The sequence below is a fragment of the Bradyrhizobium sp. MOS002 genome (assembly GCF_003020115.1).
In the GTDB taxonomy this organism is placed as follows: Bacteria; Pseudomonadota; Alphaproteobacteria; order Rhizobiales; family Xanthobacteraceae; genus Bradyrhizobium.
Genome location: NZ_PYFX01000022.1, coordinates 1 through 56,076, shown reverse-complemented (window position 1 = coordinate 56,076; position 56,076 = coordinate 1). Strand labels below are relative to the sequence as shown.

54 protein-coding genes (1 of these 54 only partly in view) are annotated in these 56,076 nt (G+C 64.1%); 31 read left to right on the top strand and 23 right to left on the bottom strand.

The annotated features are described in order from the left end of the window. The 4 genes in view from C7G41_RS32865 to C7G41_RS32850 are tightly spaced (at most 47 nt apart) and all read left to right on the top strand, a layout consistent with a single transcriptional unit that may run on beyond the window. Positions 1–228: the end of an ABC transporter substrate-binding protein gene (locus tag C7G41_RS32865; RefSeq protein ID WP_199198741.1), read on the top strand. The gene continues 753 nt to the left of window position 1, outside the view; the window shows 228 of its 981 coding nt (coding positions 754–981); its start codon lies beyond the left edge, outside the window; it ends in the stop codon at positions 226–228. Between the two features lies 1 nt (position 229). Next, positions 230–967, top strand: a complete 738-nt coding sequence (locus tag C7G41_RS32860; RefSeq protein WP_106946419.1) for an ABC transporter permease — start codon at positions 230–232, stop codon at positions 965–967. Next, positions 957–1,667, top strand: coding sequence for an ABC transporter ATP-binding protein (locus C7G41_RS32855; protein WP_106946418.1), 711 nt, complete (start codon positions 957–959; stop codon positions 1,665–1,667). The genes C7G41_RS32860 and C7G41_RS32855 overlap by 11 nt, the downstream gene beginning before the upstream one ends. 47 nt (positions 1,668–1,714) lie before the next feature. Beyond that, positions 1,715–2,068, top strand: coding sequence for a hypothetical protein (locus C7G41_RS32850; RefSeq protein WP_007601387.1), 354 nt, complete (start codon positions 1,715–1,717; stop codon positions 2,066–2,068). A 166-nt stretch (positions 2,069–2,234) separates the two neighbouring features. Here the strand turns inward: C7G41_RS32850 and C7G41_RS32845 are convergent, their stop codons facing one another. The 4 genes from C7G41_RS32845 to C7G41_RS32830 all read right to left on the bottom strand — a co-directional run bounded on the left by C7G41_RS32845 (position 2,235) and on the right by C7G41_RS32830 (position 4,164). Continuing rightward, a complete protein-coding gene (locus tag C7G41_RS32845) occupies positions 2,235–2,444 on the bottom strand; it encodes a hypothetical protein (protein WP_027566545.1) in 210 nt (69 codons plus the stop codon). Positions 2,445–2,577: 133 nt separating this feature from the next. Next, entirely contained in the window at positions 2,578–3,483 is a 906-nt protein-coding gene (locus C7G41_RS32840) for a hypothetical protein (protein WP_106946417.1), read from the bottom strand. A 36-nt stretch (positions 3,484–3,519) separates the two neighbouring features. Next, positions 3,520–3,600, bottom strand: coding sequence for a pyrroloquinoline quinone precursor peptide PqqA (gene pqqA, locus C7G41_RS32835; RefSeq protein WP_018460299.1), 81 nt, complete (start codon positions 3,598–3,600; stop codon positions 3,520–3,522). 171 nt (positions 3,601–3,771) lie between these two features. Beyond that, a complete protein-coding gene (locus tag C7G41_RS32830; protein WP_106946455.1) occupies positions 3,772–4,164 on the bottom strand; it encodes an EF-hand domain-containing protein in 393 nt (130 codons plus the stop codon). A gap of 341 nt (positions 4,165–4,505) precedes the next feature. Between C7G41_RS32830 and C7G41_RS32825 the strand changes: the two genes are divergently transcribed. From C7G41_RS32825 to C7G41_RS32805, 5 genes are all read left to right on the top strand, one after another. Continuing rightward, positions 4,506–6,170 (top strand): methanol/ethanol family PQQ-dependent dehydrogenase, encoded by a 1,665-nt coding sequence (locus tag C7G41_RS32825; protein WP_106946416.1) that lies wholly within the window; start codon positions 4,506–4,508, stop codon positions 6,168–6,170. Between the two features lie 10 nt (positions 6,171–6,180). After that, on the top strand, positions 6,181–6,537 hold the full coding sequence (locus C7G41_RS32820; protein ID WP_106946415.1) for a cytochrome c: 357 nt from the start codon (positions 6,181–6,183) through the stop codon (positions 6,535–6,537). Beyond that, positions 6,534–7,457 (top strand): ABC transporter substrate-binding protein, encoded by a 924-nt coding sequence (locus C7G41_RS32815; RefSeq protein WP_106946414.1) that lies wholly within the window; start codon positions 6,534–6,536, stop codon positions 7,455–7,457. Before C7G41_RS32820 ends, C7G41_RS32815 begins: the two co-directional genes overlap by 4 nt. Positions 7,458–7,570: 113 nt before the next feature. Beyond that, positions 7,571–8,560, top strand: a complete 990-nt coding sequence (locus tag C7G41_RS32810) for a tripartite tricarboxylate transporter substrate binding protein (RefSeq protein WP_106946413.1) — start codon at positions 7,571–7,573, stop codon at positions 8,558–8,560. Between the two features lie 121 nt (positions 8,561–8,681). Beyond that, a complete protein-coding gene (locus tag C7G41_RS32805) occupies positions 8,682–9,107 on the top strand; it encodes a hypothetical protein (protein WP_106946454.1) in 426 nt (141 codons plus the stop codon). Between the two features lie 59 nt (positions 9,108–9,166). On the opposite strand, the gene C7G41_RS32800 is transcribed toward C7G41_RS32805, so the two are convergent. Beyond that, positions 9,167–10,135: a helix-turn-helix domain-containing protein gene (locus C7G41_RS32800; protein ID WP_106946412.1), complete on the bottom strand. Its 969-nt coding sequence runs from the start codon at positions 10,133–10,135 to the stop codon at positions 9,167–9,169. Positions 10,136–10,648: 513 nt separating this feature from the next. Between C7G41_RS32800 and xoxF5 the strand changes: the two genes are divergently transcribed. The 7 genes from xoxF5 to C7G41_RS32765 all read left to right on the top strand — a co-directional run bounded on the left by xoxF5 (position 10,649) and on the right by C7G41_RS32765 (position 18,548). Further along, a complete protein-coding gene (gene xoxF5, locus C7G41_RS32795; protein ID WP_106946411.1) occupies positions 10,649–12,454 on the top strand; it encodes a lanthanide-dependent methanol dehydrogenase XoxF5 in 1,806 nt (601 codons plus the stop codon). A 109-nt stretch (positions 12,455–12,563) separates the two neighbouring features. Next, a complete protein-coding gene (locus C7G41_RS32790; protein WP_106946410.1) occupies positions 12,564–13,052 on the top strand; it encodes a c-type cytochrome, methanol metabolism-related in 489 nt (162 codons plus the stop codon). A 61-nt stretch (positions 13,053–13,113) separates the two neighbouring features. Next, positions 13,114–14,223 (top strand): S-(hydroxymethyl)glutathione dehydrogenase/class III alcohol dehydrogenase, encoded by a 1,110-nt coding sequence (locus C7G41_RS32785; RefSeq protein ID WP_106946409.1) that lies wholly within the window; start codon positions 13,114–13,116, stop codon positions 14,221–14,223. 33 nt (positions 14,224–14,256) lie between these two features. Continuing rightward, positions 14,257–14,820 carry an S-(hydroxymethyl)glutathione synthase gene (gene gfa, locus C7G41_RS32780; RefSeq protein WP_106946408.1) on the top strand — a complete coding sequence of 188 codons (564 nt, stop codon included), beginning with the start codon at positions 14,257–14,259 and terminating at the stop codon, positions 14,818–14,820. A 643-nt stretch (positions 14,821–15,463) separates the two neighbouring features. Then, positions 15,464–15,916, top strand: a complete 453-nt coding sequence (locus tag C7G41_RS32775) for a (2Fe-2S)-binding protein (protein ID WP_007601363.1) — start codon at positions 15,464–15,466, stop codon at positions 15,914–15,916. 1 nt (position 15,917) lies between these two features. Further along, positions 15,918–18,230: a molybdopterin cofactor-binding domain-containing protein gene (locus C7G41_RS32770; protein ID WP_106946407.1), complete on the top strand. Its 2,313-nt coding sequence runs from the start codon at positions 15,918–15,920 to the stop codon at positions 18,228–18,230. A gap of 57 nt (positions 18,231–18,287) precedes the next feature. After that, a complete protein-coding gene (locus C7G41_RS32765; protein WP_106946406.1) occupies positions 18,288–18,548 on the top strand; it encodes a hypothetical protein in 261 nt (86 codons plus the stop codon). A 307-nt stretch (positions 18,549–18,855) separates the two neighbouring features. Here the strand turns inward: C7G41_RS32765 and C7G41_RS32760 are convergent, their stop codons facing one another. The 5 genes from C7G41_RS32760 to C7G41_RS32740 all read right to left on the bottom strand — a co-directional run bounded on the left by C7G41_RS32760 (position 18,856) and on the right by C7G41_RS32740 (position 24,833). Further along, positions 18,856–20,595, bottom strand: a complete 1,740-nt coding sequence (locus tag C7G41_RS32760; RefSeq protein WP_106946405.1) for a methanol/ethanol family PQQ-dependent dehydrogenase — start codon at positions 20,593–20,595, stop codon at positions 18,856–18,858. Positions 20,596–20,724: 129 nt separating this feature from the next. Next, positions 20,725–21,378: a ubiquinol-cytochrome c reductase iron-sulfur subunit gene (locus tag C7G41_RS32755; protein ID WP_106946404.1), complete on the bottom strand. Its 654-nt coding sequence runs from the start codon at positions 21,376–21,378 to the stop codon at positions 20,725–20,727. Between the two features lie 260 nt (positions 21,379–21,638). After that, positions 21,639–22,103, bottom strand: a complete 465-nt coding sequence (locus tag C7G41_RS32750; RefSeq protein ID WP_106946403.1) for a group III truncated hemoglobin — start codon at positions 22,101–22,103, stop codon at positions 21,639–21,641. A gap of 137 nt (positions 22,104–22,240) precedes the next feature. Next, positions 22,241–23,092 (bottom strand): 3-hydroxybutyryl-CoA dehydrogenase, encoded by an 852-nt coding sequence (locus C7G41_RS32745; RefSeq protein WP_106946402.1) that lies wholly within the window; start codon positions 23,090–23,092, stop codon positions 22,241–22,243. Positions 23,093–23,354: 262 nt separating this feature from the next. Beyond that, positions 23,355–24,833 (bottom strand): FAD-binding oxidoreductase, encoded by a 1,479-nt coding sequence (locus C7G41_RS32740; protein WP_106946401.1) that lies wholly within the window; start codon positions 24,831–24,833, stop codon positions 23,355–23,357. Between the two features lie 225 nt (positions 24,834–25,058). Here C7G41_RS32740 and hisC point away from each other — a divergent pair, with 225 nt between their 5' ends. The 3 genes from hisC to C7G41_RS32725 all read left to right on the top strand — a co-directional run bounded on the left by hisC (position 25,059) and on the right by C7G41_RS32725 (position 28,312). Continuing rightward, a complete protein-coding gene (gene hisC / locus C7G41_RS32735) occupies positions 25,059–26,111 on the top strand; it encodes a histidinol-phosphate transaminase (protein WP_106946453.1) in 1,053 nt (350 codons plus the stop codon). A gap of 165 nt (positions 26,112–26,276) precedes the next feature. Beyond that, positions 26,277–27,332, top strand: coding sequence for a phosphate ABC transporter substrate-binding protein PstS (gene pstS / locus C7G41_RS32730; RefSeq protein WP_106946400.1), 1,056 nt, complete (start codon positions 26,277–26,279; stop codon positions 27,330–27,332). 281 nt (positions 27,333–27,613) lie between these two features. Then, on the top strand, positions 27,614–28,312 hold the full coding sequence (locus C7G41_RS32725) for an ABC transporter permease (protein WP_106946399.1): 699 nt from the start codon (positions 27,614–27,616) through the stop codon (positions 28,310–28,312). Here the strand turns inward: C7G41_RS32725 and C7G41_RS32720 are convergent. Beyond that, positions 28,286–29,095 carry a substrate-binding domain-containing protein gene (locus C7G41_RS32720; RefSeq protein ID WP_106946398.1) on the bottom strand — a complete coding sequence of 270 codons (810 nt, stop codon included), beginning with the start codon at positions 29,093–29,095 and terminating at the stop codon, positions 28,286–28,288. The genes C7G41_RS32725 and C7G41_RS32720 overlap by 27 nt on opposite strands. Positions 29,096–29,269: 174 nt before the next feature. Here C7G41_RS32720 and C7G41_RS32715 point away from each other — a divergent pair, with 174 nt between their 5' ends. The 3 genes from C7G41_RS32715 to C7G41_RS32705 all read left to right on the top strand — a co-directional run bounded on the left by C7G41_RS32715 (position 29,270) and on the right by C7G41_RS32705 (position 31,223). Beyond that, positions 29,270–29,557, top strand: a complete 288-nt coding sequence (locus tag C7G41_RS32715) for a hypothetical protein (RefSeq protein ID WP_106946452.1) — start codon at positions 29,270–29,272, stop codon at positions 29,555–29,557. Positions 29,558–29,827: 270 nt separating this feature from the next. Further along, positions 29,828–30,883, top strand: a complete 1,056-nt coding sequence (locus C7G41_RS32710; RefSeq protein ID WP_106946397.1) for a hypothetical protein — start codon at positions 29,828–29,830, stop codon at positions 30,881–30,883. A 67-nt stretch (positions 30,884–30,950) separates the two neighbouring features. Then, entirely contained in the window at positions 30,951–31,223 is a 273-nt protein-coding gene (locus C7G41_RS32705) for a TonB-dependent receptor plug domain-containing protein (protein ID WP_106946396.1), read from the top strand. Between the two features lie 11 nt (positions 31,224–31,234). Here the strand turns inward: C7G41_RS32705 and C7G41_RS32700 are convergent, their stop codons facing one another. Further along, entirely contained in the window at positions 31,235–32,551 is a 1,317-nt protein-coding gene (locus tag C7G41_RS32700) for an esterase family protein (protein WP_106946395.1), read from the bottom strand. A 277-nt stretch (positions 32,552–32,828) separates the two neighbouring features. Here C7G41_RS32700 and blaBJP point away from each other — a divergent pair, with 277 nt between their 5' ends. After that, a complete protein-coding gene (gene blaBJP, locus C7G41_RS32695) occupies positions 32,829–33,713 on the top strand; it encodes a BJP family subclass B3 metallo-beta-lactamase (RefSeq protein WP_106946394.1) in 885 nt (294 codons plus the stop codon). Between the two features lie 319 nt (positions 33,714–34,032). Then, entirely contained in the window at positions 34,033–36,042 is a 2,010-nt protein-coding gene (locus tag C7G41_RS32690) for a bifunctional diguanylate cyclase/phosphodiesterase (RefSeq protein WP_106946393.1), read from the top strand. A 2-nt stretch (positions 36,043–36,044) separates the two neighbouring features. Here C7G41_RS32690 and C7G41_RS32685 read toward each other — a convergent pair whose 3' ends face one another. The 8 genes from C7G41_RS32685 to C7G41_RS32650 are packed head-to-tail and all read right to left on the bottom strand — an operon-like array spanning position 36,045 to position 44,408. After that, entirely contained in the window at positions 36,045–36,764 is a 720-nt protein-coding gene (locus C7G41_RS32685; RefSeq protein ID WP_106946392.1) for an ABC transporter ATP-binding protein, read from the bottom strand. Beyond that, positions 36,757–37,512, bottom strand: a complete 756-nt coding sequence (locus C7G41_RS32680; protein ID WP_106946391.1) for an ABC transporter ATP-binding protein — start codon at positions 37,510–37,512, stop codon at positions 36,757–36,759. Before C7G41_RS32680 ends, C7G41_RS32685 begins: the two co-directional genes overlap by 8 nt. Then, a complete protein-coding gene (locus tag C7G41_RS32675; protein ID WP_106946390.1) occupies positions 37,509–38,507 on the bottom strand; it encodes a branched-chain amino acid ABC transporter permease in 999 nt (332 codons plus the stop codon). The genes C7G41_RS32680 and C7G41_RS32675 overlap by 4 nt, the downstream gene beginning before the upstream one ends. After that, a complete protein-coding gene (locus C7G41_RS32670) occupies positions 38,504–39,379 on the bottom strand; it encodes a branched-chain amino acid ABC transporter permease (protein ID WP_106946389.1) in 876 nt (291 codons plus the stop codon). Before C7G41_RS32670 ends, C7G41_RS32675 begins: the two co-directional genes overlap by 4 nt. A 10-nt stretch (positions 39,380–39,389) precedes the next feature. Then, positions 39,390–40,631 (bottom strand): ABC transporter substrate-binding protein, encoded by a 1,242-nt coding sequence (locus tag C7G41_RS32665; RefSeq protein ID WP_106946451.1) that lies wholly within the window; start codon positions 40,629–40,631, stop codon positions 39,390–39,392. 23 nt (positions 40,632–40,654) lie between these two features. Beyond that, positions 40,655–43,030: a xanthine dehydrogenase family protein molybdopterin-binding subunit gene (locus tag C7G41_RS32660; RefSeq protein ID WP_106946388.1), complete on the bottom strand. Its 2,376-nt coding sequence runs from the start codon at positions 43,028–43,030 to the stop codon at positions 40,655–40,657. Continuing rightward, entirely contained in the window at positions 43,027–43,551 is a 525-nt protein-coding gene (locus C7G41_RS32655; RefSeq protein WP_106946387.1) for a (2Fe-2S)-binding protein, read from the bottom strand. The genes C7G41_RS32660 and C7G41_RS32655 overlap by 4 nt, the downstream gene beginning before the upstream one ends. Further along, positions 43,548–44,408 carry a xanthine dehydrogenase family protein subunit M gene (locus C7G41_RS32650; protein WP_106946386.1) on the bottom strand — a complete coding sequence of 287 codons (861 nt, stop codon included), beginning with the start codon at positions 44,406–44,408 and terminating at the stop codon, positions 43,548–43,550. Before C7G41_RS32650 ends, C7G41_RS32655 begins: the two co-directional genes overlap by 4 nt. A 254-nt stretch (positions 44,409–44,662) precedes the next feature. On the opposite strand from C7G41_RS32650, the gene C7G41_RS32645 reads away from it, so the two are divergent. Beyond that, the gene (locus tag C7G41_RS32645; RefSeq protein ID WP_199198734.1) at positions 44,663–45,283 is read left to right on the top strand and encodes a TetR/AcrR family transcriptional regulator; all 621 of its coding nucleotides are present in this window, start codon (positions 44,663–44,665) and stop codon (positions 45,281–45,283) included. Between the two features lie 6 nt (positions 45,284–45,289). Here C7G41_RS32645 and hutU read toward each other — a convergent pair whose 3' ends face one another. Genes hutU through hutI form a run of 3 tightly spaced genes read right to left on the bottom strand, consistent with a single transcriptional unit; the run spans position 45,290 to position 49,744 of the window. Next, entirely contained in the window at positions 45,290–46,960 is a 1,671-nt protein-coding gene (gene hutU / locus C7G41_RS32640; RefSeq protein WP_106946449.1) for a urocanate hydratase, read from the bottom strand. Between the two features lie 13 nt (positions 46,961–46,973). Next, positions 46,974–48,533: a histidine ammonia-lyase gene (gene hutH, locus C7G41_RS32635; RefSeq protein WP_106946385.1), complete on the bottom strand. Its 1,560-nt coding sequence runs from the start codon at positions 48,531–48,533 to the stop codon at positions 46,974–46,976. Continuing rightward, positions 48,530–49,744, bottom strand: coding sequence for an imidazolonepropionase (gene hutI, locus C7G41_RS32630; protein ID WP_106946384.1), 1,215 nt, complete (start codon positions 49,742–49,744; stop codon positions 48,530–48,532). Before hutI ends, hutH begins: the two co-directional genes overlap by 4 nt. 99 nt (positions 49,745–49,843) lie before the next feature. Here hutI and C7G41_RS32625 point away from each other — a divergent pair, with 99 nt between their 5' ends. The 6 genes from C7G41_RS32625 to C7G41_RS32600 all read left to right on the top strand — a co-directional run bounded on the left by C7G41_RS32625 (position 49,844) and on the right by C7G41_RS32600 (position 55,832). Continuing rightward, the gene (locus C7G41_RS32625) at positions 49,844–51,202 is read left to right on the top strand and encodes a formimidoylglutamate deiminase (protein WP_106946383.1); all 1,359 of its coding nucleotides are present in this window, start codon (positions 49,844–49,846) and stop codon (positions 51,200–51,202) included. Beyond that, positions 51,199–51,927, top strand: a complete 729-nt coding sequence (gene hutC / locus C7G41_RS32620; RefSeq protein ID WP_106946382.1) for a histidine utilization repressor — start codon at positions 51,199–51,201, stop codon at positions 51,925–51,927. Before C7G41_RS32625 ends, hutC begins: the two co-directional genes overlap by 4 nt. A gap of 106 nt (positions 51,928–52,033) precedes the next feature. After that, positions 52,034–52,978, top strand: coding sequence for an ABC transporter substrate-binding protein (locus C7G41_RS32615; RefSeq protein ID WP_106946447.1), 945 nt, complete (start codon positions 52,034–52,036; stop codon positions 52,976–52,978). Between the two features lie 73 nt (positions 52,979–53,051). Beyond that, positions 53,052–53,825, top strand: coding sequence for an ABC transporter permease (locus C7G41_RS32610; RefSeq protein ID WP_007601313.1), 774 nt, complete (start codon positions 53,052–53,054; stop codon positions 53,823–53,825). Then, on the top strand, positions 53,822–54,607 hold the full coding sequence (locus C7G41_RS32605; RefSeq protein ID WP_199198733.1) for an ABC transporter ATP-binding protein: 786 nt from the start codon (positions 53,822–53,824) through the stop codon (positions 54,605–54,607). Before C7G41_RS32610 ends, C7G41_RS32605 begins: the two co-directional genes overlap by 4 nt. Next, positions 54,600–55,832 carry a Zn-dependent hydrolase gene (locus C7G41_RS32600; RefSeq protein WP_106946381.1) on the top strand — a complete coding sequence of 411 codons (1,233 nt, stop codon included), beginning with the start codon at positions 54,600–54,602 and terminating at the stop codon, positions 55,830–55,832. Before C7G41_RS32605 ends, C7G41_RS32600 begins: the two co-directional genes overlap by 8 nt. Positions 55,833–56,076: the final 244 nt, after the last annotated feature.

Genomic DNA, 56,076 nt, shown 5'->3' with positions numbered 1-56,076 from the left:
GCCGCCTGGGACAAGATCGCGCCGCTGACCGGCACGAGTGATGCCACTCTTCTCAAGACCTATCGCGAGCGATATCGCGACGGCATTCCGCGCCGGAGCATCGACGACGAAGAAAAGGACGCGCGGGTGCTCTACCGCGTGCTTGCCGAGACCGGCGGCCGCGACCTGGTCGGACCGGCCGCCGAGCTCGAGCCCGGCACGTTCTATCACGCAGTTCCCGGAGACTGAGGTGCTGCGTCTTCTGTCGTTTGCCCTGTTACTCGCGATCTGGTGGATTGCCGCGCTGTTCGTCGGCGCCGCAAAGCTGCCCTCTCCGCCCGCCGTGCTCGACGTCGTCATCGCGGAAGCATCGAGCGGCGCGCTGTTCCTGCATCTCGGCGCCACGCTCGCGCGCGTGAGCCTCGCCTTCGTGCTGGCGATGTCGCTCGGCAGCGCCATCGGCTATCTGATGGGACGGGTGAGGCTGGCCGACCGGCTCGGCGATCCCTGGCTGATCCTGCTGCTGAACCTGCCCGCGCTGGTCGTGATCGTGCTGGCCTATATCTGGGCCGGGCTCACCGAGGCCGCAGCGATCGCGGCGATCGCCATCAACAAGCTGCCGACCGCCATCGTCACCCTGCGCGAGGGCACGCGCGCGCTCGACCGCTCGCTCGACGAGATGGCGAGCGTGTTCGCGATGCCGCGCTGGCGCGCCTTCCGCCACGTCGTGCTGCCGCAGCTGGCGCCCTATATCGCAGCCTCAGCCCGCTCCGGCTTGTCGCTGGTGTGGAAGATCGTGCTGGTCGCCGAACTCCTGGGCCGCCCGAACGGCGTCGGCTTCGAGATCGGCGTCGCCTTCCAATTGTTCGACACGCCGCGGCTGCTGGCCTATTCGCTGACCTTCGCCGCCGTCGTGCTCGTGATCGAGACCGCGCTGGTGCAACCGTTCGAGGCCCGGGCAACACGGTGGCGACCCCGTGCGGCTTGAGGTCGATATCACGGGCAAGACGTTCAGGAGTGCCGCGGGCGGAACGCAGGAGGTGCTGGCGCCGGTCAGCTTCGCGCTTCAATCCGGCGAGGTCGGCGTGCTGATCGGTCCGTCCGGCTGCGGCAAGAGCACGATGCTGCGCATCATCCTCGGGCTCGACCGCGATTTCGAGGGACGCGTTGCGCGCCCGCCGGAAGCGCGGATCGGCATGGTTTTCCAGGAGCCGCGGCTGCTGCCATGGCGCTCGGTCGAGCAGAATGTGCGGCTTGCGGCACCCGATGTCACGGATGCCAAGCTCGCCGAGCTGTTCAGGATCCTGGAGCTGGAGGCGCATCGCAGCCATTTTCCCGGCGAATTGTCGTTGGGGTTGGCCCGGCGCGTCGCGCTCGCCCGCGCCTTCGCGGTGGAGCCCGACCTGCTCGTGCTCGACGAGCCCCTGGCTTCGCTCGACGACGCACTCGCCGGCCGCTTGCGCGACGAGATCGCGACGCTGGTGGCGCGCCGTCCGGTGATGACGCTGCTCGTCACCCACAGCCTGGATGACGCGATCCGGCTCGGCGACCGCCTGTTCTTGCTCTCGCCGCGACCGGCGCGAATCGTTCGGGAGGTGCCGATCGCCATCCCGCGCGCGAAGCGCAGCGAGGCCGAACTCGGCAGGATCAGGGCCGAGCTCGCGGCGTTGCAGCTTGAATCGAAATGAGAACTCATGGTCAATTGGACCAACGACATCTTCGCGGGAGGTTCACCATGCGGCGTACGCTGATTGCGATCGGCATCCTGTTGGTTGCGATGCCGGGCGCGGCGCTCGCGCAGGCCAAGGGCAAGGGCATCCGGCTCTGGAATCTGACGACGGAGACGATCTCCGGCTTCCAGCTCTCGCCGGCCGGCAAGACCGAGTGGGGGCCGAACCAGTGCTTGAACGACAAGGACAAGGAGGTCGACCACGACGAGCGGCTGCGCATCACCGGCGTCGAGCCCGGTCGCTACGACGCCAGGGTCAGCTATCCCAATGCACGGCAGTGCATCGTGCGCGACATCGAGATCAAGGCGGATGCGGTGTTCTCGATCGCCGACAAGGATCTGAAGGATTGCAGCAAGTAACGCGGCTGCGTCACGAGCGTTTTCTCCTCATAGTGAGGAGCGCGGAACGCGCGTCTCGAACAATGCAGGCCCGGCTGTCCCTGTGGCTATCCTTCGAGACGCTTGCTTCGCAAGCTCCTGAGGATGAGGACCTGAGCCCGTCGTAACCAGGAAGGCAGCTCAGGGCTCACGCCTTGTCGTTCGGGTGCGGATATTCGCAACGCCACCGCACCGCCTGCCACTTCGGATGGTCGCCGACCCATTGCGCGATATAGGGCGGCGCGGCCATCGCGCATTGCGTTGGCGACCCCGCATAGTTGAACACCAGATGCTGCTCCTCGCAGGTCGCAGGCGAGAGCACCGCACAGACAGTCACTACCAGGTCGATCGGATTCATGCCGGGATCCTCGCAGAGGCGATAGAGATTAGCACAAAAGGTTACGCTCCGAGGAGCCGGAAGTTTCAATCCGGCCGTGCGAAATGGAGCGGGAATTGCCCCGTCGCCTCTCCCCGCAACCGGGGCGCGAGCGCTAGAAATTGACCCCAAACACCAGCCTCGCCTGGTGGCGCTCGAAATTGACGAGGTCAAGATTGCCGCCCGATCCGGCCGGACGGCCCCAGGCCTGCATGCTCCAGCTCATGGTCAGGCGCGAGCGCTCGGAAAGCTGGAAATAGGCGGTTGGACCGACGAAGAGCGCCTGGCCTGCGAACTCGCCGAGGCCGATGCCTTCGTACTGCCGGAAGTAGCGCACCTCGCCGCCGAGCAGCACATCGGGCCGCACGCGCACGAGGCCGGCGAAGGCCGCGCCGATGGTCGAGCTCTTTTCGGACAGTCCCGCCGTCTCGAAGCGGGCCCATTCGGGTTGATAGATCAGGTTGAGCGCCCCGATGGCGAAGTTCGGGATCAGTTCGCGATCGAAGGCGAGCGTGAAATCGGTACCGTACATCCGCCCCTTTGCGCCCGAGGTCTCGTCGATGCGGTCGCCATGGAGTTCGGCGGCGACAGTCAACCCGAATGGCGCGCGCTCGCGATCGAGCAGGCGATAGCGCAGGTCGAGCGAAGCGCCCTGGAAATTGAACTGGCGGCGGTCGCCGATATCAGGGACGCCGGTGATGTCGTGCAGGGTGGCGGTAGCCCCGACCTCGATGCGGAAGTTCGGCAGCGGCACGATCTCGATCTCGATCTCCTGCGAGAGGGCGCGATAGGTCCCGCCGCCCTTGCCGAATCGACCTGTCGTCTGGGTTTGGAATTCGCGCTCGCCGGGATTGCCGACATCGGTGCCGATCATGAAACCGAAGATGTGCTCGGTATCGAAGACCTCTTCGGCACTGACGCATACCGGCGCGAGCGCGACGGTGCAGGCGGCTATGGTCCAGAATGTATGGGCTCTCGCGCGCATCCCCAACACTACCACGGCTTCGACGGTGTTTGCCATCGAAGCCGCGGCAGGTCGTCAGTCTTACTTGCAGTCTTATTTGCGCAAAGCGCAGGCGTACATGTTGATTTCCATGCCGACCGGCACTTCCACGATCTTCGGAGCTTTCCAGGCCATTCGGGGACTCCCAAGGGATTGAGCGCGACATCGCGCCGGCCAAAACCTAGGGCTGCGTCAGTCACAGCGCAAGTCCGGAATCACGCCGTTGACACAGCGAACTGTCGCATCGCGCTTGCAAATTTCTCTCTCGGGCAACTCGCCTTCGCTCCCAGTCAAGGGTTGCGGTTCTCACCGCAACAAACGCAGCAGCGCGCGGCCGGCGCGCGAGTTCATCTCCTTCGCATCCAGCGTTCCATCCTTGTCGGGATTCGCCGTGTTGAATCGCTGCTCCACCACCGAGAGATATTCGTCGAGCGTGAGAGTCCCGTCGCGGTCGGGATCGGCGGCGGCGAGTTCTTTCGCCGTTAACCGTCCGCGCAACTCGCGGGCGTCGAGCGTTCCGTCGTGATCGGGATCGAGCTTGGCGAACAACGCGGCCGCCGCCTTCTTCACCTCGGCAAGATCGAGCGTGCCGTCATTGTCGGTATCGAACGTCTTGACCGCGTTGCCGGAGGCCGACCATGCCGGACCGAACAGCAGTGCAATCGTGAGCGCAAGTGCAACAGAGCGACGCGATATCATGAAAACCTCCTTGACCAAGAACTCCGATTCGAACCGGATCGAAGCGACATAAGTCCACAAGCGAGCCTCGGTTCAAGCCCCGAATTGTAGCCTGCGCACCGCACAACTTGCGGAACATGTCGGCCCGACCGCTGCCGTCGCGCACGCACGCTACTCCGTGCCGCGGAATTTCTTCAGCGCCTGCGCACAAGTGAGCCTTGCTTGTCAGGTCTCCGTCAGGTGACGACATCCGACGCCCACCATATCGGCGTCGCGATCACGACTTTCGTATTGACGCGTTTTGCATTCGGGCGGAGTGTTGCTGTCGCAGCGTCAATAGGCGCGCATATTGGGAGGAACGGATGAAACGCTTTGCGATGGCCGCAAGCCTCGTCATGCTTGCATCGACTTGTGCAAATGCACAAACCAGCGAGCAGCTGGTCAAGGGTGCGACCGACACATCGAACGTTCTCAACTACGGGATGGGCTACAATCTCCAGCGCTTCTCGACGCTGAACCAGATCAACAAGGACAGCGTCAAGAACCTTGTCCCGGTTTGGAACTACTCTTTCAACGACGATCGCAGTGAGGAATCGCAGCCGCTGGTGTACCAGGGCGTCATCTACGTGACGTCGCACAACGCGACCATGGCGGTCGACGCCAAGACCGGCAAGCAGATCTGGAAATCCAAGGTCGAGTATCCTGCCGAAACGCCGCGCATTGTCTGCTGCGGCATCATCAATCGCGGCGCCGCGCTCTATGACGGCAAGGTGTTCCGCACCACGCTCGACGCCAACGTGATCGCGCTCGACGCCAAGGACGGCAAGGAGCTGTGGCGGCAGAAGGCGGCAGATATCAAGGAAGGCTATTCGATGACGGTGGCGCCGCTGGTCGCCGACGGCGTCGTGATCACCGGCATCTCCGGCGCCGAGTTCGGCACCCGCGGCTTCATCGACGGCTGGGATCCGGCAACGGGCAAGCACCTGTGGCGCACCCATTCGATCCCCTCCCCCGACGAGCCCGGCGGCGACACCTGGAAGGGCGATACCTGGAAGCTCGGCGGTGGCTCGACCTGGATTACGGGCTCCTATGATCCCGAGCTGAACACGGTCTATTGGGGTATCGGCAATCCCGGACCGTTCAACTCGGCCGTGCGCCCGGGCGACAACCTCTACACCTGCTCCGTGCTGGCGATGGATCCCAAGACCGGCAAGATCAAATGGCACTACCAGTTCTCGCCGAACAATCCGTTCGACTATGACAGCGTGGCCGAGATGGTCCTCGCCGACATGAACGTCGAGGGCAAGCCGACCAAGGTGTTGATGGACGCCAACCGCAACGGCTTCTTCTACGTGCTCGACCGCACCAACGGAAAGCTGCTCGCGGCCAATCCTTACGTGAAGGTCAACTGGGCGACTGGAATCGACATGAAGACCGGACGTCCCATCGAGACCGACGTCTCGAAGGACGCGCGTGAGGGCAAGAAGGTGACCGTCTATCCGTCGATCCTCGGCGGCAAGAACTGGGAGCCGATGTCGTTCAATCCGCAGACCGGCCTTGCCTACGCCAATACGCTCGCCTTCGGTGGCAGGTACAAGACCGAACCCGCCACCTTCAAGCAGGGTGAATGGTATCTCGGCATGGACCTCACCGATCTCTGGGAATGGGGTGACGGCCCGCGCGGTCATCTGAAGGCGATCGATCCCATGACCGGCAAGGCGAAGTGGGAAGCACCAAGCGACATCCCGCGCTTCTCCGGCGTGTTGTCGACCGCGGGCGGCGTCGTGTTCTCGGGCGCGCTGACCGGCGAGTTCGAGGCCTTCGATGCCGACACCGGCAAGAAGCTCTGGCAGTTCCAGACCGGCTCGGGCATTGAGGGACAACCGGTGACCTGGCAGCAGGACGGCGTACAGTATGTCGCGGTGACGAGCGGCTATGGCGGCGTCTACTCGCTGTTCTCCGGCGACGAGCGGTTGGCCAAAATCCCGCCCGGCGGCTCGCTTTGGGTCTTTGCGGTCAAGCAATAACCACGGCACGATGCTGAGAAAGCTATCTCACAAGACGGTGGCGATCCTCGCCACCGTCGCGGTGCCGATGGTCGCGCTTGCGGCGACCGTTCGTGCCGCGGATGATTCAACCGGCAATCCCGTGCAGGCACAGATCGACCATGGCAAGTCAACCTATGCCGAGAAATGCTCGCACTGCCACGGCCCCAACATGATGAACCCCGGCACCATCACGCCGGACCTGCGCGCCTTCCCCGACGACAAGACGCGCTTCGTCACCACCGTGAAGAACGGCAAGAACAACAGGATGCCACCCTGGGGCGACATTCTCAGCGACGACGAGATCGGAAATCTCTGGGCCTTCATCTCGAGCCGGAGAAAACCATGAATCGCTGGCTGGCCGCGTGGAGCATTGCCGCGATCCTCGCGGCGACGGCCGCACGCGCGGCCGACGATCCGCTCAAGATTTGTCTCGACGAGGACCGGCCACCGCTCTCGGTGCATCACAAAGGCAAGCCGGGCTCTGGGTTCGACGTGCTGCTGGCGCAGGCGATCGCCGACCGGCTCGGACGGCCGCTGACGATCCAGTGGTTCGAAAGCAAGCTGGATGAGGATTCGAGCCCGCAGCTCGAGGCCAATGCGCTGCTGTCCGACGGGCGCTGCTCGCTCGTCGGCGGCTATGCGCTAACGACGGACTCCCTCGTCAAGCCCGGCATGAAAACGGCGCGCCTGCCGGATTTTGCCGGCGCCACGCGCGACGACCGGCGCCGCCGTGTCGCACTTGGCGTGCTCGTGCCGAGCCAGCCCTATGTCTACTCGCCGATCACTGTCGTGCTCGGACCGAAGGCGCGGGGTCGCAAGATCGCCGATATCGGCGACCTCGCCGGCCTGCACCTGGTCATCGACAGCGGCTCGCTCGGCGATGCGATCCTCATGACCTTCGACAAGGGGCGCCTGATCGACGACATCACGCATCTTGTCCCCGGCCGCGATGATCTCCTCGGCGCACTTGCCCGTGGCGACTATGACGCGACGCTGATCGACCTCGGCCGCTTCGACGCCCATCGCGCCGCGCACCCTGATACGGCGATCACCGCGTCCGGCTACTACTATCCGATCGGGGCCAATCGTGGCTATGTCGGGCTCGCCAGCGATCCCGCGCTGATCGACGCCGTCAACAAGGCGCTGACCGGGCTTGCTGCCGAGGGCAAGATCGTCGAATTCGGCACACAGGCGGGGCTGACCTATCTGCCGCCGCGTGAGCCTGCAATCCTCGGCGACGTCTGGATGAAGATCATTCAGCGCTAATGGACAGCTGGCGCACCAAGCGCAAGCCCTGGAATGCGCCAATCTGTCTCGCCTGCCACCCATGGCAGAGGCGACCCGATGCAGTACCGTCGGCGACAATCCGGGAGAGAATCATGTCCACAAGGCTCGATCGCCGCCACTTCATCGCCGCCGGCACCGCCACACTCGCGATGCCTTTCGTCTCACGCGGCGCCTCGGCCCAGGCTGCGTGGCCAACGCGGCAGATCCGCATGATTTGCAGCTATCCCGCCGGCGGACAGACCGACCTGCTCGCGCGCGCCTATGGCGAATTCATCTCCAAACAGGTCGGAAAGACCGTCGTCGTCGAGAACAAGCCCGGTGCCGCCGGCGCGGTCGGGACGGCGGAGGTTGCCCGCGCGGAGCCCGACGGCCACACCATCCTGTGCTCGATCTCGACCACTTACATCATGAACCGGGTGGTGATGAAGACTCCGGGCTACGACATGGACAAGGATTTGACGCTCGTCAGCGTCATTCCGGGCGCCGGGCTCCTGCTGGTGGCGAACCCGAAAACCGGCGTCAAGACGCTGGAAGATTTCGTCGCCTTTGCGCGCAAGAGCGGCAAGGTCAACTTCGGCACCTATAGCGCGGGCTCGGCCCCGCATATGACGGTCCACGAGCTCAACAAGCAATACGGCCTTGCCATCGAGCCGATTCACTATCGCGGCGAAGCCCCGATGTGGACGGGCATGCTGGAAGGTACGCTCGATGTGGCCATGGGCAGCTACACGGCAGCGCAATCGGTTTTGCAGAGTGACCGTGGTACCGTGTTCGCGGTGCATTCGAAGAAGGTCGACGCGATCCCTGATATCAAGACTCTTCCCGAGCAGGGCGCGACGTCAAAATTCTTCACGGTCAGCGGCTTCTCCGGCTGGGCCGTGCCGAAGGCGACACCGCAGCCCGTCGTCGACCGCCTGGCGGAGCTTTGCGTCGCCGCCAACAGCGACCCGAAGGTGAAGGAGGTTCTCAACACGTTCGTGCTCGAACCCGCGATCGGCTTCAAGGAAACCAACGTCCTGTATCAGCGCGAGCTGCCGATCTGGATCGAGAGCGCGCGGTCGCTCGGCCTCGAGCCCTCCTGAACAGACGCCCTTCGCGGCGCGGCATCCGACCAAAGCCTAGTGCCGGAAACGCATTTTCCCGCTATGATTGTACGACGCTGGCGGGAAGGTCTCGCCGGCGCGGGCAAGAAAGGCCGATCCCATGACACCGGATGGCGTCGCCGTAGCCGTCATGATCATCCTGCTCTTTCCGATGGGCTATTTCACACTGGCGTCTCCGGCCTTCCTGCTGGTGAAGCTGGATATCCAGCCCGTCGCCCAGCTTTTGCGCGGAATGTTCAATGCCCATTTTCTGGTGATGCGCGTTGCCGGACTCATTGGAGCAGTCGCTTTCCTGCTCGACGGTCGTCTGGTTGCTGCGATGGGCGTTGGCCTCCTTGCGGCCTTGGCGATCTACGGACGCCGCTGGTTCATGCAACGGATGGACGAACAGCTCAGCGCCAGGGACGCCGGCGATGCTGAGGCCCCGCGCCGGCTCCGCCGACTGCATTGGAGTGGAATGCTGGGCAACGCGGTCCTACTCGTCGCTCTCCTGACCAGCATTCCCTACATCGCCATATCGGCGTGAGAGACAGCGCGGGCGCGTGACGGTCAACCGTCGTTGTCGACGCCGAACCTGGCGTTCGCCTAATGCTCGTCCGCCGCAACGGCGCCCTGCTGCGCCTTGTGGATCGAGGACGGCACCACACCGAAATATTTCCGGAACACCCGGCTGAAATGCGATGAGCTGGAGAAGCCCCAGGAGAACGCGACGTCGGTGATGGTCTTGCCGGCGTGGGCCTCGAGCTCCTGGCGGCAATTCTGAAGACGCGCCTGCCAGATGTAATCGCTCACCGTGGTGCCGCGCTCCGAGAACAGCATGTGCAGATAGCGCTTGGAGCAGCCGAGTTCGTTGGATATCTGGTCGATGCACAGATCCGGATCGCGCAAATGCTCGCGGATGAAGAACTGCGCGCGCACATAGGTCGCCTCGGGCCCGACGCGATCGAGCATCGTGTCCGCCTCGCGCAGCGGGAGCAGCAAGAGGTCGATCAGCGAATCGGCGACGCCGACCGCGCTGTTCGCCGACAGCTTGGCCGCCTCGTCGAAGGTTGCATGGACGAAATCATGGGCGATCCGCCCCGTCCCCGTGCGTGAGGTCAATTTGCAGGCGGGCATTCGCTGCGACGGGAATCCGCGGTCGCGCAGCAGCGCCTTGGGTACGATCACCACGTCATGGCGCGTGAAAGCGGGGCTGATGATCGAATGCGGACAGGAGACGTCATAGGCGATGATGTCGCCCGGGTTCAGCTCGATGTGGCGGCCTTCCTGCTCGAAATAGGACACACCGTAAGTCTGGAAGTGGATCTTGATATACGGGTGTTCGTTGGCCTTGGCGCGCGCCAGCGTGTGTGCGATGCGATGCTGGCTGACCTCGATCTGGCAGAGCTTCAGGCGCGAGACGCTGGTGTAGTCGATGCGGCCTTCGAGCGAAGACGCTTCCAGCGGATCGACGTCGAAATGCCCGCACAGGCTCGTCAGCCCGTCGATCCAGCTCTGGATCTGACGTTTCGGCGTCATTCCCGTCGTCGAGAGCGTGTGAATTGTGTCGGACATTAATCCAGCCACTGGTTTGATCCGGAAATTTTGACGCGAATCGCGAGCCGCGCTGCCGGAGCCCTGAACCGTGATTGCGTGACGTTTACCTCGATTTTGAGCGATCTTCTAGAACGAGCGCCATCGTTCCATTGCCACCCTTGAAAGTTAATCCTCCGCCTTAGTTGCAGCGCCGTCAAGGGGAACCTGAGCGTCGAAGGCGCTCCCAAAGCCTTGCGAAAGCGGCTGAATTCGCTACTGCAAAATCAAAAACTTCGTACCCGTGCGCTGTCAAGCAAACCAGCTTCTCTCTTGGGCAAGTTTCCCGACGGCGAAGTCGCTACGGATGCATCAGGAACAACAAAAACGGGCCGCTCCTGCATGTGGACCCGTAGCTCTCATCAGGAGGAAAAAGCACCACAGCATCGTTTCTGGTCCCAAACGTGACCGCCCTGCACGAGCAGACACCGGACGAGAAGCCCGGTGATTGAGCAAATGCTTCGGAAAAATAAACGAGACAACGGAGGAATGACTATGCGCAAGGTACTACTCGCGACCTTTCTTGGGTCCGCGGCGGCTCTCGCCGTAGGCAGCGCGTCAGCCAATGACGAGCTGAACAAGATGGCGCAGAACCCGAAAGACTGGGTGATGCCGGCGGGCGACTATGCCAATACCCGCTTTTCCAAGCTGAACCAGATCAACGCTCAAAACGTCGGCAAGCTCCAGGTCGCCTGGACCTTCTCGACCGGCGTGCTGCGCGGCCATGAAGGTGGCCCGCTGATCGTCGGCAACATGATGTACGTCCACACGCCGTTCCCGAACAAGGTCTACGCTATTGACCTTTCCAATGAGAACAAGATCGTCTGGAAGTACGAGCCGAAGCAGGATCCGAACGTCATCCCCGTAATGTGCTGCGACACGGTTAACCGCGGCGTATCTTACGGCGACGGCAAGATCTTCCTGCATCAGGCCGACACCACCCTGGTCGCGCTCGATGCCAAGACCGGTCAGGTTGCATGGACCGCCAAGAATGGCGATCCCGGCAAGGGCGAGACCGGCACCTCGGCGCCGCTCGTCGTCAAGGACAAGGTGCTGATCGGCATCTCCGGCGGTGAGTTCGGTGTTCAGGCGCATATGAGCGCCTACGACATCAAGACCGGCAAGCTGGCTTGGCGCGGCTACTCTGAAGGACCGGATGATCAGATCCTGGTCGACGCAGAGAAGACCACCGCGCTCGGCAAGCCGATCGGCAAGGACTCGAGCCTGAAGACCTGGCAAGGCGATCAGTGGAAGATCGGCGGCGGCGCCACCTGGGGCTGGATCTCCTACGATCCCGAACTGAACCTCGTCTACTACGGATCGGGCAATCCCTCGACCTGGAATCCGAAGCAGCGTCCCGGCGACAACAAATGGTCGATGACGATCTGGGCTCGCAACCCTGACACCGGCCAGGCCAAGTGGGTTTATCAGATGACGCCCCACGACGAGTGGGACTATGACGGCGTCAACGAGATGATCCTCTCGGACCAGGCCATCAACGGACAGCCGCGCAAGCTGCTGACGCATTTCGATCGTAACGGCCTCGGCTACACGCTCGATCGTGCCACCGGTGAGCTCCTGGTCGCCGAAAAGTACGATCCGAAGGTGAACTGGACCTCCGGCGTCGACATGGACAAGAACTCGCCGACCTACGGTCGTCCGAAGGTGCTCGACGCAGCTTCGACCGACAAGGCGGGCGAGGACCACAACGTGAAGGGCATCTGCCCGGCCGCGCTCGGCACCAAGGACGAGCAGCCGGCAGCCTACTCGCCGGACACGCAGCTGTTCTACGTTCCGACCAACCACGTCTGCATGGACTACGAGCCGTTCAAGGTGAGCTACACCGCGGGCCAACCCTATGTGGGTGCGACGCTCTCGATGTATCCGCCGCAGGGTGAAACCCACATGGGTAACTTCATCGCCTGGGACGGCAAGACCGGCAAGATCGTCTGGTCGAACAAGGAGCAGTTCTCGGTCTGGTCCGGCGCGCTCGCAACCGCGGGCAACGTGGTGTTCTACGGAACACTCGAAGGCTACCTGAAGGCAGTCGACGCCAAGACCGGCAAGGAGCTCTACAAGTTCAAGACTCCCTCCGGCATCATCGGCAACGTCACCACCTATGAGAACGGCGGCAAGCAGTATGTCGCAGTGCTCTCCGGCGTGGGCGGCTGGGCCGGCATCGGTCTGGCGGCAGGCCTGACCGATCCGACCGCCGGTCTCGGCGCAGTCGGTGGCTACGCGGCGCTCAGCAACTACACCGCACTCGGCGGTACGCTGACCGTGTTCTCGCTGCCCAACTAGGCCTCTCAGCATCGCTCCGGCGCGTGGATCAACTCCACGCGCCGGCTCGTCTCACCGAATGCCTTCCGAGGAAAATCTCTTGCGTAAAATCTGCTCTGCCATTGCTGCGATGTTCTTGGTCGTATCCGGGGGAATTGCCGTCGCGGACGGCTCAGGCGATCCGACTGCCGTCAAGCAGAACGAAACCGGCGAATGGTCCGACAAGGAAGGCAACCCAACCTACAAGGTCACTGACGGATCCGTCGACTGGTACACCTATTCCGGATACCGCCGCTATCACTCGGACTGCCATGTGTGTCACGGCCCGGATGGCATGGGCTCGACCTACGCCCCGGCGCTGAAGGATTCGCTGAAGACGATGAGCTATGCCGATTTTCTCGGCGTCGTCGCCTCCGGCCGCAAGAACATCTCGACTGCCGCAGAGAACGTGATGCCGGCCTTCGGCGATAACCCGAACGTCGCCTGCTACATGGACGATCTCTACGTCTATCTGCGCGCCCGCTCCAACGAGGCCTGGGGCCGCACAAGACCCGGCAAGCACGAGGACAAGAACGACGCCTATACCAAGAACGAAGATTCGTGCATGGGCAAGAAGTGATCGTGCGGAGCCCGACCAGGACCTGGTTCTTGGCGCCCTGCTGGAATTTGAGGAGTTTAAGATGAAGACACGTGCCGCCGTCGCTTTCGAAGCCAAGAAGCCGCTCGAGATCGTCGAAGTCGACCTGGAAGGACCAAAAGTCGGCGAGGTCCTGGTCGAGATCAAGGCGACGGGCATCTGCCACACCGACGCCTACACGCTCGACGGCTTCGACAGCGAAGGAATTTTCCCGTCGATCCTGGGCCATGAGGGCGCGGGCATTATCCGCGAGATCGGCCCTGGCGTGACCTCGGTGAAGCCGGGCGACCACGTCATCCCGCTTTACACGCCGGAATGCCGGCAATGCAAAAGCTGCCTCAGCCAGAAGACCAATCTCTGCACCGCGATTCGCGCGACGCAAGGCAAGGGCGTGATGCCCGATGGCACCAGCCGCTTCTCCTACAAGGGCAAGCCGATCTACCACTACATGGGCTGCTCGACCTTCTCGAACTTCACCGTGCTGCCGGAGATCGCGGTCGCCAAGATCCGCGAGGACGCGCCGTTCGACAAGAGCTGCTACATCGGCTGCGGCGTCACCACTGGCGTCGGTGCCGTCGTCAACACCGCCAAGGTCGAGCCGGGCTCCAACGTGGTCGTGTTCGGCCTCGGCGGCATCGGCCTGAACGTGATCCAGGGCGCCAAGATGGCTGGCGCGGACAAGATCATCGGCGTCGACATCAACGACTCCAAGGAGGAATGGGGACGTCGGTTCGGCATGACCGATTTCGTCAATCCCAAGAAGATCACCGGCGACATCGTCCCGCACCTCGTGACCCTGACGGACGGAGGCGCCGACTACACCTTCGATTGCACCGGCAACACCACAGTGATGCGCCAGGCGCTGGAAGCCTGCCATCGTGGCTGGGGCACCTCGATCATCATTGGCGTTGCCGAATCCGGCAAGGAGATCGCGACCCGCCCGTTCCAGCTCGTCACCGGGCGAAACTGGCGCGGCACCGCTTTCGGCGGCGCGCGGGGCCGCACCGACGTGCCGAAGATTGTCGACTGGTACATGAACGGAAAGATCCAGATCGACCCGATGATTACCCACACGCTCAAGCTCGAAGACATCAACAAAGGCTTCGAACTGATGCATGAGGGCAAATCGATCCGTTCAGTCGTCGTGTTCTAGCTCGAAAAGCGTCACCCCAAGGAGGATCGACCCATGACTGTTGCACTCCATCCCTCGATCGATAACGGCATCAAACAGGGCAGCGGCAGCTTCGCCGGCGGCACGCTCGCATGCAAATGCAAGGACCATCAGGTCAAGGTCGCCGTCAAGGGCGACGTCGCGCATAACCATGCCTGTGGCTGCACCAAGTGCTGGAAGCCGCAGGGCGCGAATTTCTCCGTCGTCGCCGTGGTACCCCGTCAGAACGTCACCGTGCTCGAGAACGGCGACAAGCTCCAGATCGTTGACCCGTCGGCAGTGATCCAGCGCTACGCCTGCAAGGCCTGCGGCACGCACATGTACGGCCGCATCGAGAACAAGGGTCACCCGTTCTACGGCCTCGACTTCATCCACCCCGAACTGTTCCAGGAGCAGGGTTCGCAGGCGCCGCAATTCGCCGCCTTTGTCTCGTCGGTGATCGAATCGGGCGTGAAGCCGGAGCAGATGGGCGGAATTCGGGCTCGCTTCAAGGAGCTTGGACTTGAGCCCTATGACTGCCTGTCGCCGGCGCTGATGGACGCGATCGCGACCCACGTGGCGAAGGCCAAAGCTGCCTGAGCAAGGCCGCCAGACGTTTGCCGCGCCCCGTCAGCTCGCTGGTTCCACTACAGTCAGCGAGCCGGACGGGTCCGGCGCCGGGACAATCGCGGCGATGCCGCCGCTTCTCGACTGCGCTTGTGCGAGGGCCGTCAGCTCCCTCAGTCCTGGTCTCTGAACGACTGCGCAGGGCCGCCGGCTTCCTGCTTGAAGTCCGCGGCGCCTGCGTTTCTCCCTCCCTCGACTGAGGCATCCTGCTTCGTCCGCACAGGTCTTCTGACGGACGAAGCTTTTTTCAGTGTGCCCATCTCGAGAGGCGCGCGGCGTGATGCGGCGCCCTGCTTTTGACAAACCTTCGTTGCAATCTTTTCCCATCGAGAACAGCTGACTCAAGAACACTTGGCTGTAGAACACTTGGCTGTGAACGCTGAACCGAAGCGATCCTTGCTACGATCGCGACGTGACGATGCCGCGCGAACTCAATAATCAAGAACACGACGGGAGGTATCGAACGCATCAGGACATGACATTGGCATTCCTGAGTCCTGTCGGGATCTGCCCGCGCGGGATGACCGTTGGAATGCGACGCCGCGCAGCGGGCATGGCACCGACCGGCATCTGGAAAATCTGAAATCGGCAAGCTTATGAAGAGCGAGGAACGATCATGATCAAGGTGAAGATCAATGGCCAGGAACAGAGCTGGGACGGCGACCCGGATCTCCCGCTACTCTGGTTCCTGCGCGACGAGGCCGGGCTAACCGGCACCAAGTTCGGCTGTGGCCAGGCCCTGTGCGGCGCCTGCACCGTCATCGTCGACAAGGAAGCTGTGCGCGCCTGCATCACGTCGATCAACGACGTCGCCGGCCGCGAGATCACGACGATCGAGGGACTGCATCCGAACGGCGATCACCCGGTGCAGAAGGCCTGGCGTCAGGTCAACGTTCCCCAATGCGGCTTCTGCCAGGCAGGCCAGATCATGCAGGCGGCTGCGCTACTGATGGACAACCCAAAGCCGTCGCACGACCAGATCCGCGAAGCGATGTCCGGCAACATCTGCCGCTGCGGCTGCTACCAGCGCATCGAGAATGCGGTCCATCTCGCATCGACGGGAGTGTGACATGAATTTCATCGACAATCCCAGGAAGCTTCGTGGCTTCGAGAAGAACATCAGGGTCGAGAAGGTTTCGCGCCGCAGCATCCTGAAGGGACTCGGCATCACCGGCGGCTTCGTGCTCGCCGCCCCCGTGATGTCGCGCCAAGCGTTCGCCTATGAGACCGGCGCCGGCAAGATGCCGCACGGCGTCGTGGTCGATCCGCGCGTGTTCGTCGCGGTCGCGCCCGACGGCACCGTCACCATCCTCGCCCACCGCGCCGAGATGGGCACTGGCGTGCGCACCAGCCTGCCGCTGATCGTGGCCGAGGAGATGGAAGCCGACTGGTCGAGGGTCAAGGTGCAACAGGCCCACGGCGACGAGGTCAAATTCGGCAACCAGGACACCGACGGCTCGCGCAGCACGCGGCATTATTTGATCCCGATGCGCCAGATCGGGGCCTCCGCCCGCACGATGCTGGAGCAAGCCGCCGCGAAACGCTGGGGGGTGCCGGCGACCGAGGTCAGGGCCGTCAATCACGAGGTCGTCCACAGCGCGACGAGCCGCAAGCTTGGCTTCGGCGAGCTCGCGGCCGATGCCGCCAAGGAATCGGTGCCGAGCATCGAGGGTCTCAAGCTGAAGGACCCCAAGGACTTCCGCTATCTCGGCAAGGGCCAGATCGGCATCGTCGATCTCCACGACATTACGACTGGCAAGGCGCGTTACGGCGCCGACGTCCGCCTGCCTGGCATGAAGTATGCCGTGATCGCGCGCCCGCCGGTGACCGGCGGCAAGCTGGTCTCATTCGATCCGGACGCGGCGTTGAAGGTCCCCGGCGTCGAGAAGGTGATGCAGGTGCGCGGCTGGCCGTGGCCGTCGAAATTCCAGCCGCTCGGCGGCGTTGCCGTGATCGCGCGCAACACCGGCGCGGCGATCAAGGGCCGCGACGCGCTGAAGCTGACCTGGGACGACGGCGCCAACGGCAAATACGACTCCGTCGCCTATCGCAAGGAGCTCGAGGAGGCCTCGCGCAAGCCGGGCCTCGTCGTGCGCCAGGAAGGCGACGCCGAGGCTGCTCTGAAGGGCGCCGACAAGATCGTCGTCGGCGAATACTATCTGCCGCACCTTGCCCATGTCAGTATGGAGCCGCCGGTGGCGGTCGCCGACGTCAAGGGTGACAAAGCGGAGATCTGGGCGCCGGTGCAGAGCCCCGGCGGCACGCGCGAGGACGTCGCGAAGACGCTCGGCATTCCCGAGGGCAATGTCACGGTCAACGTCACGCTGCTCGGCGGCGGTTTCGGCCGCAAGTCGAAATGCGACTTCGCGCTCGAGGCCGCGTTGCTGTCGAAGGAACTCGGCGTGCCCGTCAAGGTGCAGTGGACGCGCGAGGACGACGTCCGCCACGATTTCCTGCACACGGTCTCCGTGGAACGGATCGAGGCAGGGCTCGACAAGAGCGGCAAGGTGATCGCCTGGCGCCATCGCAGCGTCGCCCCGACCATCGCCTCGACATTCGCCGCGGGTGCCAAGAACGAGGCGCCCTTCGAACTCGGCATGGGCCTCGTCGACATGCCGTTCGAGATCGCCAACATCTCCTGCGAGAACCCGGAGGCCGCGGCGTTCACCCGCATCGGCTGGTTCCGCTCGGTCTCGAACATCCCGCGCGCCTTCGCGGTGCAGTCGATGGTGGGCGAGATCGCCCATGCGACCGGCCGCGACCAGAAGGAGACGCTGCTCGCGCTGATCGGCAGTCCGCGCATCGTCAAGCCCGCCGTGAAGGACATGTGGAACTACGGCGAGCCCTTGGACAGCTATCCGATCGACACCGCGCGCCTGCGCAAGGTGGTCGAGCTGGTCGCCGAGAAGGGCGAATGGGGCCGTCAGGTGCCGAAGGGCCACGGCCTCGGCATCGCCGTGCACCGCAGCTTCGTCAGCTATATCGCGACCATCGTCGAGGTGGCCGTCGACGACAAGGGCAAGCTGACGGTGCCGCGGGTGGATACCGCCATCGACTGCGGCACCTATGTCAACCCCGAGCGCATCGCCTCGCAAATCGAGGGCGCGGCGATCATGGGGCTGAGTCTCGCCAAATACGGCGAGATCACCTTCAAGGACGGCAAGGTGCAGCAGAAGAACTTCGACGACTTCCAGGTCCTCAGGATGGACGAATCCCCTGGGGTGACCAACGTCTACATTGTGCCGCCCGGACCCGACACGCCGCCGAGCGGTGTGGGCGAGCCCGGTGTCCCGCCGTTCGCACCGGCACTGATGAACGCCATCTTCGCCGCGACCGGAAAACGCATCCGCAATCTTCCGCTCGGCAAGCAATTGGAGGCGTAAGGACGGGAACACAAGACGGCCTCGCGCCGTTTGCATCGATCTGACAGGAGCAGATCGATGACCAACATCTCAAGGGCGCTCGCAGTCTCGTTGCTGTCGAGCGCCTTTTTCATGACGACCACCGGCGCATTCGCCCAGGGCAACACCACGCCGCCGACCACCGCGACGCGCCCGAGCGCGCCGGACCAGAACTCCCTGCCCAACGCCAATGCACCGCCGCCCTCGACCACCCAGACCACCGGGCAGCACAATCCCGACCCCAAGGTTCAGGAGATGAACCAGAAGGAGAAGGACAAGGTCGAGCGCCAGGGGAAGTAGCGATCTGCGCATCGGCGTTTTGACGCCGTGATGATCGGATCTACTTCTTTGCCGAAGCGCATCGATGTGCCCTCTCCCCTTGCGGGCGAGGGCAGCGACGCCGGTTGCCACGATCCCGCTTGGGTGGGGGGTATGCCTGCGCGAGTCTCGCACATTGTGATGCGCGGATAGAACCCCTCATCCGGCGCTTCGCGCCACCTTCTCCCGCAAGGGGAGAAGGGAAGACGCCGACGCAAAATGCGGCGGACGCTGCCGTCCGCCGCATTTGCCCCCTGACACTCCGCTTCTTTCGATCCGCCAGCGGAGCTTACTTCTTCAGCGCGAACACCCAGACGACGCCGCCCTGCGGCACGTTGGCTTCGATGCCGATATTGTTGGTCACGAGTGCATCCTGGATGCGCTGCGCATCCACGCCCCATCCCGACTGGATCGCGATGTATTGCGTGCCGTCGATCTCATAGGAGACCGGCATACCCATGATGCCGGAGTTGGTCTTCTGCTCCCACAATAGCTCGCCGGACTTCGCGTTGAAGGCGCGGAAGTTGCGATCGTTGGTGCCGCCTACGAAGACGAGATCGCCTGCGGTCGCCGTCACCGATCCGAACAGCTGCGACTTGGGGAAGTTGTGTTGCCACATCTTCTTGCCCGTGACGGGATCCCAGGCCTGGAGCTCGCCGAAATGATCGGCACCCGGCTTCGTCTTCAGACCGATGTCCTCCGGCTTGGTGCCGAGCCAGAGCTCGCCGGGCTTGAGCGGAACCTTCTCGCCGGTGAACCCGCCGCAGAAATTCTCGTTGGCGGGCACGTAGACGAGGCCGGTCTTCTGGCTGTAGGCCGCCGACGGCCAATCCTTGCCGCCCCACAGTGACGGACAGAACTCCACGCGCTTGCCGACCATCGGCTTGTGCGCGGGATCGACGATCGGCCTGCCGCTCTCGGCATCGATGCCCTTCCAGACGTCGGTGGAGACGAACGGCCAGCCGGCGACGTAGTTGATCTTGGTCGGCGTGCGCTCGAGTATCCAGAAGATCGCATCGCGTCCCGGATGGACCAGGCTCTTGATGTTGCGGCCGTCGCGTTGCAGGTCGATCAACATCGGCGCTTCGACCTCGTCCCAGTCCCAGGAATCATTCTGGTGATACTGGTGATAGGTCTTGATCTTGCCGTTGTTCGGATCGAGCGCGAGCACCGACGAGGTATAGAGATTGTCGCCGGGATGCATCTCGCCGGGCCACGGCGCGGCGTTACCGACGCCCCAATAGATCGTCTTGGTGTCCTTGTCGTAATTGCCGGTCATCCAGGCCGAGCCGCCACCGTTCTTCCAGTCCTCGCCCTGCCAGGTGTCGTGGCCGGGCTCGCCTTCGCCGGGAATGGTATAGGTCCGCCACAGCTCCTTGCCGTCCTTGGCATCATAGGCGGCGACATAGCCGCGCACGCCGAACTCGCCGCCGGAGCCGCCGACGATGACCTTGCCGTCGACGATCAGCGGCATCAGGGTCATGTACTGGCCCTTCTTGTAGTCCTGCACCTTGGTGTCCCACACCACCTTGCCGGTCTTGGCGTCAAGCGCGACGACATGGTCGTCGGTGGTGGCGAGATAGAGCTTGTCCTCCCAGAGGCCGACGCCGCGGCTGGTCGGATGCAACTGGAACAGATCGTCGGGAAGCTGCCGCTTGTAGCGCCAATATTCGTCGCCGGTCTTGGCGTTCAGCGCGATCACCTGGCCCATCGGCGTCGCCACGAACATCACGCCGTTGTTGACGATCGGAGGCGCCTCGTGACCTTCGACCACGCCGGTCGCGAAGGTCCAGACCGGGGTGAGGTTCTTCACATTCGAGGTGTTGATCTGGTCGAGCGGGCTGTAGCCCTGCCCGTCATAGGTCCGCCGGTAGAGCATCCAGTTGGCGGGCTCCGGGTTTTCCAACCGCTGCGCGGTGACCGGAGAATAATTCTCGACCGGGCCTGATACGGCGGCGGTCGAGGCAAGAGTCGATGCAAGACACGTGAAGGCGACGAAGCCGGACAGTAACCACTGCTTCCTGGTCATGGACGTTCCCCTTTTTCATCCGTTTGAATTCTTATTTTGGATTCTTGTTTTGAATTCTTGTCGTTCGTCCCGTCGTCCGCCCATCGGCGGATGCGGCCTCTCGTGACGCGGGCACAACCCGCACGTCCATCATCCCGGCTGCGCGCCACCTACCTTTCCGATGAAGTTTCCGGCGACGCTGAGCGAGCCATCAGCCAGCGCCAGCGGCAGCGTAGCGAGCCGTCGCGGCGCCGGCCCGAACACGACCTGCGCGCCCGCGCGAGGATCGTATTCGGAGTTGTGGCACATGCATTTGAGCACTTCCTTGTCGCCGACATCGCTCTTCACCCAGGCCGTGACGGGACAACCGGCATGCGAGCAGATTGCCGAATAGGCGATGATGCCGTCGACAGCGCGTGCTTTGGTCTGCTCGTCGAACTCGGCGGGGTCGAGCCGGATGATCAGGATCTCGTTGAGGCGCGAGGCGCTGCGCACGACCGATGTCTTCGGGTCTTTCGGCCAGGCATGCACCGGCGGTCCGCCGGCCGGCAGATCGGCCGCGGTGACGGGCTTTCCCTCCTGATCGCCTTCGGAGAACACGAGCAGATCGCCCTTCTGAGGCCGCTCGTCGGAGCCGGGCGCATCCTCGCCCGCGTGCACCTGCGTGGAACAGGCAAGGCACGTCGTGGTGGCCAGCGCGCCAATCAGGAGCGCCCGCCGCGTTTTCTCCGTGCTGGCATCAGCTTCGGATTCCGCTGTGTTGTCGGAGGATGAAGAGGATGTGTTGAACGATGCACTCGACATGCGCCGTAGCTGGCGCTGGAACTCTGCCGAAAAAAAGGCAGAGATTTTTCCCGCAGTGCATCAATACGGCTTTGCTCGCACTGATTGAACGCGAACACGCGCATTCACGCGCATTTTTTGCAACGTCACGCTACGCGACCGGCATGATGATTTTGCAGATCAGGTCAATGCTGTCGGTATTGGTGCAATACGCCGACGCGCGGCGCGGTCGTAGCGACATCAGTGCGGCTTGCGTATTTCTCAGGCAGGCATTCTGTATTCTAGGAGCGGAGCACGTGACGCGGCGCAGCGATGCGCCCGGCCAATGTTGCCGACGCCATCTCAAAGCTGTCGGCGATGCGGCGCGCCCTGTCGATGAACAGCGCCGCCGCCGGCGCCGGGCAGACCTCGCGCGCGGTCTGTTCGAACAAATCGAGCCAGCGGTCGAAATGATGGCCAGCCAGGCTCAGCGGCATATGCGCCCGCATCGGGGAGCCATGGTAGCGGCCGCTCATCAGCACAACCGACGACCAGAAATCCCTGAGCTTGGCGAGATGCTCGTCCCAATTCTGCACGATCGCGAACACGGGCCCGAGCAGCTCATCCTCGCGCACGCGCCCGTAAAAGCGGGTGACGAGTTCCCCGATCATCTCTTCGGTGATCCCCGTGCGCTCGATCGCGTCCTGGGTCAGCAAATTCCGCCGTGCGGTCGCAGCCTCGCGCTCGGCCTTCAGTCGATCCGACATGTCCCTTGTTATCCGTTCCGTTGTTCCCGCAGGCCGCCCGTTCGACATTGTCGGGCCGATTGCGCGCGGCGTCTTTGTCGCAGCGCAAATCGCGGGGCCTGGCGGCGAGCACTCAACGCCCGCCGCCCGCGCCATTGTCAGGCGCTGTAGGTGTAGAAGCCCTGCCCGGTCTTGCGGCCGAGATGGCCGGCGTCGACCATTTCCTTGAGCAAGGGCGCCGCACGGTATTTGGGGTCGTTGAAGCCTTTGTAAAAGACCTCCATCACCGACAACATGGTGTCGAGCCCGACGAGATCGGCGAGCGCCAGCGGCCCGATCGGATGATTGCAGCCGAGCTTCATGCCGGCATCGATCTCTTCCGCCGTCGCAATCCCCTCCTGCAGCGCGAAGATCGCCTCGTTGATCATCGGGCACAGGATGCGGTTGACGGCGAAGCCGGGACTGTTCTTGGCCGTGATCGCCACCTTGCCGACGCGCTTGGCGAAATCGAGCGCCTTGGCGTGGGTGTCGTCGGAGGTCTGCAAACCGCGGATGAGCTCCAGCAGCGCCATGACCGGAACCGGATTGAAGAAGTGCATGCCGATGAAGCGGTCGGGGCGGTCGGTCGCTGCGGCGAGCTTGGTGATCGAGATCGACGAGGTGTTGGTGGCGAGCAGCGTGCGCGGCGACAGCGTCGCACAGAGATCCTTCAGGATCTTGACCTTGAGTTCCTCGTTCTCGGTCGCTGCCTCGATGACGAGATCGCAATCGACGAGCTTGGCGCGGTCGGTGGTGCCGGTGATGCGCTTGAGCGTGGCGTCGCGATCGCCCGCCGACATCTTCTCCTTCTTGACCAGGCGCTCGAGGCTGCCGCCGACCGTCGAAATCCCGCGGTTCACCGCCGCATCGGAAATATCGACCATCACGACCGAAAGCCCGGCCGCGGCACAAATCTGCGCGATGCCGTTCCCCATGGTCCCTGCCCCGATGATGCCAACGGTTTGGATCATTGCCTCAAATCCTTCATCCTTGCGGACGTGCCATACCGGCCTCGCCCCATTGTTCCTGCATCAGGGTCTAGCACCGCCCCCGGGCGGGTGCGACCTGATCCTGTCCCTTCCTTAAGCATCCAAGGCGGGAATAAAGCCGCCTTTGGGTCGCGAAACGGCATGATTTGGTGCCCCCCGGGCCTGTTTGGCCCTGCCCATCTGCGGCATCCCGTCCCCGGGAGCGCCGAGCGTTCGGGAGCACCGGGCTCGAGGCGGTAGCGGCTCAACCGAGACGGAGCACCTTGCCCGGATTCATGATGTTCTTGGGATCGAGCGCCCGCTTGATCGTGCGCATGATGTCGAGTTCGGTCCGGGAGCGATAGTGCTGGAGCTCGTCGAGCTTCTCGATGCCGATGCCGTGCTCCGCCGAGATCGAGCCGCCCATGGAGGTGACGAGGTCGTTGACGGCCCGTGTGATCGCCGCGGAATACTGGGACAACGTATCGAGGTCCATGCCCTTCGGGCCCATGAAGGAGAAGTGCACATTGCCGTCTCCGATGTGGCCGAGCGGATAGGGGCGGATCGCCGGCAGGATTGCGAGCACGGCTTCGAGACCGCTGTCGATAAACTCGGGAATCCTGGAGACCGCGACCGACACGTCGTAGCTCAAGCCCGGCCCCTCGGTGCGCGATGCCTCGGCCACGGCCTCGCGAATCCGCCACATGTTGCGCGACTGCGCTTCGGTTTGCGCGATCACCGCATCCAGAACCCGGCCCGCCTCGAGTTGGTCGGCCAGGAACTGCTCCATCCTGTCCGACATGCCCGTGCCGCCGTCCTGGCGTGGCCGGGCCGATGACCATTCGAGAAGGAGATACCATTCGGTCTCAGCCTTGAGAGGATCCTGGGTGCCGGGAATGTGGCGCAGCACCATGTCGCTGCACGCACGGCTGATGAGCTCACAGGAGCCGACATTGTCATCGGAAGCGGCATGCGCCTCCGACAGAAGGTCGATGGCTGCCTTGGGATCGCGAATCGCGAGCCATGCCGTGCACACGTCTTTCGGCGCCGGCCAGAGTTTCAGCACCGCCTTGGTGATGATGCCGAGCGTCCCTTCGGCGCCCATGAACAGGTGCTTGAGGTCATAGCCGGTGTTGTCCTTCTTGAGTGCGCGCAAGCCGTCCCAGACATCGCCGTTAGCCAGCACGACCTCGAGACCCAGCACCAAATTTCGCGCATTGCCATAACGCAGCACCTGCACGCCACCGGCATTGGTGGACAGATTGCCTCCGATCATGCACGAGCCCTGAGCACCCAGGCTGAGCGGAAACAGGCGGTCGTGGCGCGCGGCAGTGTCCTGAAGCGTCTCCAGGATGCAGCCCGCCTCCACGGTCATGGCGTAGCCGACAGGATCGACATTCAGCACATGATTCATGCGACCGAGCGACAGCACGATGCCGCGGTGCATGGGCCACGGCGTGGCGCCGCCCATCAGGCCGGTGTTGCCACCTTGCGGAACGATGGCAATGCCGTTGTCGTAGCAAAGCTTGACGACAGCGGAGACTTCCGCGGTGCTGGCCGGACGCACGACCGCCGCGGCCTGCCCCGCCAGCGTGCCGCGCCAGTCGGTCACGAAGGGCAGCTTGTCTTGCTCGTCCAGGATCAGGCCTTTGTCGCCGACGATGGCCCGCAAGCAGTCGAGAACGGCTGAGGTCACGGGCGCGGTCGGAATCGAGGGGGCGGTGGGAAGGGCTGCACCCGGCATGCGTTCCTCTCTTTTCGGCCGTTCAGCGCCTTTGGGGCGCGCCGGCCTTCGTTCTTGTTTTCATTGTGGGCGGTGGTGCGACGACCCTAGCACAGGGGTCGCACTTGCGGGAACGTCCCCGGCATTAAGCCTTGTGCGGAATTGCCTGGAATGCCGAATGCAGGCGCACTTCCGCCGAGGTCCCGCATACCCTACTGTGCCCCGATCACATTCGGATTGGAGATCATGAGCCGCTTCTGGAGTCCGGTCGTCCATACGCTTTCGCCCTACGTCCCCGGCGAGCAGCCCAAGCAGGACGGCATCGTCAAGCTCAATACCAACGAGAATCCCTACCCGCCCTCGCCGCGCGTGCTGGCGGCGATCGCATCGGCTGCGGAGCGGCTGCGTCTTTATCCCGATCCGCGCGCGATGCGCCTGCGCGAGGCGATCGCGGCCCATTTCAATGTGGCGCCCGAACAGGTGTTCGTCGGCAACGGCTCCGACGAGGTTCTGGCTCACACCTTCCAGGCTCTTCTGAAGCACGACGCGCCGCTTCTCTTCCCCGACGTCACCTACAGCTTCTACCCCGTCTATTGCGGCCTCTATGGAATAGCGCACGACGAGGTGCCGCTCGATGCTGCGATGAAGATCGATATCTCCGACTACAGGCGACCATCGAGCGCCATCCTGCTCTGCAATCCGAACGCTCCGACCGGCACCACCCTTCAGCGCGACGCAATCGCATCGCTGCTCGCCGAACAGCCGGACCGGCTGGTGGTGGTGGATGAGGCCTATGTCGATTTCGGCGCCGAGAGCGCCGTGCCGCTGGTTGCACGCCACGACAATCTGCTGGTCGTCCAGACCTTCTCGAAGTCGCGCTCGCTCGCTGGCCTGCGGGTTGGTTTTGCGATCGGCCAACGCCCGCTGATCGAAGCGCTGGAACGGGTGAAGGACAGCTTCAACTCCTATCCCGTCGATTGCCTCGCGATCGCCGGCGCCGTCGCCGCGATCGAGGACGACGGCTGGTTCAGAGAGACCCGTGCCCGCATCATCGCAAGCCGCGAAACCTTGGCCCGCGACCTCAGACAACTCGGCTTCGAGGTGTTGCCGTCGCTCGCAAACTTCGTCTTCGCGCGCCATCGAAGCCGGAGCGGAGCAGATCTCGCGGCGGCGCTTCGCCAGCGTGGCGTTCTGGTGCGGCATTTCGGAAAGCCGCGCATCGAGGACTTCCTGCGCATCACGGTCGGGACGGAGGCCGAGTGTGCCCGGCTTGTCGAAGTGCTGCGCGGCTTGATCTGATCCAAATCTGATCCAAGGCACAAATCGCGGTTCGCGCCTGCCATGAAAGCTCTGCCTGCCGACCCTCGTCTTCTGTTGCTCGTGACGCGCCTCACACAAGCACCCGCGATGGTTTTGTGATTTAGACCACACCTGCTTCGTGCCCGAGCTGTTAGCGTCGCGCACATGAAAAAACATATTGCCTTCCCCATCCTCCTCACTGCTCTGCTCGTCGCCACGCCAAGCCTGGCAGCCGAGACCAAAGGAGCCGGCTCAACCTTCGTTTCGCCCGTGATGGCGAAATGGATCGACGCCTATAAAACGAAGACCGGCAACACCGTCAGCTATCAAGCAGTCGGCTCGAGCATCGGCGTCGGCCTGATCAAGAAAGAGGTCGTCGATTTCGGCGCCAGCGATATGCCGCTCGATCCCAAAGAGCTCGACAAGCTCGGCATGATGCAATTCCCGATCGTGATCGGGGGCGTCGTGCCTGTCGTCAATATCGATGGAGTGAAGCCCGGCCAGATCCGCTTCACCGGCCAGATGCTCGCCGATATCTATCTCGGCAAGCTCAAATCCTGGAACGATCCGGCCATTCGCGCGGTCAACCCCGACATCAGGCTGCCGAACGCACCGATCACGGTGGTCCATCGCATCGATGGATCCGGCACGACGTTCAACTGGTCGAACTACCTCTCCAAGGTCAGCCTGCAGTGGAAGACCAGCGTCGGAGAAGGCACCTCGGTCGAGTGGCCGCTTGGCGTCGGCGGCAAGGGCAATGACGGCGTCGCCTCGCTCGTCAGTCTCGTTCCCGGCGCGATCGGCTATCTCGAATATACCTACGCGCTGCAGCGGCTCGACAGGATTTCCTTCGGCGTCGTGCAGAACAGCGCCGGCAATTTCGTCGTCCCCGACGCCGCATCGTTCCAGGCTGCGGCCTCGAGCGCGGACTGGAAGGCGGAGAAGGATTTCCATCTCGTCCTCACCGACGCGCCCGGCGAAGACGCCTATCCGATCACGGCCACGACCTTCGTGCTGATGCCGAAGGCACCGCAATCCCCAGACCGGTCGGCGGCCGCCATCGATTTCGTCCGCTGGTCGCTGGAGAACGGAAAGCCGCAGGCCGAGACGCTCAACTACGTGCCGCTACCGCCTGCCTTGATCGACCAGATCGAACGCTATTGGCAGCAGAGCATTGGAGTAGCCCCGACGGTCTCGGCATCGGCCAACGTCAAACGATGAGGCCGAAGGCGAACCTCGTGCCATGCCTCCTGCCATGCCGCGCGCGGCTTTGATTTCCGGTCAAATTCGGGTTACCAAACCGCTCCACGCGAGTATTCTGTGATTGGCCTGCTGCCGGGAGGCCCCTCCTGCGGCAGGCAGAGTCACAAAGTGCCTGCGGAGCGCGATCGCGCCGCTGCTTCGCACAACGCTACCCTCAGGGAAATATACGTGAAACACCTCCGCAGTCCCGAAATCGACGCACCCAAGACATCGTGGCGGGCGCCGAAGCTCAGGCGCGGATGAACGACTTCGCGCGATCCATCGGCGCCGCATTCACGTTGATCGGCGGGGCCGACGCCGAGCTTCTGGCCATCGTCGGACTGTCGGTGCGCGTCAGCCTGACCGCCAGCATCCTCGCGCTCCTGATTGGGGCGCCGTTCGGGGCGCTGCTTGCGATCACCCGGTTCCGCGGGCGGCAGGTCATCATCGTCCTCACCAATGCCTTGCTTGGTCTTCCGCCGGTCGTGGTCGGGCTCGCGCTTTATCTTCTGCTGTCGCGCTCCGGCCCGCTCGGGGCCGCCGGCCTGCTGTTCACGCCGGCGGCCATGGTGGTCGCGCAGACGCTGCTCGCAACACCGATCGTGGTCGCACTGGTGCACCGGCCGGCGAGCCTGCTGTGGGCGGAGTATGGCGACCTGGCGCGGATCGACGGGCTGTCAACGCTACGCAGCATCGGCTTGCTGTTCGCGCTGGGCCGGACCTCGCTGCTGACGGCCTTTCTCGCAGCGTTCGGGCGCGCGATCGCGGAGGTCGGCGCCATCCTCATCGTCGGTGGCAACATTCGCGGTTTCACGCGCACGATGACGACCGCGATCGCGTTGGAGACCAGCAAGGGCGACCTGCCGCTGGCGCTCGGGCTCGGGCTGATCCTGCTCGCACTCAGCGTCGCAGTATCGACCGTCGCCTTCCTGCTAGTGGGACGCGTTGGGGAAAAATAGCTGCTCGCCCGCGACCTTGTAGCCGGCGATGGCCTCCTGCCCTTTCGAAGAGATCAGCCAGTCGATAAAGGCCTGCCCGTCCTGCGCCTTCACATTTGCATGCTTGGCCGGATTGACCAGCATGACGCCGTACTGGTTGAACAGCCGCTTGTCGCCTTCGGTCAGGACGGCGAGCTCGCCGCGGTTCTTGAACGACAACCAGGTGCCGCGGTCCGACAGCAGATAGGCATTCGACGACGACGCCATGTTCAGGGCCGAGCCCATGCCCTGGCCGATCTCGCGATACCAGCCGTCCTTGCCGGCACCGAGGTCGACGCCCGCCTCCTTCCAAAGCCGCAGTTCGGCCGCGTGCGTGCCGGACTTGTCGCCGCGCGAGATGAACGGCGCCTTCACGGCCGCGATTTTGCGCAGCGCCTCGGCCACGTCCTTTCCGCCGGCGATCTTCGCGGGATCGCTCTTGGGCCCGACAATGACGAAGTCGTTGTACATCACGTCGAAGCGCTTCACGCCCTCCCCTTCGGACATGAATTTGTCTTCGGCAGGCCTGTCATGGACGAACACGACGTCTGCATCGCCGCGCCGTCCGATGTCGAGCGCCTGGCCCGTGCCGACGGCAACGACCTTCACGTCGACGCCCCCGGCCTTCGAAAACAGGGGCAGCAAATAGCCGAACAGCCCCGACTGTTCCGTCGAGGTCGTCGAGGCCACAGTGATGGTGCGATCCTGCGCAAATGCGATCGTGGACCAGAGCAGAACCGCTCCGAGAGTTATTATCCGTTTCATGCCTCGTCCTTACACCAGATGCCGGATGTTCCAAACCCCGCGGCGAGTGCAGCCGCGCAGGGAACCCCCGACATTGCCGCAACGCGCTTGGTCATGATCCTCGCGGCGCTCCCCTGTGAGGAACGTCCGCTCCGCGCGCAAGTTGTCTTTAAGTCAACCCAGGAGGACAACCAGATGAAGAGGATCATTTTGGCATCTGCGTGCATCATGGCGCTGGCGACCGGCGGCGCCTTCGCACAGACACAACCCGCTCCCGGCGCATCCGGCCAAGCTGCATCCGGCCAAGGCGACGTCGGTCCTTCCTCGCGAGGCCCCGCGACCAAGGGCATGACGACCGGCACGTCGTCGAACATGCAGAACGAGGCCGCCGACAGCAAGGGCAAGCAGGCTCCGAGCACCGGTGGCAGCAACACGAACAACATGGGTAGCCAGGCCGGCGGCGGCGCGGGCTCCGGAAAGTAAGCTTGCGTCGATCAGAAGTCTCGAGAGGGGCGAACGTCCCCTCTCCAGAAGTCTTCGTGCCGTCAAAGCTTGTCGATGTCGTGCGTGAAGGTGGCGGGCCCGCAGCCACGCCGGCGAAATCGCAGCCGCGCGCTCTGATGTTCTGCAATTGGTCCCACCCACATTGACATCAGTGTGACAGCCGGGGATTTTTACATTGCTGGCGAATCAGCGATGGCCTCAAGCCGAGTACCTCTTGGACAACTCCCAGTGCTTTCGAGACTGATATCGTTGCTGCGCCGCATCCCCGCGGTGAAATGGGCGTTCACCCGGCTCCGGCCCTCGCCGCACGGCGGCAGCATCGACGTCGCGCCTGATACCGCAGACGCCTCGCCCCCCATTATTGCAGAAATTGCAGAAGCTGCACCGGCTCTCGACACCGGCATCAGCGCGGATCCGGCGCACTGCGACGACGCGGTCGCGGCTTCCGCCACCGAAGACGATACCGCCAGCCCTCTTATCGCGGAGAGCCCGCCGGAAGCGCCAGCCGATGTCAGCGGCAGCGACGAATCATCCCGGGAGACGGTGGCGGAAGTCGAGCCGATCGTCGTGGAGGGAGCTTCGGTCGCGATCATCGACGTCGAGCGCGAGCCGGTCGACGTTCCCGAACTCATCAGCAACAACGATCTATCTTCCGAACTCGCGGCCGACGTTGAGCCCGCTGTCGCGGAGAAGGTCTCGTCTGCCGATGTCGGGGTCGAGGTCGCTCCGGTCGACGCCGCCGCGCCCGTCGTTGACGTGGATACTCGCTCGGTTCTCGACAACACGTGTGTCGCGTTCGCCGATCGCGAAGTCTCGCCGGAGCATGTCCCAGAGGACAGCATCGACAGCGATCCCTCCCCCGGCGCCGCGGAAGACTCCACCGAGACGCCCGGCGTCGTCACGACTATCGAGCCGACTCCGGCCCTGGTGTCTCCGGCTCCGGAGATCCCGAGTGCACCGAAAGCTCGCGTGAGAGCCGTAGAACCCGCCGACCGCGCCGCGCTGGTCCGACAGCGTTGGGCGGAGACCGGGATCAGGATGTGGAATCCGCGCCTCCACGGCGCCGGTGATGCCACGCTGAACATTCAGGGGAGCGTCGGGTTGCTGCCGCCCGCGCCCGGCGAGACGATGCCGCGCTACGACAAGCTCGAATTCAGGATGCTCGGCGGACAGATCGTCTGCGAGGGTGTCCTCGTTGAGGCGCCCGTGCAGGCGGGCTATCGCAGCTTCACCTCCCTCGCCGAGCCTGGAAAACTCGAGCGGGTCCGCGAACCAACGCGGGAACGCCAGGCCGCTCTCGCCTGATCCCTGTTATCCTGGGCGACGATGCGCGTGATGTGCTAGACTGACATCCGCAAACGCAGGAGATCACATGCCCGCGAAATCATTGCGACTGGTCGTGATCGCCACCCTCTGTGTCTCGCAGGCATCGTTTGCAGAGGCCGGCAAGCGGCAGCGCCATGCGCCTGCTACCGATCAGGCCTCACCCTACAAGGCCGACCGCCTCTCCTCTTCGCGCGGAGAGACGATCATCAACACGCCCGGCCAAACCACCGTGCTGACGCGAGAGGTCCTCGACGACAAGAACGCGACGAGCCTCAAGGACGCCATGCGCTCGACCGCCGGCGTGACGATCGGGCGCTAGGCCACTTTCGCTCAGGGGATCGGATAGCCCTTCCAGACCCACTCCAGCGCCGACGGCAGCGTCTGCGCGATCGTGGGACGGTCGACGTGCTTGGCGTTGCGCACGAACAGAAACTGATAGTGGTAGCCTTTCTCCGCCAGCACCTTGGCCATCAGCGCGTTGGAGAGGGTCCAGTCGTGCATGCCGTCGGGAATGGTAGGGTTCGGATAGAACAAGTCCTGGTCGCCGCCGAAGAACCAGAAACGGATCGGCTTGGTCGGCGCAGCAACGATCAGCGGCACGCCGGGCGGCTCGGCCGGCGTGAGCACGCCCGCCTTGGAGATGAGATTGGGTGTGGCGGGCCCCGTCCATGCGCTGTGATATTCCCAGGCGCCGCCGCGCAGCGACGGGTCGTGCGGCCATTGCTGGTTGACCATGGTCGGCGAGAACGCCAGCACGCGGTGATAGAGATCGGGATAGAACCACGCCATGGTGAAGGCCGCCACGCCACTCGAACTCAACCCCATGGTCGCACGCCCATCGGGATTTTTGGTCAGCCTGACGTCGGCGTTCTTTTCGACCAGCGGCAGCACTTCACGCTCGACGAATTGCGCGTAGGCGCCTGACACCGCGTCATATTCGCGGCCGCGCTGACTGCCCTGCGCGTCCTGCCCGCCATTGCCGATCTGGATCGCGATCATCGGCGGCACGCGGCGCTGCGCGATCAGATTGTCGAGCGTGGTGGCGAGATCCTTGTAGGCGTTGGAGCCGCCGTCGCCGACCACGATGAACGGCGCCTCGCTGCCGCGCACATATTGCGCCGGCACATAGACGTCGATGGCGCGCGACCAGACGCCAGGATGGCTGGTGGTGACGATCATATGCGACTTGTCGTCCGGCGCCGTCACGGTCGTCATGATCGAGGAATTGGTGCAACCGGCAAGATCGTCGCGGATCAGACCCGGATTGTAGATGGTGCTCTCCTTCGACGAGAGCGTGAAGGATTTTGTCGTCCCGCGCGGCACGCCCTCCTTCGCGATCGTCTCCGGCGCAGCATTGTGGGTGGGGCCGATGATGAAATTGCCCTCGGCATCCGGTGGCGGCAGCGTTCCGTCAGGAAGCTCAGTGGCGCGTGGATAATTGGGATTGGAGGGATCGCGCGTCGGAGGCGTCGTCTTGAAGTCGAGACCCGCCTTATCGATGAAGAACGGGCCGGCCTTGTCGGTGGTGTTGGCCCCAGGCGGCACAGCCATGTTCTGGGTGACGCAGGCCGGCTGGGAGAAGGCAATCGAAGTAAAGGAGACGAGGGAAATCAGCGTCCCCGCAAAGACGGACAACGAATTGGTCATTTCAGCTCCCGGTACCGACGAGTCTTTCTGGCTCGCCTTGCGCAAAGTATGACGAGCCGCGTCCGCGCGGTCAAACCCCAGCCGGCCGCGTTGCAGCAATGGCGGCCATGCTCAAAACGGACAGGCACGGTTATTCCGCGCATGCCACGAAATTTTCCAGCCATGTGACCGTTGCTGCCGCACCTCGCACGACGTAGCTTGCCGGCCGGCCACGCAAAGGCCGCGCCCGATCAAGACGACAAGAACAATCTGCAAGAACAATCCCGGGAGACAAACCATGAAGAAGCTCACGGCCGCGCTGTGCGCGCTGGCGTTCCTCGCAACCGGCGCGCAGGCGCAGACCGTCAAGGACTTCCTGGCGGCGGTCACCAAGAAATGGACCACGCCGTTCGAGCCGTTCCAGCTCATCGGCAACATCTACTATGTCGGCACCGATGGCATCGCCGTCTACGTCATCAAGACCTCGCAAGGCCTGATCCTGATGGATACGGCGCTTCCGGAATCCACCGGCATGATCAAGGACAACATCGCAAAGCTCGGTCTCAAGGTCTCGGACATCAAGATCATCCTCAACACGCACGCGCATTTCGACCACACCGGCGGCTTCGCCGAGATCAAGAAGGAGACCGGCGCACAGCTCGTGGCGGGTGAGCGCGACAAGCCACTGCTGGAAGGCGGCTATTATCCCGGCGACGAGAAGAACGAGGATCTCGCGTTCCCGGCGGTGAAGGTCGATCGTGCCGTGAAGGAAGGCGACAAGGTGACGCTCGGCGACACCACGTTGACGGCTCACGCCACCCCCGGCCATTCGCCTGGCTGCACGAGTTGGGAGATGACCGCCAAGGAAGGCAATCAGGACCGCGAGGTGCTGTTCTTCTGTAGCGGCACGGTGGCGTTGAACCGGCTGGTCGGCCAGCCGACCCATGCCGGCATCGTCGACGACTATCGTGCGACATACGCCAAGGTGAAGGCGATGAAGATCGACGTGCTGCTCGGGCCGCATCCCGAAGTCTATGGCATGCAGGCCAAGCGCGCGGAGATGAAGGACGGCGCGCCGAACCCGTTCGTCAAGCCGGGTGAGCTCGCAACCTACGCCACAACCCTGTCGGAGGATTTCGACAAGCAGCTCGCCAAGCAGACGGCGGCGCTGGAGAAGAAATAGCGACCGTCTTGAGCTATCTTCACCTCTCCCTCTCTGAGGGAGGGGTGAATCCGGCATGCCGGCTCGCACCCTTGTCGGTGCGACAATAGGATGCGTTGGCGCACATGGTTAGCAGAGCGTAGCCGCAATTATGCAAGCTCTTTCAGCCAATCCCCGCACTTCCGCCGCCCGGATATCGTTAACGCAGCCTCACCGGTGCGCGTATCGAGAAGATTCGCGGCACGTCGAACCTCTCGCGAGGAGTCCAATCTAACGCCCCCTTTACCCCCGCCGTGCAAGATCGCCGGCGTTTTGAAGGGGATCCGGGGCTCGTATTGCAATGCCTGTCACCAATTTTAAGTCTCATCTCGCCGCCGTTGTAGAGCTGTTTCGGGTACCGGCCGACAATCCGGAGCTGATGCGCGCGCAATTCGACGCTTTCTCCAAACAGATCCCGCTGCTCTATTTCATCCTGATCACAAACACGATCGCGGTGGCTTATACCTATGTGCCGCTGGCACCGCCCTCTCTTAGTATGATCGTGCCCGCCGTCTTGATCGCGATGACAGGCTTTCGCACATTCTGGTGGCTGCGCCAGCGCCGTGTCGTCCGCAACGACGCCGACATCCTGCGCAACCTGCGCCTCACCAACTGGATCGCGGCGCCGATCGCCGCGGGTTTTACGGTCTGGTCGTTTGCCCTGTATCCCTACGGCGATCCCTTCGCCAAGAGTCAGGTGGCCTTCTATATGGCGGTGACGGTGATCGGCTGCATCTTCTCGCTGATGCATCTGCGTTCGGCGGCACTGATCGTGACGCTGGTCGTCGACGTACCCTATGTGCTGTTCTTCTGGGCCACCGGCGAGCCGACGCTGAAGGCGATCGCCGTCAACAATCTGCTCGTGTCGGGGGCAATGGTGACGGTGCTGTTCATCTACTATCGTGATTTCGCCGATCTTGTCGCCAGCCGCAAATCGCTGCTGGCCCAGCAGGCAGCCACCCAGGCCCTTTCGGACGAGAACTTCCGCCTCGCCAACCTCGATTCCCTGACCGAACTGCCGAACCGCCGCCGCTTCTTCGCCGAGCTGTCGAGTGCTTTCGCTGACGCCGAGCGCAGGAAAGTTCGCGTCGCTGTCGGGATCATCGACCTCGACGGCTTCAAGCCGATCAACGACAATTACGGCCATTCTGTCGGCGACCGCGTTCTGATCGAGGCGGGCCGGCGCATCCGCGAGGTCTGCGAGGGCTTCGGCCCGCAGCGGGTGGAATTCGCCAGGCTGGGCGGCGACGAGTTCGGCCTCGTGGTGTGCGGCGACCCCGATGATGCGGATCTGATGCGGCTCGGCGAACGCATCGGTGAACAGGTCAAGTTGCCCTACCAGCTCGACACCGCCCATACCGGGCTGTCCTGCTCGATCGGCTTCGCGCTATTCCCGCAATCGGCAACGACGGCGGAAGCGCTCTATGAATGCGCCGACTATTCGCTCTATCACGCCAAGCGCCATCTGCGCGGCCGCACCGTGATCTTCTCGAGCGAGCTCGAGGCCGAGATCCGCAGCCGCGGCGTCATCGAGAATTTGCTGCGCACCGCCGATTTCAGCACCGAGATGGACCTGGTGTTCCAGCCGATCGTGGACGCCATGAGCGAGCACACCGCCGGCTTCGAGGTCCTGGCGCGCTGGCACAGCTCCCGCCTCGGCCTGGTTTCGCCGGCCGACTTCATTCCGGCCGCCGAGCGCATCGGCCTGATCCGGCCGCTGACGCAGGCGCTGCTGGTGCGCGCGCTCGCGACGGCCAGGACCTGGCCCGACCACATCCGCCTGTCGTTCAACCTGTCTGCCCACGACGTCTGCTCGCCCGAGGGGATCCTGCCGCTGATCACCATCGTCGAGAAGAGCGGGCTGCCGCCGCACCGGATCGATTTCGAGATCACCGAGACCGCCGTTACCTTCGATTTCGTGCGCGCACAACAGTCGATCGCGGCATTGAAGGCGATGGGTTGCGGCATTTCGCTGGACGATTTCGGCACCGGCTATTCCTCGCTGAGCCACGTGCACTGGCTGCCGCTCGACAAGATCAAGATCGACCGCAGCTTCATCGCCGACGTCAACGACAATCCAGTGAGCCACAAGATCATCAAGTCCCTCACGGGCCTCTGTGACGACATGGAGATCGCCTGCGTCGCCGAGGGCGTCGAGACTCGCGCTCAGCTCGACACCCTGCGCCGGCTGGGATGCGACTTCATCCAGGGCTACTACTTCGCAAAGCCCATGCACGGCGACGCGATCGACGAGTATCTCGCAAAGGAACGCCAGCGCCTCGGCGGCGCCGGAGCCAGGGTCGTGGCCTAACGTCAGACCGCGCAGTAGCGCTCCTGGATGTCCTTGTCCGCTAGCAGCGCCGCCGCGCTGCTTTGATGCACGACTTCGCCCTGATCGATGATCACGGCACGATCAGCGAGCCGCAGCGCCCATTCGACGTTCTGCTCGACCAGGAGCAGCGTCTTGCCCTCGTCGCGCAGGCGACGGAACAGCACACCCATCTCCTCGACCAGGACAGGCATGATGCCTTCCGACGGCTCGTCGAGCAGAAGCATCTTCGGCTTCGCGATCAAGGCGCGTGCAATCGCCAGCATCTGCTGCTCGCCGCCTGACAGCGTGACACCCTCCTGGTCGAGGCGCTCCTTCAGGCGCGGAAAGGTCTCGGCGATCTCGTCGATCGCCACGCGCTCATCGATGTCGCTTCCTGCCGCGACAAGGCCGAGACGAAGGTTCTCGCGCACGGAGAGACCGGGGACGATGCGGCGCTCCTCGGGGACGTAGGCAAGACCGAGATGGAAGCGCTGATGGGCGCGAAGCTGCAGAAGCTCCCGGCCCGCAAAGCACACGCGACCCGTCGCCTTGGGCATCAGGCCCATCATCGACCGCAGCGTGGTGGTCTTCCCGGCGCCGTTGCGGCCCACGAGGGCAACCACCTCGCCGGGCTGCACATGCAAGGAAATGCCGTGAAGGACGTGGCTCGCGCCATACCAGGCGTGGAGATCCTTGATTTCGAGCAGTGCGGTCTCAGCCATAGCCTTCACTCTGTCCGAGATAGACCCTGCGGACCTCCGGATTGCTCCTGATCTCATCGGGGGCGCCGTCCGCAAGCAGGCGGCCATGATGCAGCACAACGACACGCTCGGACAGGCCCAGCACCATCTTCATCTTATGCTCGACGAGAAGCACGGTACGCTTCTCGGCGAGCCGTTCGAGCAGCGCGACCATGTCCTTGGTCTCCTCCGGCCCCATGCCGGCGGTCGGCTCGTCGAGCAGAAGCAACTCCGGCTCCGAGACCAACGCGATCGCGATCTCCAGCGCGCGCTGCTGGCCATGCGCCAGGAATTTCGCCAGTTCGGCGCGCCTGCCCAGCAGCCCGACCGCCTCGAGCGCAGCATCGGCACGGGCATTGAGTTCTGTAAGTCGAGCGCGGTTACGCCAGATGTCGTAACTCACGGTCAACGCCTGCGCCGCCACGCGAACGTTCTCGTGCACGGACAGGTCCGGGAAGATGTTTGTGATCTGGTAAGAGCGCGAGATGCCCTGATGCACGAACCGATGCTGCGGCAGGCCGTTCAGCTCGCGTCCCCTGAAGTGCAGCTTGCCTGACGTCGGTGTCAGCGCGCCGGAGAGGATGTTGAAGAACGTGCTCTTGCCGGCGCCGTTCGGCCCGATGATCGAGGTGAGCTGTCCGGCCGCAAAAGACACCGTGATGCCTTCGAGCGCGACGAAGCCGCCGAAGTGCTTGCCGATCCCCTCGGCACGAAGCAATTCGCCGCTCATGGCCGCGCCTTTCCGACACCCAGTGTGTCGAGCAGCGTGCCCCAGATGCCCTTGGGCAGGAACAGCACGAACAGGACGAAGATCGCGCCGACGAACAGCTGCCAGTGTGGGGTCCAGACCGAGATGACGTCCTCCAGGATCAGAAACGCCGCCGCGCCGACGAACGGCCCGAAGAAGCTGCGCGCGCCGCCGAGCAGCACCATCATCACGATCATGCCCGAGGTCTGGTAGTGCAGGATGTCGAGCGGCACGATCGACAGATGTAGCGCCAGCATGCAGCCACCGAGCGAGGAGATCGCGCCCGACAGCATGAACACGATCAGCTTGCTGCGCTCGACGTCATAGCCGCAGGCCCGCGCCCGCTGCTCGTTCTCGCGGATTGCCTCGATCACGGCCCCGAAGGGCGAGTTCAGGATGCGCGACTGGAACCACATGGCCAATGCGGCGAAGGCCATCAGCACATAATATTTGTTGACGGGGTCGAGGAAATTGACGGGGAAGCCGAGCAGGCTGATGCGATCGACGGTAAAGCCGCGCAGGCCATTCTCGCCACCGGTGAAGGACGAGGCTTGGAGCGCCACGTAATAAACGAGTTGGGCCAGCGCAAGCGTCACCATGGAGAAGTAAATGCCGCGGGTGCGCGTCGAGACGATGCCGATCGCGGCGGCGAGGCCGGTGCTGAGCAGCACGGCGATCGGCACCGCGGCGAACCAGGGCACGCCGTAACGGCCGATCGCGATGCCGGTGAAGTAGGCGCCAGCGCCGAAGAAGGCCGCTTGGCCGAACGACAACAGCCCGGTGTAGCCGAACAGCAGATTGTAGCCCATCACAACGACGCCGTAGATCAGGACGTTGACGGCCAGCGCCTGGGACGGCAGCAGCCAGGGCAACACAGCCAGCACCGCGATGGAGAGCAACACGCGTTGGTCGAGAAGCCGGCCGAGCCCGCTGGACGACGGTTTGGCGACCGCTTCGCCGCTCGATGGTGAGGTCACGCGGTCCTCCCTCTGATGCCGAACAGGCCCTGCGGACGGATCAGCAGCACCACGGCCATCAGCGCGAACATGACGATGGTGGCCATCTCCGGCGCGAACAACGCGACCAGGCTGATGGAGATGCCGACCATGAGGCCTGCGACGACAGCCCCGACGATCGACCCGAGGCCGCCGATCACGGTCACCACGAAGGCTTCCGCCAGCACCAGCGAGCCCATCTCCGGATTGACGCTACGCATGGGACCCGCGAGCACGCCGCCGAGCGCGGCCAGCCCGACACCTAGCCCGAAGATCGCGAGCCAGACCCGGCCGATGTCGACCCCGAGCACCTGCATGATGGTTGGATCGCGGGCGCCCGCGCGCACGATCAAGCCGATCCGCGTCTTCTCCAGCGTCAGCCAGAGCACCAGGAGCACCACCGCCACCAGCGCAATGACGAACAGGCGGTAGCGCGGGAAGAAGCCGATGCCGAGATCGAGCACGCCGATCAGCTGCGGCGGGGTCGGAAACGGGATGCCGTCACTGCCGAACACGATCCGCACGCCCTCGACCAGGATGTAGCTGAGGCCAAAGGTGAGCAGCAGCGGATCGTCGATCGAGCGCCCATAGAGCCTGCGGATCAGGACGTACTCGATCAGCATGCCGAAGCCGCCGATCAGGATGGGCGCCAGCAGCAATCCCCACCAGAAGCTTCCGGTGAGAGACGCCAGATACAGCCCCGCATAGGCCCCGATCATGAACAGCGCGCCATGGGCGAAATTGACCACCCCGAGCATGCCGAACACGATCGTCAGTCCAAGCGCAGTGATCACCAGGACCGCCCCAAGGGCGATCCCGGAAAGAAGCTGCATGATGATCAACGACAGGTCCATTGCCCAGGCTTCAGGTCGCGTGGCCCAGCTCGCTGCAACTGCGCAGCATGTCGTCGGAACCCGTGTCGTTGGCGAGAATGGCGAACAGATCGTTGTCGTTGGCCATGGCGGACTTCTTCTTGGACTCCAGCACCAGCACCGGCTGCACCGACTGGTGGTCGCATTTGCGGTAATGCTGCGGACCCTTGGTCAGGTCGTATTGCAGCTTCTCCAGGGCATCGACCACCTTGTCGGTATCGGTGCCACCCGCGGTTTGCATGGCCGCCAGCAACGACCCGACGCCGGCATAACCGTAGGCGCCGTAATCGGTCGGGATCGCGCCGCCATTGGCTGCCTTGAAGGCGGCGTTGAAAGCAGCAGCGGACTTGCTCTGCGTCTCCAGGCCCCAATAATAGTTGGCGCCGCCGACCACGCCCTCGAACACGTCGGGGCCGACCGCGAGCCGCTGGTTGTGCAGGATCACCGGCACGACGATCTTCATCTGCTGCTTGACGCCGAAATCCACCGCCTGCTTGATCGCATTGGCCTGGTCGCGGCCGAAATTGGAGATGCAGAGCACGTCCGGCCGCAGCGACATCAGGCGCGGCATGAAGGTGGAATAGTCGGCAGCGCCGAACGGATGCAGGATCTCGCCGACATTGTCGGCGCCGATCGCCGTCTGCGCACGCTTGAAGCCGCGCAGCATCTCATGACCATAGGCATAGTCGGCGACGAGGTGCGCGACCTTCATGCCCTTCTTCAGGGTCTGCCGTGCCACGGCGGCGGTCGTCATGTGCGGGTTCAGCGCTTCATGGAAGGTGTATTTGCTGAAATCCTTGGCCTCATTGATGGTGTCGGACTGGCTGATCGAAACGTAGATCACGCCGCGGGCGCGGGTGACCTCATTGACCGCCAGCTGCACAGCGCTGGAGAGCGCGCCGACCACGGCGTGAACCTTGTCCTTCTCGATCAGCTCCAGCGTACGGGTAGCGGCCTCGCCGGCATTGAGCTTGTCGTCGCGCACAAGCAGCTCGACCTTGCGGCCGCCGATGCCGCCCTTGTCGTTGGCGAGTTTGACCGCAAGCTCGGCGCACTTGACCTGGTCGCGCGCTTCCGCAGCGAACGGGCCGGTCAGCGGGGTCGGAAAGCCGATGCGGATGGTCTCGTCCGCGGCGCGGCCGAGCCGCGGCATGGCGAGCAACGCCGCGCTTGCGGAAAGACCGGCGAGTGCGGTGCGGCGGGATATTTTCAGGGTCGAACCGGACTTGGGCATGATTTCCTCCAACTATCTTTTTTCTAGAATCGCTTCAGGGCTTTCAGGACTTTTGCGGGCGTGATCGGGATGGAATTGATGGTCGCATTGAACGGTGTGAGCGCATCGTTGACGGCGTTCAGCACACAGGCCGACGCCGCCGCCGTCCCCGCCTCGCCGCACCCCTTGGCGCCAAGCTCCGTGTCGGCAGTCGGCGTCTCGACGTGGGCGATGACGATGTCGGGCATCTCCATCGGCATCGGGACGAGGTAGTCGGCGAGCGAGCCGTTCACGAGTTGGCCCGTCTCGCTGTAGCGGCATTCCTCGAACAGTGCCGCGCCCAGTCCTTGCACGATGCCGCCGCGGAGCTGCTCGTCCACCAGCATCGGATTGATGACCCGGCCACAATCCTCGACGATGAAATGCTTCAACATCTTGATGAAGCCGGTCTCGACGTCGACCTCCAGCGAACAGCCCTGGATGCCGTTGGTGAAGGCGAACGGATAGCCCTGTGGCGCGAAATGATGGCTCACGGTGAGCTGGGCCTGCGTGCCCGGCGGCAGCGTATCGGAGCGGAAATAGGCAATGCGCGCGATCTCGGAGATCGGCATCCGCTGGTTTCGTGTGCCGGCGTCGACGACCTCGCCATCGATGATGTCGAGCGCCGATGGTTGCTCCTGGAGGATGAGCGCGGCGATCTCCAGGATGTTGCGCCTGAGCGCGCGCGCGGCCTGAAGCGCGGTCTCGCCGCCGATGCCGGCGCCACGGCAGGCCCAGGTGGCGCCGCCGTGCGGCGTCACCTCGGTATCGCCGGTGATGACCTTGACGTGCTCCTGCGCGAGCCCGAGCTGATCCGCCACGATCTGGCTGATGATCGCCTCGGTGCCCTGCCCCTGCTCGGTGACCGAGATCAGGCAGCGCACCTCGCCTGATGGCGTGAGGCTGAGGATCGCGCCGTCCTGCGAGGAGATACGGGCTCCGCCAACGCCATAGAACGCGGGACTTGGATTGGTGATCTCGACAAAGGCCGCGATGCCGATCCCGTGATAGACGCCGCTCTTGCGCAACTCGGCCTGCTCGGCGCGCAGCGCATCATAATCCATTATCTCGTGCAGCCGCTTCAGGCAGGCCTGATGCGATAGCGCCTCGAAACGGTAGCCGGTCGGCGAAGTCTGCGGATAGGCATCATCAGCGATCAAATTCTGCGCTCGGATCGCGAGGGGATCGAGACCGAGCTTCACCGCGGCCATGTCGACCAGCCGCTCCGTGACGGCGCAGGCGATGGGATGGCCGACGGCGCGATACTGGCTGGTCTGCACCTTGTTCTGGAAGATCACCTCGAGCGTCGCGCGATAGTTCTTGAAGCGGTAAGGCGCGCCCATCAGGCGGATGACCTGGTTGCCCTCCACCACGCTTGTCCGCGGATAGGTCGAAAACGCCCCGATTGCGGTCAGGTCCAGCACGTCCATCGCCAGGATCTCGCCCTCGGCATCAAGCGCCATCCGGGCGCGGACGCGGTGGTCGCGGGCGTGAATGTCGGAGACGAAGGACTCCATGCGGTCGGCGACGTATTTGACGGGACGGCCGAGCAGGATCGAGAGGCCGACCACGGCCATGTCCTCGTGATAGACATGCAGCTTCATTCCGAAGGAGCCGCCGATGTCGGTCGCGATCACGCGAACGCGGGCCTCCGGGATGCCGTAATGGCGCGAATAGAGGTCCTGGAACTGATACGGCGTCTGTGTCGCGTGATGCACGGTGAGGGCACCGGCTGCGGGATCGTATTCGGCGACGATGGCGCGCGGCTCCAGCGTCACAGCCGTATGGCGTCCGAAACAGAATTCCTCTTCCACCACATGGGCCGCATGCGCAAAGGCGTCGTCGACGCTGCCGTTGTCGAGCTGGCTGCGGAAGCAGACGTTGTTGCCGCTGCCGGGATTGATCAGCGGCCCGCCGGCCTCACGCGCGCTGTCGATATCGGCGACGACGGGAAGGTCCTCGTAGTCGATCTCAATCAGTTCCAGCGCATCCTCGGCGATCGCTCGACTTTCGGCAACGACTGCAACCACCGCCTGCCCGGCCCAGACCACGCGGTCGAGCGGCAGCGGTAATTGCGGTGCCGAGGTCATTCCCTTGAAATGGTCGAGTGTGCCGGTCCAGGGCGTGCAGATCTTTGCGAGATCGGCACCAATCGCGACGAGATGCACGCCTTCGAGCGCGCGCGCCTGCGCGACATCGATCGAGATGATCTTCGCATGCGCATGCGGGCTGCGCAGGAACGCGGCATGCAGCATCCGCGGCAGCCTGAGGTCGCTGACATAGCGCCCGCGCCCGGCGAGCAGCCGCTTGGCGTTGGGGCGCGGCACGGAGCGGCCGATATAGGAATTCGGGCGATCGAGCGAGGTCAGCGGCGCGCTCATGTCGCGCCTCCGCTTTCGCTGCGCGCTTTAGCCACGGCGTCGATGGCATCCACGATCGCTTCATAGCCGGTGCAGCGGCAGTAATTGCCCGACAGCGCGTCACGAATTTCCTCGCGGCTGGGCTGGGTCACCCGCGAAAGCAATTCGTGCGCGTTGACCAGCATGCCCGGCGTGCAAAAGCCGCATTGCAGAGCGTTGCGGCGGTGGAATTCGGCCTGGAGGTCGGCGATCACGCCGCTCTCGGTGAGCCCTTCGATCGTATCGATCCTGGCACCGTCAGCCTGCACCGTGAACATCAGGCAGGCGTGGACGGCTTGGCCGTCGAGCTGCACGAGACAGGCGCCGCAGGCGCCCATCTCGCAGCCGGCATGCGTGCCGGTCAGCTCGAGCGCGTTGCGCAGGCAGTCGACCAGCGTCTCGCGCGGCGCGACCTCACAGGCGACCTTGCGGCCATTGACGACGAAGCGAACGCGCACGGTCTCGTCCGCATCGTCCAGAAGGGATTCGTCGAAGCCGCTCATGCGCGCTCTCCGAGACGTCCGAGCATGCGCCCGAGCAGAACGCGGGCGAGATGCAGCCGCATCGCCGGCGGCACCTCGTCGCTATCAGGTGGCGCGAGATCGCCTTCGAGCGCCGCCTGCGCTGCGGCGATGCGTTCGGCGCCAAGGCTCGAGCCGATGAGCGTAGCCTCCGTTCCCTTCACCCGCGTCGGCGTATTGCCGACGGAAAAGAACGAGATCCGTATGTCGTCGATGCGCTCGCCGGTGGAGGTCGCGAGCATGCCGCAACCGACCAGCGCATAATCCCCGCGGCGCCGGGCCAATTCGTCAAACGCAAAGCGCTGATCGGCCTTGAACAGCGGGACGAAGACCGCGGTGATCAGCTCACCGGGCTGCAAAGCTGTCTCGAACAAGTCGACGAAGAAGTCATCGGCCTTGACGCGCCGGCCGCCGGAAGGGCCGATAATCTCGATCTCGGCACCGAGCGCCAACGTCATCGCCGGAAATTCGGAAGCCGGATCGGCGTGCGCGACACTGCCGCCGAACGTGCCGCGGTTGCGGATCGCGGGATGGGCGACGAAGGGCGCAGCCGCATGCAACAGCGGCGCGAATTCGGCGATCAGCGGCTCGCTCAGCATCTCGCAATGGCGCGTCAACGCGCCGATGCGCAAATACCCGCCTTCACGCCTGACGCCGCGCAGCTCGGAAATGTGCGTGATATCGATCAGAAGCCGTGGCGCCTGCAGCCGCAGCGACAACGCCGGCACGAGGCTCTGGCCGCCGGCAATGAAACGCGCATCGTCGCCGGCGCGCGCGCGAGCGTCCAACGCCTGGTCGATCGTCGCAGCGCGAAAATAGCTGAAAGCCCTCGCCTTCACCGCCGTTTCCTCAGATCCCTCGGCTCATCAGCCGGGACGCCAGATTTGTAACCATCTGGTCTCAAAATCCTGACACGCCGTCAGAAGCCGGTCAACAGGAAATGACCATTTGGTTACAAATGCGCGTTGGGCTATGAAGACGATTGGACGTGCGATTCAGCGACGAAATGGCCCGAAAAGCGCAGAAAACGACAAAGCGACCGGTCCGAAGGCGGACCGGGACAGGCAGCAAGTCCGCGCCCAAGCGCCGCAACATGCGTGCGGCCGACCGCGAGCGCGCAATCCTGGACGAGGCAATCCGATTCTTTGCCGAGCGCGGCTTCGAGGGGCAGACGCGCGAGCTCGCCAAGCGCCTTGGCATCACCCACTCCGCGATCTATCGCCACTTCCCGAGCAAGGAAGCGCTGATCGAGCGAGTCTATCAGGAGGTTTATCTCAGCCGCTGGTCGCCCGATTGGGGTCCGATGATCCGCGACCGCTCACTATCACTGGAGGCGCGGCTGACACGCTTCTATCTCGACTATGTCGAGCGCGTGTTCGAGTATAATTGGGTGCGGATCTTCGTCTTCTCCGGTATGAAGTCGTTCGGCATCACCGGCCGCTATCTCGACATCATCAGGCGCGAGATCATCGAGCCGGCGGCCGACGAGCTGCGCCGCGACCTGAAGCTGCCCGAAACAAAGGTGCATCCGCTCGGCGAGCGCGAGACTGAGCTGTTCTGGGGCCTGCACGGCCGCATTTTCTATCTCGCCATCCGCAAATTCATCTATGCGACGCCAATCCCGGCCGATCTCGACGTGATCGTCCGCGATGCCGTCCAGACTTTCATGGACGGTGCGAAGACGACGATGCCGAGACTGCTGGCGCGCGACTGAGCCTGGCTATGTCGCCAGGCTCGGCAGATCGAGCCCCTTGTCGCGGGCGCATTCGATCGCGGTGTCGTAGCCCGCGTCGGCATGGCGCATGACGCCGCTGGCGGGATCGTTCCAGAGCACGCGCGCGATCCGCTTCGCCGCTTCAGGCGTACCGTCGGCGACGATCACCATGCCGGCATGCTGGGAATAGCCGATACCGACGCCGCCGCCATGATGCAGCGACACCCAGGTCGCGCCGCTGGCGCAATTGAGCAGCGCGTTGAGCAAGGGCCAGTCGGACACGGCGTCCGACCCGTCCTTCATCGCCTCGGTTTCGCGGTTGGGGCTCGCCACCGAGCCACTGTCGAGATGATCGCGGCCGATCACGATGGGTGCCTTCAATTCGCCGCGCGCCACCATCTCGTTGAAGGCAAGGCCCAGGCGATCGCGATCACCTAGCCCGACCCAGCAGATCCGTGCCGGCAAGCCCTGGAACTTGATGCGCTCCCTGGCCATGTCGAGCCAATTATGCAGGTGCTTGTCGTCAGGCATCAGCTCCTTGACCTTGGCGTCGGTCTTGAAGATGTCCTCGGGATCGCCCGACAGCGCGGCCCAGCGGAACGGCCCGACGCCGCGGCAGAACAAGGGACGGATATAGGCGGGGACGAAGCCGGGAAAATCGAAGGCGTTCTTCAGGCCCATGTCCTGCGCCATCTGGCGGATGTTGTTGCCGTAGTCGAGCGTCGGAATGCCTTGGGCATGGAAATCCAGCATGGCCTGGACGTGCTCGACCATCGAGGTTTTCGAGGCGCGCTCCACGGCCTTGGGATCGGCGGCGCGCTTGACTTCCCACTCGGCGAGTGTCCAGCCCTTCGGCAAATAGCCGTTGATCGGATCGTGCGCGCTGGTCTGGTCGGTGACGATGTCGGGCTTGACGCCGCGGCGGACAAGCTCGGGAAAAATCTCCGCGGCATTGCCGAGCAGGCCGACCGAGACCGCCTTCTTCGTCTTCGCCGCCTCCGCCATGATCGTAAGCGCCTCGTCGAGCGTGGAGGCCTGGCGATCGAGATAACCGGTGCGCAGACGCATCTCGATGCGGCTCGGCTGGCATTCGACCGCCAGCATCGAAGCCCCGGCCATGGTCGCAGCCAACGGCTGCGCGCCGCCCATGCCGCCGAGACCGGCTGTCAAAATCCATTTGCCGGCGAGGCTGCCGCCATAATGGCGACGCCCGACCTCGACAAAAGTCTCGTAGGTGCCCTGCACGATGCCCTGGCTGCCGATATAGATCCAGGAACCCGCCGTCATCTGGCCGTACATCATCAGGCCTTTGCGATCGAGCTCGTTGAAATGGTCGAGCGTCGCCCAGTGCGGCACGAGGTTGGAGTTGGCGATCAGGACGCGCGGCGCATCGGCATGGGTACGGAACACGCCGACCGGCTTGCCGGACTGGACCAGCAGCGTCTGGTCGTCCTCGAGTTCTCGCAGCGAAGCGACGATCCGGTCAAAGCTCTCCCAGTCACGCGCGGCGCGGCCGATGCCGCCATAGACGACGAGCTCGCTCGGACGTTCTGCAACGTCAGGATCGAGATTGTTCATGAGCATGCGCAAGGGCGCTTCCGTCAGCCAGCTCTTGGCGCTGATTTCGCTGCCGCGGGGCGCGCGGATGGTGCGGTCATTGTCCAGTCGGCGGTTCATGCGGAACACCTCGTCAGGCAAGCGTCGGAAACGGGTCAGTTGAAAGTACGGCGAGCGCCGCAGCCGGCAGCGCGTCGGCTTCGACCAGCGCTGCAGCCTTGGCGAGATCGCCGGCCATGTAGCGGTCGGCGCCGAGCGCCGGCACCTGCTCGCGCAGTGCGGCAATAACGGCGACGAGCGGCGCGCTCGTCGCGTGCGGCGCGCGCAGCGTGATGCCCTGGGCGGCGACCAGGAGCTCGATGCCGAGGATAGCAGCGAGATTGTCGGCCATGTCGGACAGCCGTCGTGCAGCATGCGCGGCCATCGAGACGTGGTCTTCCTGGTTGGCACTGGTCGGCGTCGAGTCGATCGAGCAGGCGGCCGCGCGCTGCTTGTTCTCGGCATAGAGCGCCGCCGCCGTCACCTCGGCGATCATGAAGCCGGAATTGATACCGGGATCGGGAGTCAGGAACGGCGGCAGACCGAAATTGAGCGCTGGATCGACCAGCGTCGCAATGCGCCGCTCGCTGATCGCGCCAATCTCCGACAGCGCGAGCGCGATGGTATCCGCGGCAAAGGCCACCGGTTCGGCGTGGAAATTGCCGCCGGAGACGATCTCGCCGGTCTCGACCAGCACGAGCGGATTGTCGGTGACGGCATTGGCCTCGACGATCAGCGTCCGCGCCGCTTGCACGATCAGGTCGAGCGCAGCACCCGCGACCTGCGGCTGGCAGCGCAGGCAATAGGGATCCTGCACGCGCTCGTCGCCTTCGAGATGCGACAGGCGGATGTCGCTGCCGTCGAGCAGCGCCATCAGGGTTGCCGCCGCCGCGATCTGTCCGGAATGACCGCGCAGCGCCTGGATCTCGGGGCGGAACGGCGCCGTCGAGGCCATCGCCGCATCGACCGACAGCGCGCCGGTGACGAGCGCGGCGCGGGCCATGCGAAATGCGCGCAGCACGCCGGAGACGGCGTAGGCGGTGGAGAATTGCGTGCCGTTGATCAGCGCGAGCCCTTCCTTGGGACCGAGCGTCAGTGGCGTCAGGCCGGCTGCGGCTAGCGCCTCGCTGCCCGATACGGTCTTGCCGTCGACGATCGCCTGCCCTTCGCCGATCATCACAGCGGTCATATGCGCGAGCGGCGCGAGATCGCCGGAAGCACCGACCGAACCTTGCTGCGGCACCAGCGGTGAGACGCGCCGCGCCAGCATGGCTTGCAACTGTTCAATCACCTCGCGGCGCACACCGGAGGCGCCGCGCCCGAGCGAGATGATCTTCAGCGCCATCATCAGACGGACGATTGGCTCGGGGGTTGCCGCACCGACGCCGCAACAATGCGAGACAATGAGATTGCGCTGGAGCAGCGCGGTCTGGTCGGGCGGAATGCGCTTCGAGGCAAGCTTCCCGAAGCCGGTGTTGATGCCGTAGACGGGGACGTCGGCTCGCGCAGCCCTTGCAACGATCTCCGCCGCCGCGTCGACGCGCGGCCAGAACGCGGGATCGAGAACGGCAGATGCGCCTTCGAGCACGCGCGCGAGATCGTCGAGGCTGACCTTTCCCGGCTTGACGACGATCGGCGCGCGTTGCTCTGTCACTGTCCCCTCCACACCCGGCGGTGCAGCGGATTGAAGCCGATGCGATAGACCAGCTCGGCGGGACGCTCGATGTCCCATATCGCAAGGTCGCACCATTTGCCGGCCTCTAATGTGCCGGTATCATCGAGCACGCCGAGCGCTCGCGCGCCTTCGCGGGTGACGCCGGCAAGGCATTCAGCCACATTCATCCGGAACAGCGTCGCGCCCATGTTCATGGCGAGCAGGAGCGAGGTCAGCGGCGAGCTGCCCGGATTGCAGTCGGTCGCGAGCGCCATGGCAACGCCGTGCTTGCGGAAAGTCTCGACCGGCGGTTTCTGCGTCTCACGGATGAAGTAGAAGGCGCCGGGCAGCAGCACGGCCACCGTTTTAGCCTTTGCCATCGCGGCGGCACCGGCTTCGTCGGTGTGCTCGAGGTGATCAGCCGATAGCGCCGAGAATTTCGCAGCGAGCGCAGCACCGCCGAGGTTCGAGAGCTGGTCGGCATGCAGCTTGACCGGCAGTCCAAGCCGCCTCGCCGTCTCGAACACCCGCGCCGTCTGCTCCCCGGAAAATGCGATACCCTCCATGAAGGCATCGACGGCATCGGCGAGGCCCGCCTTCGCGACCGCAGGCAACATCTCCTTGCACACGAGATCGATGTAGCGATCCTTGTCGCCACCGGCTTCGATCGGCAGCGCATGCGCACCGAGAAACGACGTGCGGATCGCGACCGGCCGCTGCCGGCCCAGGCTTCGCGCGGCCGCCAGCTGCCGCATCTCAGTCTCAGTGTCCAAGCCGTAGCCGGACTTGATCTCGACCGTGGTGACACCCTCGGCAATCAGCGCATCGAGCCGCGGCAGCGCGTGTGCTGCGAGTTCGGCCTCGCTTGCCTTGCGCGTCGCAGCCACCGTCGAGACGATGCCGCCGCCGGCGCGCGCGATCTCCTCGTAGCTCGCGCCCTTCAGGCGCAGCTCGAATTCATGGGCGCGGTTGCCGCCATAGACCAGATGGGTGTGACAATCGACGAGACCGGGCGTGATCCAACGCCCTTCGCAGTCGATGCGTTCGGCTGCATCGGCACTCACCGGAAAATCGGTCTGCGCACCTGCATAGATGATACGGCCGCCGCGCGCGGCAATCACGCCGCGCTCGATCTCGCCGAGATCGGGGCGGTCGGCCCGCATCGTGGCGAGCCGGGCGTTATGCCAGATCCGGTCGAAGCGCTCTGCCATGCAACTGTCCCTTCGCGGATGCCCCTGCGCCCTGGGATGCTTGACTTATATGTCTAGACATATAATCGTGTCGCGGTTCTGTCCAGCCGGCATGGAAACATGACACGACTGCATTTCGCCTCCGCGCTCCTGCCCTCGGGCTGGGCCAATGACGTGCAGGTGGTGATCACCGCCGGCGCGATCGCCGAGGTGACCGCGGGCGTGGCCCCGATCTCCGGCGACGAACGCCACGAAATCGCGCTTCCGGGAATCGCGAGCCTGCACAGCCACGCTTTCCAGCGCGGCATGGCGGGTCTCGCAGAGCTGCGCGGCGACAGCACCGACACCTTCTGGACCTGGCGCGAGACGATGTATCGCTTCGCGCTGGCGATGACGCCCGACGACGTCGCAGCGGTCGCGACCCTGCTTTATGTCGAGATGCTGGAGCAGGGTTTTACCCGCGTCGGCGAATTCCATTATCTGCATCATGATCGCGACGGCTCGCCCTACGCCGACGTCGGCGAAATGGCCGCACGTATCGCGCAGGCCGCCGAAGCCTCGGGTATTGCGCTGACGTTGCTGCCGAGTTTTTATGCGCATGGCTCATTTGGGGGCGCAGCACGGCGTGCCGGCCAGCGCCGCTTCATCTGTACCGTTGATCAATTTTCCGCGCTGATGGCTGCCTCGCGCAAGGCGATTGAACGATTGCCGGGCGCGAATATCGGCATCGCGCCGCACAGTTTGCGCGCTGTGACGCCGGCCGAGCTTGCGGCGATCATTCCGCTCGCGGACGGCGGCCCGGTGCACATTCATGCCGCCGAGCAGGTGAAGGAAGTCGAGGATTGCCTGGCGTGGTCCGGACGACGTCCGGTGCAATGGTTGCTGGAACACGCGCCCATCGATCAGCGCTGGTGCCTCATTCACGCCACCCACACCACGGCCGAGGAAATCCGCGCATTCGCCAAGACCGGCGCTGTCGCCGGCCTCTGCCCCATCACCGAGGCAAGCCTTGGCGATGGCATTTTCCCGGCCCGCGAATTCGTCGGTGCCGGCGGTGCCTTTGGCGTCGGCACGGATTCCAATGTGCTGGTCGGCGTCGCCGACGAGCTGCGCCAACTCGAATATGGCCAACGGCTCAAGCACCGCGAGCGCAACGTGCTTTCTGCTGGCGCAGGTCGTTCGACGGGACGCGCGCTGTTCGATCATGCGCTTGCAGGCGGCGCGCGGGCACTGGCACAGATGTCAGTCGGTCTCACGCCAGGTGCGCGCGCCGACATCGTCGCGCTCGACATCTCGCATCCCTCACTGGCAGGACGCGCGCGCGACGCCGCCATCGACGGGTGGATCTTTGCCGCGGGCAGCGGCGCGATCGATTGCGTCTGGGCCGGCGGCGACAAGGTCGTCGAAGGCGGCCGGCACAGACTGCGCCAGGCCGCGCGCGAACAATTCAACGCATCGGTGCGGAGGCTCGTTGCATGAGCCTCGCCACTGATACGGCCGACCAGCCCACGCTCTACAAACGGATTCGCGCCGATATCGAGAAGCGCATTCTGACCGGCGAGTGGCCGCCCGGGCATCGCATCCCGTTCGAGCATGAACTGGTTGCTCGTTACGGCTGCTCGCGCATGACCGTGAACAAGGCGCTGTCGGAGCTCGCCCAAGCCGACCTGATCGAGCGGCGGCGCCGTGCCGGCTCCTTCGTCCGCCGGCCGCAACATCAGTCCGCCGTGCTCAAGATCGCCGACATGCGCGCCGAGATCACCTCGCTCGGACGTGCTTACGGCTACGAGCTGATCGGCCGCAAGCTCCGTGCCGCAACCGCGGCCGACCGCGACCGCCTCGGCGTCAAGAAGGCCGGCAAGGTGGTCGCGATCACCTGCCGCCACAGCGCCGACAACGTGCCTTTCGCCGTCGAGGACAGGCTGATCGATCTCGCGTCGGTGCCGGATGCGGCGACCGCGGATTTTTCGCGTGAGCCGCCCGGCTCGTGGCTGCTTCATCATGTTCCATGGACAGAGGCCGAGCATACGATCAGCGCTATCGTTGCGGACGATCGCACGGCGGAAGCGCTCGACATCACCGTCGGCGCCCCCTGCCTCGTGATCGACCGCTATACCTGGCGCAGCGCGCGCACGATCACCGCGGTGCGGCTGCTCTATCCCGGTGACTCTCACCGCCTTGTCGCCCGATTCAAGGGAGGCTGAGAGGACGATGTCGGCACAAATCGTGCAACGCTTCGGGCAACGGTCCATGTGGACCGACCAAGATCAACAGGACGTCAATCCATCGATCGGCAAGAGGACGACAATCATGCGTAGTTCGAAAGTATTTGCGACAATCATTGCCCTCACAGCTTCCACTCCGGTGCTCGCCGACGACGTCAAGGTCGGCGTCGGCATCTCCGGATGGACCGGCTTCGCGCCGCTGACGCTGGCGAAGGAAGCCGGCATCTTCAAGAAGAACGGCCTCGACGTCACCATCAAGAAAATTCCGCAGAAGGATCGTCATCTCGCGATCGCTTCCGGTGACGTCCAGTGCGCGGCAACGACCGTGGAGACCTGGATCTCCTGGAACGCCAACGGCGTCGCGACCAAGCAGATCTTCCAGCTCGACAAGAGCTTTGGCGCCGACGGCATGGCCGTGCGCAACGATCTCGCCGCGATCAAGGATCTGAAGGGCAAGACGGTTGCGGCCTCCGCGCCCGGCACCTCGCCCTATTTCGCGCTGGCCTGGATGCTCAAGAAGAACGGCTTGTCGGTGAAGGACGTCACCGTCGTGAACCTGGAGCCGGCCGCGGCCGCGCAGGCTTTCGTCTCCGGCCAGAACGATGCCGCGATGACCTACGAGCCGTATCTGTCGACGGTTCGTGCCGCACCCGACAAGGGCAAGATCATCGCGACCACGCTCGACTATCCGATGGTCATGGACACGTTCGGCTGCACGCCGAAATTCCTCACCGAGAACCCGAAGGCCGCCAAGGCGCTCGCCGACAGCTATTTCGAGGCCCTCGACATGATCGCCAAGGACCAGGCCAAGGCCTACGAGATCATGGGCGCCGACGTGAAGCAGACCAGCGAGGCGTTCGGCAACTCGGCGAAGTATCTGCGCTGGCAGGACAAGGCCGCGAACCAGAAATTCTTCGCCGGCGACTTCCTGACCTTCAACAAGGAGGCCGCCGACCTCCTGCTGGAAATCGGCATCATCAAGGCCGCGCCGAAGGTCGAGGATCTCTTCGACGCCAGCTACATCAAGTAAATCTCCCAGGAGCCGCCGGCCCCGTCTCGCGGCGGGGCCGGTAAACTTGTTCACCGCCCGGATAGACAGTTTGATGCGTCCCCTCGATCCCGTGACGTCAAGGCAGCGCGTGGCTTACGGCCTTGCGTTCTTCGTGGTGTTCGTTGCCCTCTGGTCCTGGGCGACCTTCGGCGGCCACGTGTCGAAAGTATTCCTCGCCAACCCGCTAACCATGGTGCAGGAAGGCGTCGACCTGATCATCAAACAGGGCTTCCTGTTCGACATCGGCATGACGATCTGGCGCGTCGTCGGCGGCTTCGTGCTGGCCGCCATCATCGCGGTGCCGTTCGGCGTGCTGATGGGCGCGTACAAGCCGGTCGAGGCGTTCCTTGAGCCGTTCGTCTCCTTTGCGCGCTATTTGCCGGCTTCCGCCTTCATTCCCCTCCTGATCCTGTGGGCCGGCATCGGCGAGCTGCAGAAGCTGCTCGTCATCTTCATCGGCTCCGTGTTCCAGATCATCCTGATGATCGCAGTCACCGTCGGCACGACGCGGCGCGACCTGGTCGAGGCGGCCTATACGCTGGGGGCCAGCGACCGCGGCATCATCCGCCGCGTGCTGTTGCCCTCCTCCGCGCCGGAGATCGCCGAAATCCTGCGGCTGGTGCTGGGCTGGGCCTGGACCTATGTCATCGTCGCCGAACTGATCGGCTCCTCCTCCGGCATCGGCCACATGATCACCGACAGCCAGGCGCTGCTCAATACCGGCCAGATCATCTTCGGCATCATCGTAATCGGGCTGATCGGCCTCGTCTCGGACTTCCTGTTCAAGGCGTTCAACGCGTGGCTGTTTCCCTGGAGGCTCGCATGACGACCCTCAAGATCGAACAGGTCTCGCGAACCTTTCCCGCGCGCCACGGCAACGCCCCGACCAGGGCGCTGGAGCCGACCGATCTTGTGATCGGCAACAACGACTTCGTCACCATCCTCGGCCCTTCCGGCTGCGGCAAGTCCACGCTGCTTCGCATCGTCGCCGGCCTCGATCGTCCGACCGGCGGACGCGTGGTGCTCGATGGACGCGAGGTGACCGGCCCGGGCGCCGACCGCGGCATGGTGTTCCAGTCCTACACGCTGTTTCCCTGGCTGACCGTGCGCGAGAACATCGCCTTCGGCCTGCGCGAGCGTGGCGTGCCCGAGGGGGAGCGCAACAAAATCGCCGATGCCTTCATCCGCCAGGTCGGTCTGTCCGGCTTCGAGAACCATTGGCCGAAACAGCTCTCCGGCGGCATGCAGCAGCGCACCGCGATCGCGCGCGCGCTTGCCAATGATCCGAAGATCCTGCTGCTCGACGAGCCGTTCGGCGCGCTCGACAACCAGACCCGCGCCCTGATGCAGGAAATGCTGCTCGGGATCTGGGAGCGCGATCAGAAGACCGTGCTGTTCGTGACCCACGACATCGAGGAAGCGATCTTCCTCGGCAGCCGCGTCATCGTCATGAGCGCGCGTCCCGGCCGCATCAAGGCCGAGATCAATGTGGACCTGCCGCATCCGCGCTCCTACAAGATCAAGACCACGCCCGAATTCGTCCAGTTGAAGGAACGGCTGGTCGAGGAGATCCGTACCGAGGCGTTGAAGGTTGCCGAACATGCCTGACACTTCTTCGCGCGCAAACGGCGAGCGCGTTCTCGCCGATCTCAATGCACTCCGCACCATCGGAGCCTACAAGACCGGCGTGCACAAGCCGACCTTCTCCGAGCCGCACAAGCTTTCGCTGGATTGGCTGGTACGGAAGCTGCCCGACGCGGGCCTCTCCGCCGCGATCGACGGAATCGGCAATGTCTTCGGCACCAGCGCAAAGTCGGGACCCAAGCTGCTCGCGGGATCGCACCTCGAAAGCCAGAACTACGCCGGTTGGCTCGACGGCCCGCTCGGTGTCGTCTACGCGCTCGAAGCGGCCCGCGTGCTCAATGCCGATCCCTCGCTCAAAGGCGCGGTCGAAGTTGCCGCCTGGTGCGACGAGGAAGGACACTTTGGGCACTTCCTCGGTTCGCGCTCCTATGTCGGGCAGGTGACCGAGGCCGACATTGATGCCGCGCGCGACCGCACCAGCGGCCGTACCATGCGGGACGCACTCACCGACATGGGGCTCGCAGGACGACCGCGTATCGCCGCCGAGCCGGGCCGGCACGTCGGATATCTGGAAGCGCATATCGAGCAGGGCGACACGCTCGAAAGCGGTCGCCTTGCGATCGGCGTCGTCACCTCCATCGTCGGCATCTGGCAATACCAGATCAATTTCGTCGGTGAACAGAATCACGCCGGCACCACCCGCATGGCTGCACGGAAGGATGCCGGGCTGGCGCTGGCAAAGTTCTGCGTTGAGATCGACGCGCGTTTTCCCGATACCAGCGGCCCGCGCACGGTCTGGACCACCGGCCGCATCGCGCTCGATCCGGGCGCGCCCAGCATCATTCCGGGTGCGGCCGAGATGCTGTTCCAGATCCGCGACGACGATCCTTCCGTCGTCCCACGGCTGGAAGAGCTGCTGCGGAGCATGGCGGCTGAGGTCAGCGCGAACGGCCCCTGCACCGTCACCGTGGAAAAACTGCGCACCGGTGCGCCGGCCATGATGAACGCGGGCATCCAGGACGCGATCGAAGCCGCGAGCAAGGCCTTGGCCGGCGGACGGTCCGTCCGCATGCCCAGCGGCGCCGGCCACGACGCGCAGATGCTGGCGACAGTCATGCCCGCGGGCATGCTGTTCGTCCCGTCGATCGGCGGCGTCAGCCATCACTGGACCGAGAACACCGCTGACGCCGACATCGTCACTGGCGCCCAGGTGTTCGTCGACGCTTGCCGGAGGATACTCGGCGGCTAGAACGACGTGCCGTCGTGCACTCCCGTGTCCCGGACGCGCTGCAACAGACTGGATTGCTTCGCTACGCTCGCAATGACGGAGTATGAGGTGACGGCTTCGTCCTCCCAGCGCCACTGTCATTCCCCGCGAAAGCGGGGAATCCAGTACGCCGCGGCTTCTCGGTTCAATCATAACTGTCTCGGAATACTGGATCGCCCGGTCAAGCCGGGCGATGACAGGGAGAGTGTAGCCGCAGATACGCCTT

Excerpts from the sequence above, each read along its gene's own strand:
- C7G41_RS32805 (WP_106946454.1), top strand. The coding sequence starts at position 8,682 with ATGACACCGGATGGCGTCGCCGTAGCCGTCATGATCATCCTGCTCTTT.
- C7G41_RS32825 (WP_106946416.1), top strand. The coding sequence starts at position 4,506 with ATGAAACGCTTTGCGATGGCCGCAAGCCTCGTCATGCTTGCATCGACT.
- hutC (WP_106946382.1), top strand. The coding sequence starts at position 51,199 with ATGAGCCTCGCCACTGATACGGCCGACCAGCCCACGCTCTACAAACGG.
- C7G41_RS32660 (WP_106946388.1), bottom strand. The coding sequence starts at position 43,030 with ATGAGCGCGCCGCTGACCTCGCTCGATCGCCCGAATTCCTATATCGGC.
- C7G41_RS32615 (WP_106946447.1), top strand. The coding sequence starts at position 52,034 with ATGCGTAGTTCGAAAGTATTTGCGACAATCATTGCCCTCACAGCTTCC.
- C7G41_RS32680 (WP_106946391.1), bottom strand. The coding sequence starts at position 37,512 with ATGAGCGGCGAATTGCTTCGTGCCGAGGGGATCGGCAAGCACTTCGGC.
- C7G41_RS32750 (WP_106946403.1), bottom strand. The coding sequence starts at position 22,103 with ATGTCGGATCGACTGAAGGCCGAGCGCGAGGCTGCGACCGCACGGCGG.
- C7G41_RS32755 (WP_106946404.1), bottom strand. The coding sequence starts at position 21,378 with ATGTCGAGTGCATCGTTCAACACATCCTCTTCATCCTCCGACAACACA.
- C7G41_RS32770 (WP_106946407.1), top strand. The coding sequence starts at position 15,918 with ATGAATTTCATCGACAATCCCAGGAAGCTTCGTGGCTTCGAGAAGAAC.
- C7G41_RS32665 (WP_106946451.1), bottom strand. The coding sequence starts at position 40,631 with ATGCCCAAGTCCGGTTCGACCCTGAAAATATCCCGCCGCACCGCACTC.
- C7G41_RS32605 (WP_199198733.1), top strand. The coding sequence starts at position 53,822 with ATGACGACCCTCAAGATCGAACAGGTCTCGCGAACCTTTCCCGCGCGC.
- C7G41_RS32840 (WP_106946417.1), bottom strand. The coding sequence starts at position 3,483 with ATGGCAAACACCGTCGAAGCCGTGGTAGTGTTGGGGATGCGCGCGAGA.
- C7G41_RS32820 (WP_106946415.1), top strand. The coding sequence starts at position 6,181 with ATGCTGAGAAAGCTATCTCACAAGACGGTGGCGATCCTCGCCACCGTC.
- C7G41_RS32845 (WP_027566545.1), bottom strand. The coding sequence starts at position 2,444 with ATGAATCCGATCGACCTGGTAGTGACTGTCTGTGCGGTGCTCTCGCCT.
- C7G41_RS32655 (WP_106946387.1), bottom strand. The coding sequence starts at position 43,551 with ATGAGCGGCTTCGACGAATCCCTTCTGGACGATGCGGACGAGACCGTG.
- C7G41_RS32815 (WP_106946414.1), top strand. The coding sequence starts at position 6,534 with ATGAATCGCTGGCTGGCCGCGTGGAGCATTGCCGCGATCCTCGCGGCG.
- C7G41_RS32740 (WP_106946401.1), bottom strand. The coding sequence starts at position 24,833 with ATGCCGGGTGCAGCCCTTCCCACCGCCCCCTCGATTCCGACCGCGCCC.
- pstS (WP_106946400.1), top strand. The coding sequence starts at position 26,277 with ATGAAAAAACATATTGCCTTCCCCATCCTCCTCACTGCTCTGCTCGTC.
- C7G41_RS32610 (WP_007601313.1), top strand. The coding sequence starts at position 53,052 with ATGCGTCCCCTCGATCCCGTGACGTCAAGGCAGCGCGTGGCTTACGGC.
- C7G41_RS32775 (WP_007601363.1), top strand. The coding sequence starts at position 15,464 with ATGATCAAGGTGAAGATCAATGGCCAGGAACAGAGCTGGGACGGCGAC.
- C7G41_RS32745 (WP_106946402.1), bottom strand. The coding sequence starts at position 23,092 with ATGATCCAAACCGTTGGCATCATCGGGGCAGGGACCATGGGGAACGGC.
- gfa (WP_106946408.1), top strand. The coding sequence starts at position 14,257 with ATGACTGTTGCACTCCATCCCTCGATCGATAACGGCATCAAACAGGGC.
- C7G41_RS32625 (WP_106946383.1), top strand. The coding sequence starts at position 49,844 with ATGACACGACTGCATTTCGCCTCCGCGCTCCTGCCCTCGGGCTGGGCC.
- blaBJP (WP_106946394.1), top strand. The coding sequence starts at position 32,829 with ATGAAGAAGCTCACGGCCGCGCTGTGCGCGCTGGCGTTCCTCGCAACC.
- C7G41_RS32715 (WP_106946452.1), top strand. The coding sequence starts at position 29,270 with ATGAAGAGGATCATTTTGGCATCTGCGTGCATCATGGCGCTGGCGACC.
- C7G41_RS32720 (WP_106946398.1), bottom strand. The coding sequence starts at position 29,095 with ATGAAACGGATAATAACTCTCGGAGCGGTTCTGCTCTGGTCCACGATC.
- C7G41_RS32850 (WP_007601387.1), top strand. The coding sequence starts at position 1,715 with ATGCGGCGTACGCTGATTGCGATCGGCATCCTGTTGGTTGCGATGCCG.
- hutU (WP_106946449.1), bottom strand. The coding sequence starts at position 46,960 with ATGAACCGCCGACTGGACAATGACCGCACCATCCGCGCGCCCCGCGGC.
- C7G41_RS32830 (WP_106946455.1), bottom strand. The coding sequence starts at position 4,164 with ATGATATCGCGTCGCTCTGTTGCACTTGCGCTCACGATTGCACTGCTG.
- C7G41_RS32760 (WP_106946405.1), bottom strand. The coding sequence starts at position 20,595 with ATGACCAGGAAGCAGTGGTTACTGTCCGGCTTCGTCGCCTTCACGTGT.
- C7G41_RS32790 (WP_106946410.1), top strand. The coding sequence starts at position 12,564 with ATGTTCTTGGTCGTATCCGGGGGAATTGCCGTCGCGGACGGCTCAGGC.
- C7G41_RS32700 (WP_106946395.1), bottom strand. The coding sequence starts at position 32,551 with ATGACCAATTCGTTGTCCGTCTTTGCGGGGACGCTGATTTCCCTCGTC.
- C7G41_RS32725 (WP_106946399.1), top strand. The coding sequence starts at position 27,614 with ATGAACGACTTCGCGCGATCCATCGGCGCCGCATTCACGTTGATCGGC.
- C7G41_RS32705 (WP_106946396.1), top strand. The coding sequence starts at position 30,951 with ATGCCCGCGAAATCATTGCGACTGGTCGTGATCGCCACCCTCTGTGTC.
- hisC (WP_106946453.1), top strand. The coding sequence starts at position 25,059 with ATGAGCCGCTTCTGGAGTCCGGTCGTCCATACGCTTTCGCCCTACGTC.
- C7G41_RS32800 (WP_106946412.1), bottom strand. The coding sequence starts at position 10,135 with ATGTCCGACACAATTCACACGCTCTCGACGACGGGAATGACGCCGAAA.
- hutI (WP_106946384.1), bottom strand. The coding sequence starts at position 49,744 with ATGGCAGAGCGCTTCGACCGGATCTGGCATAACGCCCGGCTCGCCACG.
- C7G41_RS32765 (WP_106946406.1), top strand. The coding sequence starts at position 18,288 with ATGACCAACATCTCAAGGGCGCTCGCAGTCTCGTTGCTGTCGAGCGCC.
- C7G41_RS32810 (WP_106946413.1), top strand. The coding sequence starts at position 7,571 with ATGTCCACAAGGCTCGATCGCCGCCACTTCATCGCCGCCGGCACCGCC.
- C7G41_RS32785 (WP_106946409.1), top strand. The coding sequence starts at position 13,114 with ATGAAGACACGTGCCGCCGTCGCTTTCGAAGCCAAGAAGCCGCTCGAG.
- C7G41_RS32670 (WP_106946389.1), bottom strand. The coding sequence starts at position 39,379 with ATGGACCTGTCGTTGATCATCATGCAGCTTCTTTCCGGGATCGCCCTT.
- C7G41_RS32685 (WP_106946392.1), bottom strand. The coding sequence starts at position 36,764 with ATGGCTGAGACCGCACTGCTCGAAATCAAGGATCTCCACGCCTGGTAT.
- xoxF5 (WP_106946411.1), top strand. The coding sequence starts at position 10,649 with ATGCGCAAGGTACTACTCGCGACCTTTCTTGGGTCCGCGGCGGCTCTC.
- C7G41_RS32600 (WP_106946381.1), top strand. The coding sequence starts at position 54,600 with ATGCCTGACACTTCTTCGCGCGCAAACGGCGAGCGCGTTCTCGCCGAT.
- C7G41_RS32645 (WP_199198734.1), top strand. The coding sequence starts at position 44,663 with ATGCGTGCGGCCGACCGCGAGCGCGCAATCCTGGACGAGGCAATCCGA.
- C7G41_RS32690 (WP_106946393.1), top strand. The coding sequence starts at position 34,033 with ATGCCTGTCACCAATTTTAAGTCTCATCTCGCCGCCGTTGTAGAGCTG.
- pqqA (WP_018460299.1), bottom strand. The coding sequence starts at position 3,600 with ATGGCCTGGAAAGCTCCGAAGATCGTGGAAGTGCCGGTCGGCATGGAA.